55 protein-coding genes and 8 tRNA genes (2 of these 63 only partly in view) are annotated in these 57,671 nt (G+C 40.1%); 6 read left to right on the top strand and 57 right to left on the bottom strand.

Annotation, left to right across the window (positions count from 1 at the left end):
- The 7 genes from BO15_RS0106985 to BO15_RS0106955 all read right to left on the bottom strand — a co-directional run.
- Positions 1–765: the 5' portion of a LysR family transcriptional regulator gene (locus BO15_RS0106985; RefSeq protein ID WP_033153584.1), read on the bottom strand. 177 nt of this gene lie to the left of the window's left edge; the window shows 765 of its 942 coding nt (coding positions 1–765); its start codon is at positions 763–765; its stop codon lies beyond the left edge, outside the window.
- Positions 766–769: 4 nt separating this feature from the next.
- Positions 770–1,513 carry a tRNA threonylcarbamoyladenosine dehydratase gene (locus BO15_RS0106980; RefSeq protein ID WP_033153581.1) on the bottom strand — a complete coding sequence of 248 codons (744 nt, stop codon included), beginning with the start codon at positions 1,511–1,513 and terminating at the stop codon, positions 770–772.
- 81 nt (positions 1,514–1,594) lie between these two features.
- Positions 1,595–2,413: an ATP-dependent sacrificial sulfur transferase LarE gene (gene larE, locus BO15_RS0106975; RefSeq protein ID WP_033153579.1), complete on the bottom strand. Its 819-nt coding sequence runs from the start codon at positions 2,411–2,413 to the stop codon at positions 1,595–1,597.
- A 10-nt stretch (positions 2,414–2,423) separates the two neighbouring features.
- Positions 2,424–3,683, bottom strand: coding sequence for a histidine--tRNA ligase (hisS, locus tag BO15_RS0106970; protein WP_033153576.1), 1,260 nt, complete (start codon positions 3,681–3,683; stop codon positions 2,424–2,426).
- A complete protein-coding gene (hemZ, locus tag BO15_RS0106965; RefSeq protein ID WP_033153574.1) occupies positions 3,674–5,113 on the bottom strand; it encodes a coproporphyrinogen dehydrogenase HemZ in 1,440 nt (479 codons plus the stop codon). The genes hisS and hemZ overlap by 10 nt, the downstream gene beginning before the upstream one ends.
- The gene (locus BO15_RS0106960) at positions 5,110–5,733 is read right to left on the bottom strand and encodes an MBL fold metallo-hydrolase (RefSeq protein ID WP_033153571.1); all 624 of its coding nucleotides are present in this window, start codon (positions 5,731–5,733) and stop codon (positions 5,110–5,112) included. The genes hemZ and BO15_RS0106960 overlap by 4 nt, the downstream gene beginning before the upstream one ends.
- Before the next feature lies 1 nt (position 5,734).
- The gene (locus tag BO15_RS0106955; RefSeq protein ID WP_033153569.1) at positions 5,735–8,038 is read right to left on the bottom strand and encodes a RelA/SpoT family protein; all 2,304 of its coding nucleotides are present in this window, start codon (positions 8,036–8,038) and stop codon (positions 5,735–5,737) included.
- A gap of 165 nt (positions 8,039–8,203) precedes the next feature.
- On the opposite strand from BO15_RS0106955, the gene BO15_RS0106950 reads away from it, so the two are divergent.
- The gene (locus BO15_RS0106950) at positions 8,204–9,841 is read left to right on the top strand and encodes an ABC-F family ATP-binding cassette domain-containing protein (protein WP_033153566.1); all 1,638 of its coding nucleotides are present in this window, start codon (positions 8,204–8,206) and stop codon (positions 9,839–9,841) included.
- Positions 9,842–9,996: 155 nt separating this feature from the next.
- Here BO15_RS0106950 and BO15_RS0106945 read toward each other — a convergent pair whose 3' ends face one another.
- The 6 genes from BO15_RS0106945 to BO15_RS0106920 all read right to left on the bottom strand — a co-directional run bounded on the left by BO15_RS0106945 (position 9,997) and on the right by BO15_RS0106920 (position 15,397).
- Complete coding sequence (locus BO15_RS0106945) at positions 9,997–11,283, bottom strand: ABC transporter permease (protein ID WP_033153564.1); 1,287 nt, start codon at positions 11,281–11,283, stop codon at positions 9,997–9,999.
- Positions 11,283–12,035, bottom strand: a complete 753-nt coding sequence (locus BO15_RS0106940; protein ID WP_033153562.1) for an ABC transporter ATP-binding protein — start codon at positions 12,033–12,035, stop codon at positions 11,283–11,285. Before BO15_RS0106940 ends, BO15_RS0106945 begins: the two co-directional genes overlap by 1 nt.
- A 9-nt stretch (positions 12,036–12,044) precedes the next feature.
- On the bottom strand, positions 12,045–13,460 hold the full coding sequence (locus BO15_RS0106935) for an efflux RND transporter periplasmic adaptor subunit (protein WP_033153560.1): 1,416 nt from the start codon (positions 13,458–13,460) through the stop codon (positions 12,045–12,047).
- A gap of 127 nt (positions 13,461–13,587) precedes the next feature.
- Positions 13,588–14,328, bottom strand: coding sequence for an ABC transporter permease (locus BO15_RS0106930; RefSeq protein ID WP_033153557.1), 741 nt, complete (start codon positions 14,326–14,328; stop codon positions 13,588–13,590).
- Positions 14,328–15,038 carry an ABC transporter ATP-binding protein gene (locus BO15_RS0106925; RefSeq protein WP_033153555.1) on the bottom strand — a complete coding sequence of 237 codons (711 nt, stop codon included), beginning with the start codon at positions 15,036–15,038 and terminating at the stop codon, positions 14,328–14,330. Before BO15_RS0106925 ends, BO15_RS0106930 begins: the two co-directional genes overlap by 1 nt.
- Entirely contained in the window at positions 15,038–15,397 is a 360-nt protein-coding gene (locus BO15_RS0106920; protein ID WP_081828579.1) for a GntR family transcriptional regulator, read from the bottom strand. The genes BO15_RS0106925 and BO15_RS0106920 overlap by 1 nt, the downstream gene beginning before the upstream one ends.
- A gap of 162 nt (positions 15,398–15,559) precedes the next feature.
- Between BO15_RS0106920 and BO15_RS0106915 the strand changes: the two genes are divergently transcribed.
- Positions 15,560–16,519 carry a P1 family peptidase gene (locus BO15_RS0106915; protein ID WP_033153552.1) on the top strand — a complete coding sequence of 320 codons (960 nt, stop codon included), beginning with the start codon at positions 15,560–15,562 and terminating at the stop codon, positions 16,517–16,519.
- Positions 16,520–16,561: 42 nt separating this feature from the next.
- Here the strand turns inward: BO15_RS0106915 and BO15_RS0106910 are convergent, their stop codons facing one another.
- On the bottom strand, positions 16,562–17,137 hold the full coding sequence (locus BO15_RS0106910; protein ID WP_033153551.1) for an OB-fold protein: 576 nt from the start codon (positions 17,135–17,137) through the stop codon (positions 16,562–16,564).
- A gap of 114 nt (positions 17,138–17,251) precedes the next feature.
- On the opposite strand from BO15_RS0106910, the gene BO15_RS0106905 reads away from it, so the two are divergent.
- Entirely contained in the window at positions 17,252–17,455 is a 204-nt protein-coding gene (locus tag BO15_RS0106905) for a helix-turn-helix domain-containing protein (RefSeq protein WP_033153545.1), read from the top strand.
- A 36-nt stretch (positions 17,456–17,491) separates the two neighbouring features.
- Here the strand turns inward: BO15_RS0106905 and BO15_RS0106900 are convergent, their stop codons facing one another.
- The 14 genes from BO15_RS0106900 to BO15_RS0106835 all read right to left on the bottom strand — a co-directional run bounded on the left by BO15_RS0106900 (position 17,492) and on the right by BO15_RS0106835 (position 31,266).
- Positions 17,492–18,310: a hypothetical protein gene (locus BO15_RS0106900; protein WP_033153543.1), complete on the bottom strand. Its 819-nt coding sequence runs from the start codon at positions 18,308–18,310 to the stop codon at positions 17,492–17,494.
- A 565-nt stretch (positions 18,311–18,875) separates the two neighbouring features.
- A tRNA-Leu gene (locus tag BO15_RS0106895) sits at positions 18,876–18,955 on the bottom strand.
- Positions 18,956–19,177: 222 nt separating this feature from the next.
- Positions 19,178–20,323 (bottom strand): MFS transporter, encoded by a 1,146-nt coding sequence (locus tag BO15_RS0106890; protein ID WP_052169815.1) that lies wholly within the window; start codon positions 20,321–20,323, stop codon positions 19,178–19,180.
- A gap of 302 nt (positions 20,324–20,625) precedes the next feature.
- Positions 20,626–21,039, bottom strand: coding sequence for an ATP synthase F1 subunit epsilon (gene atpC / locus BO15_RS0106885; protein WP_033153541.1), 414 nt, complete (start codon positions 21,037–21,039; stop codon positions 20,626–20,628).
- Positions 21,040–21,042: 3 nt separating this feature from the next.
- Complete coding sequence (gene atpD / locus BO15_RS0106880) at positions 21,043–22,443, bottom strand: F0F1 ATP synthase subunit beta (RefSeq protein ID WP_033153539.1); 1,401 nt, start codon at positions 22,441–22,443, stop codon at positions 21,043–21,045.
- 12 nt (positions 22,444–22,455) lie between these two features.
- Positions 22,456–23,466 carry an ATP synthase F1 subunit gamma gene (atpG, locus tag BO15_RS0106875; protein ID WP_033153537.1) on the bottom strand — a complete coding sequence of 337 codons (1,011 nt, stop codon included), beginning with the start codon at positions 23,464–23,466 and terminating at the stop codon, positions 22,456–22,458.
- A 3-nt stretch (positions 23,467–23,469) separates the two neighbouring features.
- On the bottom strand, positions 23,470–25,485 hold the full coding sequence (gene atpA, locus BO15_RS0106870; RefSeq protein WP_033153535.1) for a F0F1 ATP synthase subunit alpha: 2,016 nt from the start codon (positions 25,483–25,485) through the stop codon (positions 23,470–23,472).
- Between the two features lie 2 nt (positions 25,486–25,487).
- Positions 25,488–25,970 carry a F0F1 ATP synthase subunit B gene (atpF, locus tag BO15_RS0106865; protein WP_033153532.1) on the bottom strand — a complete coding sequence of 161 codons (483 nt, stop codon included), beginning with the start codon at positions 25,968–25,970 and terminating at the stop codon, positions 25,488–25,490.
- A gap of 38 nt (positions 25,971–26,008) precedes the next feature.
- The gene (gene atpE, locus BO15_RS0106860) at positions 26,009–26,230 is read right to left on the bottom strand and encodes an ATP synthase F0 subunit C (RefSeq protein ID WP_015548814.1); all 222 of its coding nucleotides are present in this window, start codon (positions 26,228–26,230) and stop codon (positions 26,009–26,011) included.
- A gap of 196 nt (positions 26,231–26,426) precedes the next feature.
- Complete coding sequence (locus tag BO15_RS0106855; RefSeq protein ID WP_033153531.1) at positions 26,427–27,113, bottom strand: F0F1 ATP synthase subunit A; 687 nt, start codon at positions 27,111–27,113, stop codon at positions 26,427–26,429.
- A 213-nt stretch (positions 27,114–27,326) separates the two neighbouring features.
- Positions 27,327–28,607, bottom strand: coding sequence for an amidohydrolase family protein (locus BO15_RS0106850; protein WP_033153529.1), 1,281 nt, complete (start codon positions 28,605–28,607; stop codon positions 27,327–27,329).
- A 26-nt stretch (positions 28,608–28,633) separates the two neighbouring features.
- Positions 28,634–28,900 carry a dihydroxyacetone kinase gene (locus BO15_RS0106845; RefSeq protein ID WP_033153527.1) on the bottom strand — a complete coding sequence of 89 codons (267 nt, stop codon included), beginning with the start codon at positions 28,898–28,900 and terminating at the stop codon, positions 28,634–28,636.
- Between the two features lie 106 nt (positions 28,901–29,006).
- Positions 29,007–30,125: a glucose-1-phosphate adenylyltransferase subunit GlgD gene (gene glgD, locus BO15_RS0106840; RefSeq protein WP_033153525.1), complete on the bottom strand. Its 1,119-nt coding sequence runs from the start codon at positions 30,123–30,125 to the stop codon at positions 29,007–29,009.
- 1 nt (position 30,126) lies between these two features.
- Positions 30,127–31,266 carry a glucose-1-phosphate adenylyltransferase gene (locus tag BO15_RS0106835; protein ID WP_033153523.1) on the bottom strand — a complete coding sequence of 380 codons (1,140 nt, stop codon included), beginning with the start codon at positions 31,264–31,266 and terminating at the stop codon, positions 30,127–30,129.
- 270 nt (positions 31,267–31,536) lie between these two features.
- Between BO15_RS0106835 and BO15_RS0106830 the strand changes: the two genes are divergently transcribed.
- Positions 31,537–31,608: transfer RNA gene (locus tag BO15_RS0106830), tRNA-Glu, on the top strand.
- A gap of 85 nt (positions 31,609–31,693) precedes the next feature.
- Here BO15_RS0106830 and xylB read toward each other — a convergent pair.
- The 7 genes from xylB to BO15_RS0106795 form a co-directional block, all read right to left on the bottom strand.
- Positions 31,694–33,151 (bottom strand): xylulokinase, encoded by a 1,458-nt coding sequence (gene xylB, locus BO15_RS0106825; RefSeq protein WP_033153521.1) that lies wholly within the window; start codon positions 33,149–33,151, stop codon positions 31,694–31,696.
- A gap of 56 nt (positions 33,152–33,207) precedes the next feature.
- Positions 33,208–34,692: an L-fucose/L-arabinose isomerase family protein gene (locus tag BO15_RS0106820; RefSeq protein WP_033153519.1), complete on the bottom strand. Its 1,485-nt coding sequence runs from the start codon at positions 34,690–34,692 to the stop codon at positions 33,208–33,210.
- 143 nt (positions 34,693–34,835) lie between these two features.
- Positions 34,836–35,519 carry a zinc ribbon domain-containing protein gene (locus BO15_RS0106815; protein ID WP_033153517.1) on the bottom strand — a complete coding sequence of 228 codons (684 nt, stop codon included), beginning with the start codon at positions 35,517–35,519 and terminating at the stop codon, positions 34,836–34,838.
- 125 nt (positions 35,520–35,644) lie between these two features.
- Positions 35,645–36,619 (bottom strand): ribonuclease H family protein, encoded by a 975-nt coding sequence (locus BO15_RS0106810; RefSeq protein ID WP_033153515.1) that lies wholly within the window; start codon positions 36,617–36,619, stop codon positions 35,645–35,647.
- 2 nt (positions 36,620–36,621) lie between these two features.
- Entirely contained in the window at positions 36,622–37,452 is an 831-nt protein-coding gene (locus BO15_RS0106805) for an AraC family transcriptional regulator (RefSeq protein ID WP_033153513.1), read from the bottom strand.
- Positions 37,452–38,210 carry a GNAT family N-acetyltransferase gene (locus BO15_RS0106800; protein ID WP_052169814.1) on the bottom strand — a complete coding sequence of 253 codons (759 nt, stop codon included), beginning with the start codon at positions 38,208–38,210 and terminating at the stop codon, positions 37,452–37,454. Before BO15_RS0106800 ends, BO15_RS0106805 begins: the two co-directional genes overlap by 1 nt.
- Positions 38,211–38,220: 10 nt before the next feature.
- Positions 38,221–39,495 (bottom strand): DUF6273 domain-containing protein, encoded by a 1,275-nt coding sequence (locus BO15_RS0106795; RefSeq protein WP_033153511.1) that lies wholly within the window; start codon positions 39,493–39,495, stop codon positions 38,221–38,223.
- A 189-nt stretch (positions 39,496–39,684) separates the two neighbouring features.
- Here BO15_RS0106795 and BO15_RS0106790 point away from each other — a divergent pair, with 189 nt between their 5' ends.
- A complete protein-coding gene (locus BO15_RS0106790) occupies positions 39,685–40,389 on the top strand; it encodes a hypothetical protein (RefSeq protein WP_033153508.1) in 705 nt (234 codons plus the stop codon).
- Between the two features lie 115 nt (positions 40,390–40,504).
- Here BO15_RS0106790 and BO15_RS0106785 read toward each other — a convergent pair whose 3' ends face one another.
- Genes BO15_RS0106785 through BO15_RS0106770 form a run of 4 tightly spaced genes read right to left on the bottom strand, consistent with a single transcriptional unit; the run spans position 40,505 to position 43,982 of the window.
- Positions 40,505–41,005 (bottom strand): shikimate kinase, encoded by a 501-nt coding sequence (locus BO15_RS0106785; RefSeq protein ID WP_033153506.1) that lies wholly within the window; start codon positions 41,003–41,005, stop codon positions 40,505–40,507.
- 34 nt (positions 41,006–41,039) lie between these two features.
- Positions 41,040–42,599: a carbohydrate-binding domain-containing protein gene (locus BO15_RS0106780; protein WP_052169813.1), complete on the bottom strand. Its 1,560-nt coding sequence runs from the start codon at positions 42,597–42,599 to the stop codon at positions 41,040–41,042.
- Between the two features lie 12 nt (positions 42,600–42,611).
- Positions 42,612–43,283, bottom strand: coding sequence for a DUF4956 domain-containing protein (locus tag BO15_RS0106775; protein ID WP_033153504.1), 672 nt, complete (start codon positions 43,281–43,283; stop codon positions 42,612–42,614).
- 21 nt (positions 43,284–43,304) lie between these two features.
- Positions 43,305–43,982 carry a polyphosphate polymerase domain-containing protein gene (locus BO15_RS0106770; RefSeq protein WP_033153502.1) on the bottom strand — a complete coding sequence of 226 codons (678 nt, stop codon included), beginning with the start codon at positions 43,980–43,982 and terminating at the stop codon, positions 43,305–43,307.
- Between the two features lie 180 nt (positions 43,983–44,162).
- On the opposite strand from BO15_RS0106770, the gene BO15_RS0106765 reads away from it, so the two are divergent.
- Positions 44,163–44,720, top strand: coding sequence for an alpha/beta hydrolase (locus BO15_RS0106765; protein ID WP_033153500.1), 558 nt, complete (start codon positions 44,163–44,165; stop codon positions 44,718–44,720).
- A gap of 48 nt (positions 44,721–44,768) precedes the next feature.
- Here BO15_RS0106765 and BO15_RS0106760 read toward each other — a convergent pair whose 3' ends face one another.
- From BO15_RS0106760 to chvE, 18 genes are all read right to left on the bottom strand, one after another.
- Complete coding sequence (locus tag BO15_RS0106760; protein WP_033153498.1) at positions 44,769–45,137, bottom strand: desulfoferrodoxin family protein; 369 nt, start codon at positions 45,135–45,137, stop codon at positions 44,769–44,771.
- A gap of 854 nt (positions 45,138–45,991) precedes the next feature.
- Positions 45,992–46,852, bottom strand: a complete 861-nt coding sequence (locus tag BO15_RS0106755; protein ID WP_033153496.1) for a BRO family protein — start codon at positions 46,850–46,852, stop codon at positions 45,992–45,994.
- 189 nt (positions 46,853–47,041) lie between these two features.
- Positions 47,042–47,114, bottom strand: a tRNA-Lys gene (locus BO15_RS0106750).
- Positions 47,115–47,166: 52 nt separating this feature from the next.
- Positions 47,167–47,238 (bottom strand) — tRNA-Gln (locus BO15_RS0106745).
- 46 nt (positions 47,239–47,284) lie between these two features.
- Positions 47,285–47,358: transfer RNA gene (locus BO15_RS0106740), tRNA-His, on the bottom strand.
- 28 nt (positions 47,359–47,386) lie between these two features.
- Positions 47,387–47,460: transfer RNA gene (locus tag BO15_RS0106735), tRNA-Arg, on the bottom strand.
- A 25-nt stretch (positions 47,461–47,485) separates the two neighbouring features.
- Positions 47,486–47,556: transfer RNA gene (locus tag BO15_RS0106730), tRNA-Gly, on the bottom strand.
- 21 nt (positions 47,557–47,577) lie between these two features.
- Positions 47,578–47,652 (bottom strand) — tRNA-Pro (locus tag BO15_RS0106725).
- Between the two features lie 303 nt (positions 47,653–47,955).
- Complete coding sequence (locus BO15_RS0106720) at positions 47,956–48,387, bottom strand: flavodoxin (RefSeq protein WP_033153494.1); 432 nt, start codon at positions 48,385–48,387, stop codon at positions 47,956–47,958.
- 34 nt (positions 48,388–48,421) lie between these two features.
- Positions 48,422–49,036 carry a DUF3793 family protein gene (locus tag BO15_RS0106715; protein ID WP_033153492.1) on the bottom strand — a complete coding sequence of 205 codons (615 nt, stop codon included), beginning with the start codon at positions 49,034–49,036 and terminating at the stop codon, positions 48,422–48,424.
- A 192-nt stretch (positions 49,037–49,228) separates the two neighbouring features.
- The gene (locus BO15_RS0106710) at positions 49,229–49,585 is read right to left on the bottom strand and encodes an ArsR/SmtB family transcription factor (protein WP_033153490.1); all 357 of its coding nucleotides are present in this window, start codon (positions 49,583–49,585) and stop codon (positions 49,229–49,231) included.
- Between the two features lie 11 nt (positions 49,586–49,596).
- Entirely contained in the window at positions 49,597–51,468 is a 1,872-nt protein-coding gene (locus BO15_RS0106705) for a heavy metal translocating P-type ATPase (RefSeq protein WP_033153489.1), read from the bottom strand.
- 9 nt (positions 51,469–51,477) lie between these two features.
- Positions 51,478–51,696 carry a cation transporter gene (locus tag BO15_RS0106700; protein WP_033153487.1) on the bottom strand — a complete coding sequence of 73 codons (219 nt, stop codon included), beginning with the start codon at positions 51,694–51,696 and terminating at the stop codon, positions 51,478–51,480.
- Between the two features lie 118 nt (positions 51,697–51,814).
- Positions 51,815–52,516, bottom strand: a complete 702-nt coding sequence (locus BO15_RS0106695; RefSeq protein ID WP_207641077.1) for a GDSL-type esterase/lipase family protein — start codon at positions 52,514–52,516, stop codon at positions 51,815–51,817.
- Positions 52,517–53,318: 802 nt separating this feature from the next.
- Positions 53,319–54,500, bottom strand: a complete 1,182-nt coding sequence (locus tag BO15_RS0106690; RefSeq protein WP_033153483.1) for an ABC transporter permease subunit — start codon at positions 54,498–54,500, stop codon at positions 53,319–53,321.
- An 18-nt stretch (positions 54,501–54,518) separates the two neighbouring features.
- The gene (mmsB, locus tag BO15_RS0106685) at positions 54,519–55,688 is read right to left on the bottom strand and encodes a multiple monosaccharide ABC transporter permease (RefSeq protein WP_033153481.1); all 1,170 of its coding nucleotides are present in this window, start codon (positions 55,686–55,688) and stop codon (positions 54,519–54,521) included.
- Between the two features lie 14 nt (positions 55,689–55,702).
- The gene (mmsA, locus tag BO15_RS0106680; protein WP_420329329.1) at positions 55,703–57,208 is read right to left on the bottom strand and encodes a multiple monosaccharide ABC transporter ATP-binding protein; all 1,506 of its coding nucleotides are present in this window, start codon (positions 57,206–57,208) and stop codon (positions 55,703–55,705) included.
- Between the two features lie 119 nt (positions 57,209–57,327).
- Positions 57,328–57,671, bottom strand: partial view of a multiple monosaccharide ABC transporter substrate-binding protein gene (chvE, locus tag BO15_RS0106675; RefSeq protein ID WP_033153469.1) — the 3' portion only. Its footprint extends 790 nt past the window's final position; the window shows 344 of its 1,134 coding nt (coding positions 791–1,134); the start codon falls outside the window, past its right edge; the stop codon is at positions 57,328–57,330.

Genomic DNA, 57,671 nt, shown 5'->3' with positions numbered 1-57,671 from the left:
ATTCAAGTCGCCCCATACAATTCCAGAGCACAGTGTATAACCGTTCATTGCTCGAACCAAATTAAGCATAGTTGATCTGTCAGTAACTCTTACAGTCTGAGGATATATATTCTCGCTAAGAATCTCTTCTGCCAAAAACTCACTATTTTCTCCTTGTTCAAAGGAAAGACAAGGATAATCCTTCAAGTCATCAAACGTAATATATTCTTTTTGAGCAAGTGGATGCTCTCCCCACAAATAAACAAAAGCACGGCACTTGATTAGTGGATGGAACTCCACTGAATGTTCATTGAAAAGCTTATTTAAAGCCTTTCTATTATGCTCACTGATGTACAAAATACCGATTTCGCTTTTAAGAGTGCTGACGTCCTTTATAATATTGTGAGTTGTGGTCTCTCTAAGGGCAAAATCAAACTGATTCATATCGTATTCTTTTGCCATATCAATGAAGGCTCTTACAGCAAATGTGTAGTGCTGAGTTGATACACCAAACTTTCTTTTGTATGTGCCTTCATCCTTATACTTTTGCATTACAATATCGTATTGACGATAGAAGCCTCTGATGTCATCCAAGAATTCCTGCCCCTCAGGTGTTACAATAACACCCTTATTGGTTCTCATGAAAATGGTCAACCCCACCTCATTTTCAAGTTCTTGAATAGCACTGGTAAGTGTAGGCTGAACAATATAAAGCTTCTCCGCGGCTTTGTTCATAGACCCCATTTCTTCAATAGTTAACGCGTACAATACTTGTTGTAATGTCATAGTTTTATTCCCCTATTTTGTCTCTGCTAAATCCGTTAGTTAAATCCTTAATAACCTCACTGGCTAATACTAGACCTGCGGCCGATGGTGCAAATGCTATAGAACCTGGAGTCGCCCTTTTTCCAGGATTTAATGGCTCCACATCCTCCGTCTCTATTGGGCTAACTGGCATTTCATCAGAAAATACCACTTTCAAATCCTTAACCCCACGCTTTTTCATCTCTTTACGCATTACCTTTGCCAATGGGCACATTGTTGTTTTATAGATATCAGCAACTCTAAATCTACTTGGATCAAGCTTATTGCCAGCACCCATTGCGCTTATAACAGGAACTCCAAGCTCCTTGCATTTCATAATTATCTCTATCTTTGCAGTAACTGTGTCTACTGCATCTACCACATAATCGTAGCTGTTAAAATCAAATTCATCAGCATTCTCTGGAAGGAAAAAGCACTGATGAATGGTAATGTCTGCATCAGGATTAATGTCTAGCATTCTTTCCTTCATTACCTCCACCTTTTGCCTTCCCACAGTAGAATGAGTAGCTATAATTTGGCGATTGATGTTTGTAAGGGAAACAGTATCATTATCAATCAAATCAAAATGGCCAACGCCACTTCTTACAAGGGCTTCACAAACATAACCGCCGACACCGCCAATTCCAAAAATGGCAACTCTTTTATTCTCCAACCCCTCCATGGCTTCCTTGCCAAGAAGAAGTTCTGTTCTTGAAAACTGATTTAACATAATTACCTCTATAACAAAAATGAATACCTACTAAATCAGTAGGTATTCATATAATATTTTTTATAATGCTATTTGTCAATATTACAAGCTCAATGTTTCATTCATACTTCCGGTACGATACCCCTTTAAATCAAGGGCCACGTATGCAAAACCATATTCCTTAAGCTTGTCATATACCTTTAATCTGAATGCTTCGTCGTACATTCTAGGGAAATCAGAAGGACTAAGTTCAATTCTCGCAACATTGTCTCCATGAATACGTACTCTAAATTGTTTGAAGCCCTCGTCCAATAAAAACTGCTCTGCTTTATCAACCATGGAAAGCTTCTTTTCAGAGATTGTCTCACCATATGGGAAACGGCTTGCAAGACAAGCAAATGACTGTTTTTCTGCTGTTGGAAGCCCCAGCTCCTTTGAAAGCTGGCGAATTTCTGACTTCGTAAATCCGATATCTCTCAGTGGGCTTTTTGCTCCAAGCTCTGCAACAGCCTGTAAACCTGGGCGATAGTCTCCATTATCATCAAGGTTGGAACCTTCAGCAACGTAGTCTATCCCCTGCTCCTTGGCAAGTGCAAACATCTTTTCAAAAAGCTCCTTCTTGCAAAGATAACATCTATTTGGTGGGTTCTGTGCAAACCCGTCTATTTCTAATTCTTCTGATTCAACGATGAAATGTCTTACTCCAAGAGATTTAGCATAGTCGATTGCTTCATTTAGCTCTCTCTTTGGGAAAGAGCAAGACGATGCAGTCACCGCAATAGCATTGTCCCCTAGGGCATCATGTGCTGCATAAAGAAGAAATGTGGAATCAACTCCACTGGAAAATGCCACTGCCACCTTACCTAAATCTTTAAAGTATGCTTTTAAGCTTTCATACTTGCTCATCAATTCCTGATTCATAATCTACCTTTTATCGATTAAAGAACTCTACAAATTCCTCGTAGCCTTCACCTGAAAGCTGTTCCTTCTGGAACTTTTTATTTTTGTTCATACGAACAACGAGAACTGTATTGCCCTCTGCACGTGCAGCCTTTGCCTGAGCCATAACCTCAGCAAGCTTCTCTGCTGGATAACCCTTTTCAACAAGGTATGCAATCTTCTTGCTAGCGCCAGGAACCTTGAAGCCCTGCTCCATAAGAAGAAGGATGATACGCTCAAATCCGATTGAGAAACCACAAGCTGGTGTGTTCTGGCCTGTGAAGTTACCAATCATCTTGTCGTAACGTCCGCCACCACCGCAGCTTCCACCGAACTCAGGGATAGCGATTTCAAAAATAGTACCTGTGTAGTAGCTCATACCACGTACAAGTGTTGGATCAAATACAAGCTCAAAATCAGCTTCCTTTGTTGCATTAACTGCAGAAGCGATTTCTCTCATCCAATCTGCAACTTCAACATCGAGGAAATCTCCAAGCTTATCAAGAAGAATGTTCATTCCTTCTGCAACATCCTTAACATTTTCAAGTGCTGCAAAAAGACCAACATACTTGTCGATTGACTCCTGTGAATATCCTGACTCAAGAAGCTCCTTAGAAACTCCATCAAGACCAATCTTGTCCATCTTATCAAGTGTAATAAAAATTGAATCGTAATCTTCCTCTGCAAAACCTGCATAAGCTGCCATTGCCTTAAGAATACGACGCTCGTTGATGCGGATTTCGAAGTTCTTGAAGCCGATACGTCCAAGTGTTGTAGTTGTAGCAAGGATAAGCTCTATCTCCGCAAGGTTGCTAGGCTCTCCAAGAATATCGATATCACACTGTGTAAACTGGCGATAGCGACCACGCTGAGGTCTGTCCGCTCTCCAAACAGAACCAATCTGAAGTGACTTGAATGGTGATGTAAGCTCATTTGCGTGATTTGAATAGAAACGGCAAAGAGGTACTGTAAGGTCGTATCTCATACCAAAATCTACTACATCATCCTCAGTCTGCGCCTCAGGGATGTTAAGCTTTTCTCCACGCTTCATTACCTTGAAGATAAGCTTTTCGTTTTCGCCACCCTGCTTATTAGAAAGGTTGCCGATTGACTCCATTGCAGGTGTTTCGATTGGAGTGAATCCGAAAGAACGATATGTGTCCTTGATTATAGAAGTAACGTAGTCTCTAACTTCCATTTCATATGGAAGGATGTCTTTCATTCCATTAACTGGTTTCTTGTTTAAAGCCATTTTAAATCCTCTCTAAGTCTTTCTCTTTTTCTATCTATCATTTCATCAATTCTGTCAATGTATAATTGAACGTCCTTGACATTTTCACATCTAGTAACTGTCTTGCCATGGTCAGCAACAAACTTGCATGAACAGCCAGCACCAAGTGCCATTATAGTTTGTTTCTCTTCCATTATCAAGATATTGTAAAGCCCCTCTTTACCTGGTGTTGCATAACCAATATTCTCAAGATTTGCAGCCATATTTTTCTGGCGGTAAAGATAATATGCATTCATACCCATATGATGTGCACAGTCCAGACAAATATCCATATGAGTCTGTGAGTTTTCGATTAAATAATCATCATAAGACTCTCTGTCAATATTGAGACGTGCGGAATGCTTAAGCGCCAAAGAATGGACAGTTAAGTTGTCCGGTGCCATCTTTTCAACTTCATCAAGAGTGTACTTCACATCCTCAATGGTCTCCCCAGGAAGGCCAAGAATCAAATCCATGTTGATGTTATCGAAGCCGAGTTCTCGAGCCCAGCCATAAACACGATGAATATCCTCCACCTTATGGAATCGGCCAATCAAATCCAAAGTCTTTTGATTCATTGTCTGTGGATTGATTGAAATACGGCTAACTGGATGATTCTTCATAATCTGAAGCTTTTCGTATGTGATGGAATCTGGTCTGCCAGCTTCGATTGTGTATTCCAAAAGTGATTTTGTATCAAAATACTTGTCTACCAATGTAAGCAGCTTTTCCAAATGCTCCTCATCCAAGGATGTTGGTGTACCACCACCAATGTAGATTGTGGTCAGGCTCTTTTCTTTGCATGCTTCAGCTGTAAAAGCCATTTCCTTTTCAAGAGCATCCAGATAATCATCTAGCTTCTTCTTCCATAGTCCTATTGGGTATGAAGTGAATGAACAGTACAAACAAGTACTTGGACAGAATGGAATTCCAATATAGACCGAATAACCATTGTCGTAATCTATCTTTGATAAAAGCTCATGCTCCTTGTGAGAAACCTGAAGACTCAAATTGATTTTAGCGTCCGAGGTGCGGTAGGTATCCTTCATGTATGAAGCAATAGCCTCATCATCTGCGCCATCTTCTATCATACCAAGGCTGATTTTGGTTGGGCGAATACCTGTAAGTGTGCCCCATGGCAATTCTTTACCAGTGCGTTTGCTAAGACTTTCGTATATTGCAAGCTTCAAACGATTTTTTGTGTCTGGTCTGTCAGAATAGTCGATTTCGATTTCCTTGCCATCTAACGTAAGAACATTGTCTGAGTAATTAACCTGCATCGAAAAAAGAAGCCCTGCATCCTCAGGTGTGGGCTCTGTAGAGATTTTGACCTCTTCCTTTGGATAAAAGGCTTTAACTAGTGAATAAATATCATATTCAAAATTATCTTCGTTTAATTGTATGTAAATCATAAAAATGGATTGTATATCCTTTCTGTACCGATAGTGGTTGGCTCGTTATGACCAGGGTAACAGATAGTATCATCTGAAAGAGTCATAAGCTTTGATTTGATTGACCCAACCAACTGGCTCATGGAACCACCTGGGAAATCTGTGCGTCCCACAGAACCACTAAACAATGTATCTCCGGTAAAAACTATATCTTCATTAGGAAAATAGAAACAGCATCCACCTGGTGTATGTCCTGGTGTGAAAAGGCACTTGATATGAAGTCCTGCTAAATCTATTTCCTCGTCGTCCTTTAAGAAAACATCTGCGCTGTAGCTTTTGGAATCTCCAAACATATCTCCTGATAAGTTGATGCTTGGATTCTTTAATTCCTCTGCTGTAGCTTCATGTGTGTAAACCTTTATGCCATATTCCTTTGCCGTGGAAGCAGCCTCTCCAGCATGATCAAAATGACCGTGTGTCAGAAGGATTGCAACAGGCTTTGTGCCAGTGCTTTCCACTGCAGACTTGATACGCTCAAAAGCTGAGCCTGGATCAATTATGATTGATTCATTTGTGTCTTCGTTTATGGCTATATAGCAGTTTTCTGCCGCTGCCGGCAAAAGTACTTTTACTACTTTCATCTTATCCTCTAGGTCTTTCTACATCGATGATAGACTCAACCTGTTTAATCTTTTCAACAAGTGAACGAAGCTGCTCACGGCTTTGTGTACCAAACTTGATAGTAATAGTTGCAACGCCCTGCTTGCTTGTCTTTGAATGGATTGAATCGATATCTATCTCTCTTTCGGTGAATATGCGAGTAATATCAACCAAAAGTCCTGTACGGTTATTTCCGTAAATGTTGATTTCTGTAAGGTATACTCCACCCTTCTTGCCATCTTCCTCTGCGTCGCGGGCCCACTCAGCCTCGATAAGACGCTCTTTTTCGAATTCTGGAAGATTAATCATATTGATGCAATCGGTACGGTGAATTGATACACCTCTTCCTCTGGTAACAAAACCTACGATTTCATCACCTGGAACTGGATTACAACACTTTGAAAAACGAACTGAAACATCGTAAAGTCCGCTAACTGTAATACCATTTTTAGACTTTGGTTTAGCTTCCTTGCCTGAGCCAGAATGCTCTGCCAATATTTCTTCGTCAGTAACCTTAACTGGGTGGTCTTTCTGCCATGCCGAGAACATTCTGTTGATGACAGCACCTTCTTTTATGGCACCCTGACCTACAGCTGCAAGGCAATCCTCCCAGCTGTGGAATCCGTATTTATTTATGATGATTTCCTGATATTTAGGCTTGTTGATATCACCTAAATCAACACCCTTTTGCTTTGCCGAACCAATAAGAAGTTCCTTACCTTTGGCGATATTTTCGTCCTTGGACTGACTGCGGAACCACTGATTGATTTTATTTTTGGCCTGAGAGCTTTTGACAATGCTCAGCCAGTCACGACTTGGGCCGTTTGTATTCTGAGATGTGACAATCTCGATACGGTCTCCGTTTTGGATGACGTAATCGATAGGCACTAGCTTGCCATTAACCTTTGCGCCAATCATTCTGTTACCTACTGCAGAATGAATCGCATAAGCAAAATCGATAGGTGTAGAACCATTTGGCAAGTTCTTAACATCACCTGATGGGGTGAAACAAAATACTGTATCAGAAAACAAATTAAGGTCTGATTTTAATAAGGAAGAAAACTCTTTGTTATCAGAGATTTCCTGCTGCCACTCAAGGATTTCTCGCAGCCAAGAAAGCTTTTCTTCCTCGCCCATAACAGTGGAGCCTTCACCGCTCTCCTTGTATTTCCAGTGGGCAGCGATACCGTATTCGCTGGTACGATGCATTTCGTATGTACGAATCTGGATTTCAAAAGGCGCACCATTAGGTCCGATAACTGTAGTATGCAAAGACTGATACATGTTTGGCTTTGGCATAGCAATATAGTCCTTGAAACGACCTGGAATAGGAGTGTACATTTCGTGGATAACGCCAAGTGCCGCATAACAGTCCTTGATAGAATCTACAATGATTCGAACTGCAAATAAATCGTATATTTGATCGATGGTCTTGTGCTGATTAACCATCTTTTTGTAGATGCTGAAGAAATGCTTTGCACGGCCATAAACCTCGGCCTCGATTTCCGCAGCCTTTATGTGCTTAGAAACATCCTCTACAAGAGAATTGATATATTCTGTACGCTGACTCTTTCTGAGTGCGATTTTTTCAACTAAGTCATAGTAAGCATCTGGCTCTAGATACTTAAGCGAAAGGTCATCAAGCTCGATTTTAACCTTGCTAATACCAAGACGCTGAGCAAGTGGAGCGTAGATTTCCATGGTCTCACGTGCTTTTTCCTTTTGCTTTTCAGGACGCATGTACTTCAAGGTACGCATGTTGTGAAGTCTATCTGCAAGCTTGATAAGGATAACACGGATATCCTTTGCCATAGCAAGAAACATCTTACGAAGGTTTTCTGCCTGGATTTCTACCTTATCCGCATCATAATTTAACTGACCTAACTTTGTGACACCATCCACAAGCTCTGCAACTTCGTCAGAGAACTCTGCTGCTATCTCTTCCTTCGTATAGATGGTATCCTCAACGACGTCGTGAAGAAGACCAGCCACGATTGTTTCTTTATCAAGTTCCAAATCAGCAAGGATAATTGCAACGCAAAGTGGATGAATGATATATGGCTCACCAGATTTACGCACCTGTCCCTCATGGGCCTTATGCGCAAGGTTGTAGCCCTTTTCAATCATAGAAATGTCTGTATTAGGATGATATTTGCGCACTCTATCAATGAGCTCCTTGTAGAGCTCGTCCGGATCAACAAAGTCCGCAGTAGCGATGACACCCTGGCTTTCAAAGGCAATATTGTTTTCTAGCTTTTCTAATTCGTCCTTGTTTTGAACTGCCATGATATCACCACCTTCCATGAAAAAATTATTAAATATTATATAATTTAACAGGCTAAAAAGCAATAATAAGGGGGCTAAAAATAGGCAATTTTCTAGACAATATTAAAAATTTTTGTTATCATATGTCAGGTTTTACATAGTTTGATTTATGAAAGGATTATTTATATGATACAAGCTAATAACGTTACTCTTCGTTTCGGCAAGAAAGCCCTTTTCGAAGAGGTTAATATCAAATTTACAGAGGGTAACTGCTACGGTATCATCGGTGCTAACGGTGCTGGTAAGTCTACTTTCCTTAGAATTTTATCTGGTCAGTTAGAGCCTACTAGCGGCGAAATCACAATGAGCCCTGGTAACAGACTTTCATTCTTAGAGCAGGATCACTTCAAGTATGATGAGTTCACAGCTCTTGATACAGTAATTATGGGTAATCAGCGTCTTTATGACATTATGAAAGAAAAGGACGCTATCTATATGAAGGAAGACTTTTCTGATGAGGACGGTATCCGCGCAGCTGAGCTTGAGTCTGAGTTTGCTGAGATGGATGGTTGGAATGCAGAAGCAGATGCTGCTACTCTTCTTAACGGCCTTGGTGTTGATACAGAGTTCCACTACACACAGATGTCAGAGCTTCCTGGTGCATTAAAGGTCAAGATTCTTCTTGCAAGAGCACTTTTCGGTTCACCTGATGTACTTCTTCTCGATGAGCCTACTAACCACCTTGATTTGGATGCTATCGCATGGCTTGAGGAGTTCCTTATCAACTTCGAAAACACAGTCATCGTTGTATCCCATGACCGTTACTTCTTAAATAAGGTATGTACACATACTGCAGATATCGACTACGGCAAGATTCAGCTTTACGCTGGTAACTATGATTTCTGGTATCAGTCTTCACAGCTTATTATTCAGCAGCGTAAGGAAGCTAATAAGAAAAAGGAAGAGCAGATTAAAGAATTACAGGAATTCATCCAAAGATTCTCTGCTAACGCTTCTAAATCTAAGCAGGCTACATCACGTAAGCGTGCATTAGAGAAGATTCAGCTTGATGACATCCGTCCATCTAGCCGTAAGTATCCTTACATCGATTTCAGACCAGCTCGTGAAATCGGAAACGAGGTTCTTTCAGTAGAAAACCTTACAAAGACAATCGATGGCGAGCTTATCCTTGACCACCTTACATTCAACGTTGGTCGTGAGGACAAAATTGCTCTTGTTGGTTCAAATGAAAAGGCTAAGACAGTTCTCTTCCAGATTCTTGCTGGTGAGATGGAGCCAGACGAAGGAAGCTACAAGTGGGGTGTTACAACATCTCAGTCATACTTCCCTAAGGACAACACAGAGATTTTCAACACAGACCTTCTCATTGTAGATTGGCTTACACAGTTCTCTGAAATCAAGGATGCTACTTATGTTCGTGGATTCCTTGGTCGTATGCTTTTCGCAGGCGATGACGGAGCTAAGAAAATGAAGGTATTATCCGGTGGTGAAAAGGTACGTGTACTTCTTTCACGTATGATGATTGAAAACTCAAACGTACTCATGCTCGATGAGCCTACTGACCACCTTGATATGGAATCAATCACAGCACTTAACACTGGTCTCCAGAAGTTCTCAGGAGTTATCATCTTCTCTTCTCGTGACCACGAAATCGTACAGACAACAGCAAACCGTATCATCGAAATTCTTCCTAATGGAAGCATGATTGACAAGATGACTACATACGACGAATACCTTGAGTCAGACGAAATGGCTCGTAAGCGTACAGTACTTGAGTTATCTTCTGATGAACTTGATGATTAATTAATATTACAAAAGCCACTATGTTACGCTACATAGTGGCTTTTATTTTACTTAATTGACAAGGATAGACGCACACATTTTAATTGCCTGCGGCAAAGGGGTGTGCGTCGTGGCATACTTGTTTCTACACTTCGTTAGAAACAAGCATGCTATTGCTACTCGTATCTGAGCGCATCGATTGGATTTAACTTCGCCGCCTTGTTGGCTGGATAGTATCCGAAGAAGATACCGATAGCCATTGAGAAGGCCACGGCTACTATGATACTCTGTGCAGATACTGCTGCCTCATATCCCATCAGCTTAACAGCAACTGTACCAAGAACTACACCAAGTATAATTCCGATGATTCCACCGATTACGCAGATAACAACTGACTCAGTTATAAACTGCATTCGGATAGAACTGTTTGTAGCACCAAGGGCTTTTCGTGTACCGATTTCCTTGGTTCGCTCTGTGATTGATACCAGCATGATATTCATAACACCGATACCACCAACTACAAGTGATATGCCGGCGATTACCGAAAGTGCCAGCTGAATCATACCTATCATGGAATTCATTGAATCCATCATAGATGTCATACTTACAACCATTACTTCATAAGTGTCATTTCTAGAATAGTAATTTACATTAAAGAAATCACGTGTTTTTATAGCAAAATCATCGTTGTTTGTATTTACTGAAGTAACGATTGTGAAGTAGTAATCGCCCTTATTTTGATTATGATTAGCTGTTCTAGCTGTCTCGTAAGGAATTACAAGCTCTGTTGTTGGATTGTCCGATACGCCAAAAGAAAACTTATCCTCTACATATTCGTATACACCAACAATGTAATAGTTATAATATGTTCCCGAAACATTGACTTCTACTTCTTGACCAAGAGCTGCTTTGCTATCGCCATCATACATTCGCTCAACAAATTTGTCTGTTACAAGACAAACCTTCTTTGCATTTTCAAAGTCCTGGTTGAGGAACTGACGTCCTGCAACCATTTTGTAATCCTTAAATTCAAAGGTATCTTTGTTATATCCAACAATTTGGACATTGGCATTTTTATTGCCATCAACAACCTTACCCTTGTCACCAACATTTTCCATTTTCAGGATATACTGAACGTCATCAGGGAATTCGTCCTTATACGCCTGAATCATCTCATCAGTAATCAAATCGCTGTCAGTCATTTCTCTGACATATCCATCACCGTAACTTGTTCCATCTTCATTAGTTTGGTCTGTGGATTTTTGCATAACACCCATTTCAAGGTTGTTTGCGCCAAGATCCTGCATAGTGCTGTTTACAATCAATGTGATAGAATTACCAACTGTCATAATTGCAATAACGGATGCAATACCAATGATGATACCAAGCATAGTCAGAAGGGAGCGCATTATGTTAGCCTTAAGTCCTGCTAAGGCAACCAGTATGTTTTCTGTAAATAACATTACTCCACCTCCTTCTTTACGCCAGCGCGTTCATCAGAAGAAAGCCCCTTCCAATTGCCCTTTGACTCACCAAGGATTGTGCCATCCTTTATAGTGATAATTCTGTCTGTCTCCTGAGAAAGCTCAGGCGAGTGGGTAATAAGAAGAATTGTCTTTCCCTGCTCCTCATGGAGCTTGTGGAATATATCCATTATCATTCGTCCAGTAGCTGAATCCAGCGCACCAGTAGGCTCATCTGCTAGGATGATTGCTGGGTCGTTGGCCATAGCTCGTGCAATGGCTACACGCTGTTTCTGTCCACCAGAAAGCTCGTCTGGGTTGTGATGCATTCTGTCTGTCATGCCAACTTCTTCAAGTAGCATCTTTGCTCTGTCTGTACGCTCACCACGTCCCATTCCTGCGTACATCATTGGAAGTTCAACGTTTTTAAGTGCGTTGGTTCTCGCAATAAGATTGTAGGTCTGAAATACGAAACCTATCTTTTTGTTTCTAAGTGCAGACAATTCATGATCTTTTGCTTTTTCAATATCAACCCCATCAAGGGTGTACTCACCAAGAGTTGGTCTATCTAAGGCACCGATGATGTTCATCAGCGTGGATTTACCAGAACCTGACTGTCCTACAATGGAAACAAACTCTCCCTGATTAACAGTAAGATTGATTCCATGAAGGACCTCAAATTCATTTGGTGTGCCGATGAAAAAGCTCTTATGAATATCACGAAGGTCTAGCATTAAATCTCCTGCTGCCATAACGACCTCCTATTCAATAGTCATATAGTCCATAATATCTGTACTAGGTGCATCGCTAACGATTGCCTCTACAGTCATGCCTTCTTTGATTCCGTCACCAGAAATCTCTACATAATAATCGCTTTCAAGTCCCTTGTTAACTGGGATATCCTTCTTTGTTCCATCATCGGCGATAGATGTTACAAAGAAGCTTCCGTCATCCTTCTGCTGAACGCAGTCATAAGGTACTGCAAGTACATCTGAAACAGAATCAAGAACGATGCTTGCTTTTGCTGTCATACCAACACGGAATCTATCGTCTGTTCCATCCATCTTAATCTTTAATTTGTATGATGCAGCGCTTCCTGCAGTTGACGATGCTGTAGCTGCGCCATATGCTGATGAAGCAGCTGATGCACTTGTTGTTGCCTCAGATGCAATCGATACAAATGAAACTGTACCAGTGAATTCCTCATCTCCTGTGGCTTCAAACTTAACTGTAGCTGGTAAATCCTTCTGGATATTTGCTACATCATATTCATTAACTGTTGCCTCTACAATGAATCCGCTTGTATCAGCTATCGTAAATACGGTATTACCCTGTGTATAGTTATTCCCCTCTTCAACGTTCATTGTAAGGATATAGCCTGAAATAGGTGCCGCAACTTTTGTCTTGTCCATGCTCTCGTAAAGATCATTTTTAGCATCTACCTGTGTGTAATTCTGAGCATAGTTCTGCTGCATCTGAGCAAGTTCAATCTTGTTCTGAGTTGTGCGGATTTGCTCCTTAAGAGCATCAACTTCATCCTCAACTGCCTCATATCCCTGAACTGAAACTGGCTCGCTTCTGCCGGCTGCCGCTGCTGATTCTCTGTTCCAACGCTCTACTACAGATGGGTCAGAATCCTTATATTTCTCGTACTGATCAAAGGCATCCTTAAGGTTTTCATAGATTGCCTTGTTATCATCAAGCCACTTCTGCTTTTCGTCAATCTTCTTCTGAGTGTCTTCGATGGATTTTTGCATATCCTCGATGCTCATGCTAGCTTCAGTGTTTGTAATATCGTTCTGAAGATTGAGCTCTGTAAGCTTACGCTCATAATCATCACCGTCAAACTCAACTACTGTCTGGCCCTTTTCAACGTAATCACCTACTTCATAATTTACAGTAGAAACCTTTACGCCTGTAACCCCTGTGCCACCAAGTGTTGATGTAACAGTAAGTGTCTCATTTGCTGTAAGTGTTCCAGTAACACCAACAGACTTTTTCAAATCCATCTTTTCCACAGTAGATGTGACTGGCTCGTTTTGAGCATCAATCATAGCCTGGGCCGCAACTTGTGCTTTGTGTCTTATAAACAATATAACGCCAACAATGATAACCAGAACAATGATTAGCTTCAAATGCTTTTTACAGAAGCCACCTATTTTCTTTATAACGCCCAATTTCATCCTCCTTTTGAACATATCCTGGGTAAGGTATGTTCGTATAACTTTTTCATATCTTGTTTAGTGTAATATAATCCACTGTAATGTAAATACTTTTAACTTTTATTTAAGAATCTTTTTAGATTTACACTGAAAGCTTATTATCCATTAACCATGCTGATGCAACATAAAGAATTACTGAAACAACTGCATAATAAACAATCTGGATGATTACACGTGTTGTATTAAAATCCAATCCCTCATCAATAAATACTCCAAGTAATTTGCTGAGGCCGATTGATATTGCAATAAAGATGCAGAAGCTAAGAAATCCATTGTATTTCTTGCCGTTTAATAGTGTCGCGCAGATGATTACAGCGAAGAAACCTAAGCATACTGTGGAAATCCAATTTACAACTGATGCAGCACTAATCATTGCAAATCTGTATGAATCAACGTAATAGCTTTCGCCTAAAAAGGCATTTATAAACTCAAATAACTCTTTAAACTCTCCATAAGTAGCAGCCAAAATAGAAACATCAGCAATTGCAAGCGCTACAAAACATACGCTTACTACTATGATTGAGCTTGCATTTTCAATAAGCTTTGCGCCTAAAATCTTGAAGCTATTGTTTGGAGTCATAAAAAGCATGTAGCTTCGCTTTGTATTCAAATCACGACTAAGTGTGTAAATACCAAATATACCAATAATAAACACAGAACACACAGCTATCATAGAAAGAAGTGTTACACCTATTGCTAAAAAGCCTTCCTTCTGCATGAAAACACCAATTAAAAACATCACCTCAAATATAGCTGTTATAACAAGGATTATTCCCTTCATTGACCATGATTTTCTGAATTCGTATTTAATTAAGTTTCCCATTATGCTATTCCCTCCAAAACTAAATTAGAAAATACCTGGCGGTATTTATCAGCCAACGATACACCTTCTGTCATACGTAAACCTTCTACATCAAATACACCTACAAGCTGTGCTTGCTTAATGAAAATAGCTTTATCAACAACAGACTCAAGCTCTTCTACCAGGTGACTTGAAATAAGAAGAATCTTATCCTCTGATGCTGCATCAAGAATCATGTTCATAACCTCATCTCTTGCAAGCAAATCAATTCCGTTTAATGGCTCATCTAGCATGTAGATTTTTGCATCTCTAGCCATAGTAACTGCAACCTTTAGCTTAGCCATCATACCTGATGAAAGTGATTTCACCTTTTGCTTCATATCCAAATCCATGCTAATAACCATATCTGTGTAGTTATCCATAGAGAAATCTGCAAAGAAATCCTTATAATATTTTCCAACATCCCCAACTGTCATCCAATCATAGAAATATGGCTCAGTAGACATATAGGCGATTTCCTTACGACTTTCAATACCGATTGGAGAGTCTTTGTAAAGTACCTCGCCAGATGTAGGTTTTATAAGGCCTGCTGCCATCTTCATCCAAGTAGTCTTACCGCTTCCATTAGGACCTAGCATTGCATAAATGTGTCCTGGTTCGAGGCTCATTGTTATGCCATCTACCGCGGTTTTGCCAACAAATTTTTTAGTAACATCAACACTTTTTAACATCACATTTCGTCCTTTCTACTTCTAATCATTTCTATTGCTTCTTCATTAGTAATTCCAAGCTCCATGATGCTTTTCAAAAATAGATTTAAAGCATCCTTCGCCATTTCCTGTCGACATGCTTTGATGATATTCACATCATCTGTCACAAACGTGCCCATGCCTCTTTTGGTGTAACATACACCCTCCCTTTCCAGCTCCTGATAAACCCTAGCGGCCGTGTTTGGATTGATTGTATATTTAACAGCTAGCTCTCGGCTTGATGGAAGCTTTTCTCCGCATTTAATACGTTCGTTAACAATATCCATTTTGATAGAGTTAATTACTTGTAAGTAAATGGGCATCTTTGAATCAAACTGCATATTCACACTCCTCCTGTGTCATGTACTACTGTACTATCTGAATAGTACACTAGGTTAATAGTGCTGTCAACAGTTTTTTTTACACATTTATATTTTTTGTTGTAAAATGTTTTCTAGGGCTTTGTTTACTGCCCATACTTAATTATTTTTTAGGAGGTTTTTATGAAAGAAATTGATATTTTCCAGATTGGGAATTTTAAGATAGGACAGGCTGAAAACCAGGATGCCGGTACAGGAGTTACTGTTGTCGTTGCACCAGAGGGAGCACCATGCGGACTTGATATTCGCGGCGGTGGCCCAGCCAGCCGTGAGTCTGGATTGATGGACCCGCTTGCCGCTGCAGAGGTTATTCACTCTGTTGTTTTAGGCGGGGGCTCCGCATTTGGCTTGGATGCAGCCGGTGGCGTTATGAAATGTTTAGCTGAAAAAGGAATTGGCTTCCCTGTGGGGGATGTTGTTGTACCACTTGTTTGCCAGTCAGATATCTTTGATTTAGGCTACAAAGCTTCTAACGTATATCCGGATAAAGAAATGGGATATGCAGCTTGTACTAAAGCTTTTGAAGGAGAACATGGCAACTTTAAAGATGGTTGCTTTGGCGCAGGCTGTGGTGCAACAGTTGGAAAAATGCTTGGCCCAGACCGATGCACCAAATCAGGTATTGGCAGCTACGCTGTAGAACTTGGTGAGCTAAAAGTAGGAGCAATTGTTTGCACTAATGCTGTTGGAGATGTTTACGATTACGTTGACGGTAAAAGAATCGCTGGAGTTTTAGCTGAAGACGGTAAATCACTTAATGATGTTTCCTGCGAAGAATTAATGTACGCCATGGCTATGGCCGGAAAGCCTTCTGATTCTGCCGATAAGGCCCCTGCCGGCGCGCCAACTAATACTACTATCGGTATCGTATTTACGAATGCAAAGCTCAACAAAACACAGCTCTGCAAAGTAGCCGGCATGACCCACGATGGCTATGCTCGTTGCATCCGCCCTATCCACACATCAATGGACGGCGACAGCATCTACGCCATGTCTTTAGGAAATGTAGAAGCTTCGCTTGATGTTGTAGGAACCCTTGCAAACCATGTAATGTGTGAAGCTATAAAAAGAAGTGTAAAATAATAAAAAGGCTATTGCAGGTCATGCAATAGCCCTTTTTTATATTTATTCTACAACTACTTCATCAATATCTATTGAGTATCCTATGACCTCTCCGACATCAGTACATTTTCCTTTAATTACAATTGAATCTCCTTTGTTCAAATCCATAATAATTGCTTTTTGATCATCATTCTTGATATAACATTGAACATTAACAAAAGACCAATCATCTTCTCCTGCATTAATAGAAATATATTTTCCATTACTATCAATCACATCAAGATAACCAGATATTTCCAAATATTGTCCCTTATATGTATCTGCAGCTTTCATAGCATTAGCCTGTAGCGCATCAGACAATTCCTGTTTGGTGCAGGCAGTATACTCAATTGTTTCCTCAACAGCTGTTTCTTTGCTTTCTGTTTTCTCTGTTTCAACCGATGCTGTATTTGTAGATGTATCTGTATCAGTTTTCGAATCGCTTCCGCCGCCTGCTACTCCACCTATAATAATCAATACAATAACTACAGCAATAATAATTCCTAATGGTCCTTTTTGTTTCTTTCTGCAATTAGGACATATCTTTGCACCCTTAGGTATCTCCGTTTTACAATACTTGCAAATCTTTTTCTCTTCCATATTTACCTCTCCTTTTCTTTCCATTTCTAATGGATTGTGTACATAAAATTATAGTCAATATATTGAGTATAGTCAATGAATTGATAATGTTATCTTATGTATGAGGTAACATATATGATTTCATACGCTCCCTTTTATGAGACATTAATTCGCACAGGAAAAACTGAATATGAACTTATTTACAAATATGGTTTATCTGCAAATACGATTCATCGCATGAAGCACGCTAAGCCTATCACTACCACAACTCTAGATACACTTTGTTTTATTCTAGACTGTGAAATAAGTGATATCATAGAATATATAAAAGAAGAGTAGGTATCTAATCACATAGAACAAATACCTACTCTTTTTTTATTTACAATGCTCTAAAATTATTCTATTCAAATCATTTATGTTTAATCCATCAACGCCTGTTTCAAAAGAGTACAGTAAGTTCTTGCCATACTCATACCCTAGCTCTCTGTATTTTGCAATCTTCTTAACCGCCGCTATAGCATATTCTGGCTTGTCCATCATGCCAAAGTGCTCATAGAAATATGTCTGTCTGGTCTCTTGATTTAATAACACAAAGTCGGGATGCAGCCCCTTTCTGTTCAACTCGCAAACAGGTTCATATACATATGGGATTCCTTCTTTAGCAAATTTATCTGCTATTATTTTCTCTGATTTGGATCTAACATGCTCCCCGTTATCCGTGTAATAGCCTGTATCAATTGGATATTTGTTACGGAAAGAATTACCAGTATCTTGTTCGTTGTATTGGGCTAGCCACTGCATTAAATAATGTTCATCTTCAATATAATCATATTGAATCAACGCTTTCCTTTCTGCCGATAGTTCTGTATATAGCGAATGTCTTTCATAATCCTTATAATACCTCAATACAGATTGAATTTTTACTAGTCGCATGGAGACATCGGCATATAATCGCTTATCAAATTCTTTCTGTGCTAGCATTCTTGCAGTATTGATATCATTTTTTCTTATAAAACTCTTATTAACTACATCATTTTCACGCTTGCACTTGTAGTATTGCACATATTTCCCCTTATTTTTCTTTATTTCCAAATAGCATCCATCATCCGGAACATCCCTATTTTCAATTTTCTTCTTTTCAGCTTCTAATCTCGCCTTCTCTTCCTCTAATACCTCAATAATGTAATCTTTCAAATTCTCATTTCCTTTCTATCCCTCCCCGTTTACCACTGTGATTCCTATCTCCTACTATCCCAGTGGTATATAGTCTTCCGATTTACCACTGCAATAGCTCGAATACTCCTTGCAGTGGTAGCCTTATCATCTTTTTACCACTGCGTAATAGTGCCACTGTCCTGCAGTGGTAATCACAATCTATTTTTACCACTTCACAAAGGCCTTCATTACCTACAGTGGTAACCGCAACAATTCCTTACCCCGGCTAGCCCTCATCTTACTCACTCAGTGGTAATAGAGCCTAAACAGTACCCTACTAGATTCAAAAATCTTATTGCACAGTGGTAAAACCGGGCCCATCAGCCCCAATTAATGCTTTCCTAATCCGTACTACTTCAAAATCACTTAGCTCACCACTCTTCCTAATACCAAATCACAATAACAATCATTGTTTCCCCGCAATTGCCAATCTATTACATACACCAAAAACTAGCAATTGTATGACCTGTTTCGTGAAAATCGCTATCGACTTGATAGCAAATGAAAAAAAGAAAATCTCACATACAGAAGTATGTGAGATTGCTGCGGGTGACAGGACTTGAACCTGCACGGTCTCCCACTAGAACCTAAATCTAGCGCGTCTGCCAATTCCGCCACACCCGCGTGAATCAAGGTAGTGACTAAGTCTACGACCTCGATATCGGCTCATCGACTCCAATAATATATCACACTGCCCCATCCATTGCAACAAAAAATAGGCCTTTCAGAATACAGCTGAAAGACCTACCAATTATCTAAATATTCAACCAGATTTTATCATTCCAAATGACTAAAGCACTAACTAAAGTTCTACCTGAAACAAACTCCGAGACTCCACCTAAAGCTCTATCCGAATATCCATCCAAACAACGGTGACAGCAAAATCATTATAACCGAATATGTAAATGAATTTACAGACATCAATGTAGCTCTCTGGCCGGATGGAATCATTTCATTCAACACTACATCTGATCTGATTTCTATGAAGCTGTCCGCAAAAGAACCAATGCATGCTCCTATTATCATTATGTATGGATTGCCAACTAATACCGAAGCAAAAGCTACTATAACTCCAACAAGAGAAATGGCACCAATAACCCTATAAACCACCGTGTTGAAAAATGTGACTACCTTTGAGCCAAGGGCACCTGACAATCCTATAATAAATAGTGCCGGTCCAAGCAAGACTGGATTTAAGCCAACTTCTGGCAGCTTCGCCTGCATGAAAAATCCAATCAATACCGCAACAGCTCCGATTGCAGCATTAAAAAGAATTATCAGCCTAGCTTTGCGATTCTCCTTTAAGAATGTGATTGAACCTATAGCAACTTCTTTGAATCTGCCAGCCACATCCATTGATTCATGGCCTTCAGCATGAACCTCCGTCAGTGATAAAGCAAACGCCAATGCCACGCCTCCAATGATGATGTCAACCAGATACGCTTTACGATATCCTAACATCAACGCAACACCAGCTAACAGCGTAGCTAGCGAACTAACTATCTCATAGATAATCATGTCTTTTGAAAAGAATCCTTCATAGTTCTTTTCAACACCAGCTATCTTCATACTGTCATAAGCCAATGCTTCACGAGTTCCAGAAGCCAAATTATAGCTTAAAGCACTGACTCCCATTGCAAATGCAATTGATACAAATGAATCTGCAAATATCATTATCATTGCTGATAACATGGACATTATCTGGGCAAGCACCATGGATTTCTTGCGGCCGAACACATCTGACACAGCTCCTGATGGAACTTCACATATCATGCTTACCACATGAAAAATACTTTCAAACCAACCGATCTCCAATGTAGAAAAGCCGCGGGCAGCAAGTAGTGCCACCCAAGAAGCTCCTGCCAGCATAAATGCCCCAAAAGTATCTATAGCATAAATCTTTCCAAGTTGTGCCTTTATATTAATCTTTTTAACGCTTTGACAAAGCTCATTATTTCCTTGAATTTCAAATTCTGTATTATTTATTTCCATAAAAAAATCTCCTTATCTATTTTTTAGAATAAGGAGATAGTGCGGCACAATGTTAAAAACGATTAGTTTCTATCGCTTAAAAAAGGGCGCACTATCCCCGTAAACTGCAAAAATAGAACCTTTTGTAAGATGCATATTAATTGTTTTCCAAGTCATACTACGCCCTCCTTTCTTTATAACTTTGATGTTAACAATGTGGATTTTACCATATCGTATTTTCGAAGTAAAGCAAAAAACACCTCTTTACCAAATGTGTCCAAAACAATGAACACATTAGTAAAGAGGTGTGTAAATTATAAATATTATGAATGTCTTCTAGCGCCCTTTAATCGAGCCATAGCACGAGCCATGTTTGCAGTAGAAATCTGGTATTCAACCATGCTTTGCTTCTGCTGAAGCTGCTCCTGAGCACGCTCCAAAGCTTCCTGGGCTCTATATGTATCAATATCTTCTGGACGTTCACAAGAATATGCAATCATCTTTACTGAACCATCCTTATAGACAGATATTAATCCATCAGATACAATAGCGCTTCGCCATGTTCCATCACCTGTTTTAAAGCGTATTTCACCGACAGAAACTACACCAGTCATCATCTCATGATGATTCATGATTGCAGCCTCTCCATCAGGACTGGGAACAATAATTATTTCGCAGTCACCATCATAAAACACGCCATCACAAGCGATTATTTTAAGATTAAATAATGATGCCATACGCTACTCCTTTACAAGATCTGCAGCCTTTTTCTTGACATCCTCAATTGTACCAACGTTAAAGAATGCTGCCTCTGGATATTCATCCATCTCACCATTAAGGATAGCTTTAAATCCACGGATAGTATCCTTTACAGTTACGAACTGTCCCTTAACACCTGTAAAGTTCTCAGCAACTGAGAATGGCTGTGAAAGGAAACGCTGTACCTTTCTTGCACGATATACAGTAATCTTATCCTCGTCTGAAAGCTCTTCCATACCAAGGATAGCGATGATATCCTGTAACTCCTTGTACTTCTGGAGAATCTCCTGTACGCCACGGGCAACCTGATAATGCTCCTCACCAACTACGTCTGGCTCAAGGATACGTGATGTAGACTCAAGTGGATCTACAGCTGGGTAAATACCCATTTCTACGATCTTACGTGAAAGAACTGTCGTAGCATCCAAATGTGAGAATGTTGTTGCTGGAGCTGGGTCAGTTAAGTCATCAGCAGGAACGTATACAGCCTGAACTGATGTGATAGAACCGTTCTTTGTAGAAGCGATTCTCTCCTGAAGCTCACCTAAATCGTTTGCAAGTGTTGGCTGGTAACCAACGGCTGATGGCATACGACCAAGAAGAGCTGAAACCTCTGAACCTGCCTGTACGAAACGGAAAATGTTATCAATGAATAAAAGCACATCCTGATTCTTAACGTCACGGAAATACTCAGCCATTGTAAGTCCTGTTTCAGCAACACGCATACGTGCTCCAGGTGGCTCATTCATCTGACCGAACACTAAGGCTGTCTTATCAAGAACTCCTGACTCAGCCATTTCTGTCCAAAGGTCATTACCTTCACGAGAACGCTCTCCTACACCAGTAAAGATTGAGTAACCACCGCTCTCTGTAGCGATATTATGGATAAGCTCCTGGATAAGTACTGTCTTACCTACACCGGCACCACCGAAAAGTCCGACCTTACCACCCTTAGCATAAGGAGCAAGTAAGTCGATAACCTTGATACCTGTCTCAAGCATTTCAACAACTGGGCTCTGATCCTCGAATGTAGGTGGCTCTCTATGGATGCACCAATGCTCTCCATTATCGAGCTTTTCACCATTATCAAGTGTGTCACCTAATACGTTGAAAAGTCTACCAAGTGTCTGCTCACCAACTGGCACAGAAATACCTGCACCTGTAGCAGTAACTTCCATATCTCTACATAGTCCCTCAGAAGGAGCAAGCATGATACATCTAACCACGCCTAAACCGATGTGCTGAGAGACCTCCATTACTCTTTTCTCATCCCCTACCATAACGTATAGGGCATCTCTAATGGCAGGTAGGTCATTATCTTTAAATTCTACATCGACAACAGGTCCTGAAACCTGGACGATTTTTCCTTTTAACTCTGACATGTTTAACCTCTCTTACCTTTTAGCTTTTTTCTTTTTTAGCGCCTTGGCACCACCGATTACCTCAGTGATTTCCTGTGTAATTTGTGCCTGGCGAACTCTATTGTATTCAATAGATAAATCATGAAGAATAGCTTCCGCATTGTCAGTAGCTGACTGCATCGCCATCATTCTTGCATTCTCTTCACTGGCTGAGCACTCAACCAAAGCTCCATAGATGAAAGCTGTGAAATGGTTGTGTACCAAATGCTCCAAAACCGATGAAAGAGATGGATAGAATGGATACCATGAATCTCCGCCTTCTTTGAAAGCTTCAAGCTCGTAGTTATTGATTGAATGAACGTGCTTTGTACCTTCCTTCATCTCAGTAGCTACTTTACTTGTTCCTTCTGTATCAGATTCAACCTCCTGAACCTGCTCCTTAATAAACTTGTGAGTTTTTAAAGGAAGCAAACGTTCTACGCAAGTCTCTTCTGTAACAGAATTGAGCATCTTTGTGTAGATAATATCGATTCTATCAAGCTCTTCTCTGTTGTATAGATCGATAAGATACTCAGAAATGACACGTGCTCTATGCATTGAAGGATTGTTTGCAGAATATCTGAAATTTTCATCTACGTTATATCCATTGTTTATGAAAAACGCTCTACCAGTCTCACCTACAACGAATAACTTATACTCGTCTTTTGATAAGCCGCCGATTCGCTGAAGTGCATATTTGATGGCATTGTGGTTGTAAGCACCAGCCATACCCTTGTCACCTGTGAATACTACGAATCCGCGCTTTTTGATAGTTTCCTGATCATCCTCAACACGATTATCAAAATAGATGTGTCGGATGTTAGGCATTCTAACAAGATTTTCTGCAATACCTCTTTGGGTTCCTTCAAAGAATGGCAATGTCTCTTCAAGCTTTGATTTTGCCTTGCGCAATTTCATTGAAGACATCATGTACATGGCTCTTGTAATCTTCATTGTATCCTGAATACTGTTTATTCTATTTAGGATTTCCTTTGTACTTGCCATGGTTTACTCCTGATTCTTTTTGAACTCCTCTGCTGCGTCAACAATCGAAGCCTTAATATCCTCTGACAAATCCTTTGATGACTCGAGCTGACTAATGATTGCGCTATGCTCTGTTGCAAAGAACTCAAGCATATCTGCTCTAAACTTCTTAAGCTTTGAAAGCTCAACATCACTAAAGATATGAGCGTTTGCAGCTACAAGAATGATAACCTGCTCTGCCATTGAAAATGGTCTGTTAAGAGGCTGCTTTAATAATTCCATAAGGGCACGACCATGAGCCAACTGCTTCTTTGTTGCATCATCAAGATCTGATGAGAACTGTGTGAAGACTTCCATCTCACGGTACTGAGCCAAATCGATACGAATTGAACCAGCGGCTTTCTTCATAGCCTTTGTCTGGGCAGCACCACCAACACGGGATACAGAAAGACCTACGTTTACGGCTGGTCTCTGACCTGCGTTGAAAAGCTCTGACTCAAGGAATATCTGACCATCAGTAATAGAAATTACGTTTGTAGGAATGTAAGCTGAAAGGTCACCAGCCTGAGTCTCAATAATTGGAAGAGCTGTAATTGAACCACCACCTGCTTCTGGTGTGATTCTTGCAGAACGCTCCAATAATCTTGAATGTAAGTAGAAAACATCACCAGGATATGCTTCACGTCCAGGTGAACGCTCTAACAACAATGAGATTGCACGGTATGCAACCGCATGCTTTGATAAATCATCATAAACGATAAGTACGTCCTTGCCTGAATACATAAAGTACTCTGCAAGTGCTGTACCAGAATATGGTGCAATATACTGAAGTGGTGCTGGATCAGATGCTGTAGCACTGACAATAATTGTATAATCCATTGCACCGTTTTCTTTTAATGTGTTAACAAGCTTTGCAATTGTAGATGCCTTCTGACCAATAGCTACGTATACGCAGATAACATCCTTGCCCTTCTGGTTGATGATTGTATCAGTAGCGATAGATGTCTTACCTGTCTGTCTATCACCGATGATAAGCTCACGCTGTCCTCTACCAATTGGGAACATTGAATCGATTGAAAGAAGACCTGTCTCCATTGGCTGACTAACAGACTGTCTGTCAACGATACTTGGAGCTGGACACTCAACTGGTCTAAATCCATCTGCCTGGATTTCTCCATTTCCATCAAGTGGAGTACCAAGGGCATCAACAATACGTCCAAGGAAGCCGTTACCTACTGGAAGACCTGCCATCTTGCCTGTACGAACAACCTTTGAACCTTCTTTGATTTCTGTATCACGACCGAAAAGGATAACACCTACTTCATCGCGACGAACATCCTGAACCATACCTCTTACGCCGCAATCGAAAATAACAATTTCGCCGTAGAATGCATGATCAATACCGTCTACGTTGGCAATTCCATCACCAACCCAGTTAACGATTCCGACTTCTTTTTCCTGAGCTTCAAGAGCGAAGTCTTCAACGTTTGTTCTGAGGATTGAAAGGATGCTTTCATCAACAGCTGAAACACCAACTGCCTTATTAATCTTTGTAGCGAACTGCTCAATACGGCCCTGCTCGCTCCAGTCATATTCTTTTGTACCCACTGAAAGAATGAAACCACTCTTCAGGGAATCGTCCTGTACTAATTCAAGCTCAATGTCTCCATTGCCTGTTTCCTTAGCAAGGAACTTCTTGATACCTGCAAGCTGCTCATCTGAAGGTGCAGTAACATAGCGAAGTTTCGCTCTATCAACCTTTTCAGTCTTTGGCTGAAGAGATTCCTTGTATGCAGCTCTAATATCATTAAATAAATCAAAATCTCCGTTATCACATAGCAATTTGAAGAAATTGCGAATTTCATGAGGAAAGATGCTATCAATAACAACATGCTTCTTAGCGATTGCTACTGTAGGATCCGATAATTCCTCTCCAATTGCAGGTACAGCCTCTAGTATAGAAGCGGCAGACTGCAAATGTGCTTCTGCATTATCTATGCTATGTAGGTCACGGGCATAGTTTAAAGATTTCTCTGTCACTTTTATTCACCTGCTTTACCTAAAAATTCATCAAACAGTTTGCTATCGATATCAGCTCCTGTTTTGCTACCAACAACTTTTGTAGTTGCATCAACTACTATATCTGCAATTTCTTTCTTTGCACTTGCGATGATCTGGCTCTTCTCATGATTAGCCTCTGCAACTGCTGCATCATGAATGCTCTTTGCATCAGTCTTAGCATCTTCTAATATCTTCTGATACTGGCCATCAGCGCTCTTTCTTGCTTCAGCAATAATCTGTTTCTTCTCTGTCTCAGCCTCTGCAACCTTCTGCTCATACTGTGCAGCAAGTTCATTAGCCTCATTTTCCTTTGCTGTAGCCTTTGCATAAACCTCGTCTGCCTCTTCCTGACGCTTAGCAATAATTTTGCCAATAGGCTTAAAGAAGAAGATTTTGAAAGCTACAACCAGGATAAGAAGATTGACTACTGTCCAAAGAATACTCCAAAATTGAATGTTAATCATATCTAATACCTATCCTTTATTATTAATAGAACTTGTTATTATAATACGAACATTATCATAAGAGCGATAACGAAACCGTAAATAGCTGTTGCCTCTGCAAGGGCACAACCTAAGATAAGGTTCTTCTGAATCTTGCTCTCTGCTTCTGGCTGACGTGCAATACCTTCGCAAGCCTTACCTGTTGCGATACCGATACCAATACCAGCACCAAGACCTGTTACTACTGCAATACCTGCTCCAACTGCGATTAAAGTGTTCATAAAATTTTTCCTCCTAAAGCTCGCCGACATTCACTCTGTGTAAGCTTGTTACGATTACAAGCCTTATAGATTCTCCGCTCGACTACATGTCTCGCTTGAGAATCATAAGAGCTTGATATCTACAAGCTCATTATCATTTTTTGAGTCGGCTCTTCTACTTGATTAAAAATACCATAAAAATTTTCTTTTCGATTCTTTATTCAATAGCTTCCTTTAAATATAAAGAAGTTAGGAATACGAATACGTATGCCTGAAGTAATCCATCAAACAAATCAAAGTATAATGAGAATACAGCAGGGATAACTGGTGGAACGACGATCTTAAGAAGTTCCATGATTACAAAAGCACCAAGTACATTACCAAAAAGTCGCATACATAACGACAATGGTCTTGTGAATACATCAAGAATGTTAAATGGTGTTACTATAGCAACGGGCTCAACAAATGAATGTAACCATTTCTTTACGCCCTTGTGATAAATACCCGCAGCTTCTACCAAAACTATACTCATAAGAGCAAGTGCTGCTGTAACATTTACATCCTTAGTAGGTGACTTGAAACCAAACAAACCAATGATGTTAGATAAACCAATGTACAGAAGTACTGTGACAAGGTAACAGGTATATGCCTTTCCCTCTTCACCTAAGGTTGCACCAACAATGGCATTTAGTTTCTCGTAAATAAGCTCGGCAAATGCCTGCTTTTTACTGATGTTTTGTGTCTTTAGTCCCGTAGTCAAGAATATGGCTATGAGAATAAGCACGGCCATTACGATCCAGGTAACAACGACTGATTCATAAATCGGAATATCAAATCCTCCGATATGGAGTCTGAATACCTCTTCGCAATTTAGCTCTTCTACAAGCTTTTCTGCTAAAGTCAAGAAAACACCTCCTATTCATTTTTTCTCATGCCACTCATTTTATACCATTCGCACAAAAATATAAGATACAAATTGAGCAATGTGTATAAAGAAAATGTTTGACATGCAATTTACCGGACTTTTACTCCGTATGTTCTCACCATACACCTAAAAAAAGTGTCCAGTCAATGCTGGACACTTTTATTTAACACTTTTTTCAAGACTTTTTAGCAATTAGCAATATACCTTTTTGCCTTTGACAAATTTATCCTTAATAATGGCATCGGCATCGTTGTAACACATTCTCTCAATTCGCTCTCTGATGGACATATCTCTCATTGAATACATCTTGCTATCGTCGATAACAACTGCATCGAATTCGTATCCCTCTTTGAACGTACCAACCTTGCCAAAGTACTCTCCGCCACCTGCTGTAGCAAGATAGAAAACCTCTTCAAAAGAAAGTGGCTTAACATCTGTATCAACCAGGCGATAGTACATTTTAGATGCCTGCAATGTAATAAGCATTGTCTTAAGCATATTCATAGATGAACCGGCTGCAACGTCTGTACCAAGACCGATCTTGATGCCTGCATCCATAAACTTTCTGATTGGAGCAATGCCACTTGTAAGGTTCATATTGGAATCAGCACAATGAGCAATGTAAGCGCCATGCTTTTTAAGGATGCTCATTTCCTCTTCTCCTGAGTATACACAGTGAGCCATGATAGTAGGAAGTTCTTCTGAGCCCATGGTATCAAATAGCTCGTATGCATTTGCGTAGGAAGTTGATTCAGGAACCAATTCCTTTACCCAAGCCACCTCTGACTGATTTTCAGAAAGATGAGACTGAATTCTCAAATTTCTTTCAGCTGAAAGCTTTCCCAAGCCTCTCATTAAATCATCTGAGCATGATGGGATGAATCGAGGTGTAAGGATAGGCTTTGTGTTTTTGTAGCGACCCTCGATGGCCTGAAGCCAATCTAATGTAGCTTGAAGTGATGCCTCGGCACTTTCTTCCTGAAGGCCCTCACCACCGTTTCTATCCATATTTACCTTACCAACGTATGTGATTACGCCAGTATCCTCTAGCTGATCCATAAGGTTGATGGTTGCTTCATTATGCATTGTTCCAAAAACAACAGCACGAGTTGTAAAGCAACGTCTCAAATCCTCTGCAAAATACCCATATGCCTTTTTAGCATATTCCATATCTGAGTACTTTGCTTCCTCTGGGAATGTGTAGGTGGTAAGCCACTCAAGAAGCTCCTCATCCATACCAATCCCACGGAATGTGTACTGAGGTGCATGAACATGCAAATCAGTCATGCCAGGAATAATCAAACGCTCGCCGTAATCATATAGCTGCAATCCCTTGTACTGCTCAGGGAGCTCTGTAAAGGCACCTTTGCAAATGCCATCCACACAAACAAGATAACCTCTATAATATGTAGTTATTCTCTTTTCTGATTCCGAGAAGGCAATGCCTCCGCGAAGTATAAAGCTGTTATTCATGTAAAATCCTTTCGGGAAGACGCAGCCTAGCCTTGTAAACCTCTAGCCTGTCTATCCATATCTTCAACTACGATATCATAAATCTCGCCAAGTGTTCTGCAGTACTCAAGAACCTTCCATGGCTCGTTTGTATGATAGTGAATCTTGATAAGCTCCTCATCACCTACTGCAAGTAAGCTGTCGCCAACAAAATTCTCTGTGATGTAATCATTGATTGCATCCTCATCAAGATTCTCGCCCTCAATAAGAAGCTGTGTGTCATATCTAAATTCAATTGTCTGTTCTGGTAACATATTTATTTCCTCCAAAATTTTCTTTTCGAAAAACTACAGAATTACTTTACCACATATATAAAAAAAAGGCGAGTCAGTCTGTTAGTTTAGACTGACTCGTTTTTAATTAAAGTTTATCATTACGTTTTACGTATGTTGGTGTAACAGATTCTGAAACAATCTTCTTGATTTTCTTTGCCTCAACCCATTTATCTACTACCGCATTTTCGATATAAACTCCATCTCCAATATCAGCGTAGGAAAGAATAATTGAGTTTCTAACTACTGCCCCTTTTCCAATATGAACATTACGTCCAATGATAGAATTTTCAACAGTGCCTTCAATCAAGCCGGCATTACATACCATTGAGTTGGTAACACTTGCTCCGTGGAAATATTGTGTTGGGCAGGCGTCTGTTGTCTTGGTGTAGAATGGCCAATCGTTTGTGAAAAAGTCCATTGCCGTTGCGTAATCAAGCATCTCCATGTTTGCCCTGTAGTAATCATCCAAGCTTGTTATCGCTGCAAAGAATCCTTTGTGCTGATAGCCTCTCACATCAAGAGTCTCGCAAGCTAATGCAATCATATCTGCAAGAGAATAAGCAGAAGACTCTCTCTTAGCCTTTTTAATCAAATCAATAAATATCTCTTTAGACATTACATAGGTATCCATGCTGATAAGCTTTTCCTTGGCTGTGCCCATGTTGCGCTCTAAAGATTGTACACCCTTTTGCTTGTTCAAGGTAACCACATTGCATGCTCTGTAGTATTCCTTAGCCTGATCTACCTTGTGATATAGCAAAGTAATATCTGTTCCAGCTGCCACATGCTCATCCAAAAGCTTTTGATAATCCTGCTTGTAAATCATGTAGCTAGGTGCCACGATTACATAATCCTGAGGCATGCGCTCTATCTGCTCCAGATTTTCCAAATATGCGTTGATATCCGTATTATAGATGGAACTATGACCATTATTCTGTGTAAATAACAGCTGAATATTTCCTCGTTTTGAATTGATATTGTAATGGCGACCATCACCAATGTGCTCAACAATAGAACGAGGTCTACTATTCAAATATACGTGTATACGATTTATGCCGCTATTGCTCATATTCGAAATAGGGAAATCGATAACTCGAAATCTACCCAGGAATGAGAAAGCGCCAATTGGTCTGTAGTCATGAAGTCCTTCGACTCTGATATAGTTTGCGGCGGAATTAATCACGCCAAATGCTTTGTTTGCCATATTAATCCTCCCCCTTTACATTTTTTGCAACAAGAAGGATTTCCTCGCTCTTCTTATTTCCTACCTTGGCGTTCTTTCCTATTCTAATGTTTTCAGCCACAAGAGCTCTTGTGACAGTGGCTCCTTCTTCAACAATCGCCCCCGGCATAAGCACGGAATCTATTACCTTTGCACCAGGTGCGATCTTCACATTTGAAAAGATAACTGACCTGGATACCTCTCCACCTACGTGAGCGCCCTGGTTGATATATGCCCCATCGATTTTTGCCGAAGAAGCAATGTACTGTGGAATGACACCTGTGTCTTCTGTGTAAATCTTCCATGATGTATCATCCAGATTAAGCTCATTGTCGCTATCCAGAAGATCCATATTGGCTTCCCAAAGAGAATCGATTGTTCCAACATCCTTCCAATAACCTGAGAACTCATAGGCATAAAGCTTTTTGTCCCCATTCAGCATCACTGGAATGATATCTTTACCAAAATCATGACTTGAGTCAGGATTCTTCATATCCTCTATCAGAAGCTTTCTCATAGTCTTCCAGGTGAAGATATAAATACCCATAGATGCCAGGTTGCTCTTTGGTTTCTCTGGCTTTTCCTCAAACTCGATGATTCTTCGGTTGTCATCTGTGTTCATTATGCCAAATCGACTTGCCTCTTTCATTGGCACACCACGAACAGCTATTGTAGCATCTGCCCCCATTTCCTTATGGAAAGAAAGCATCTTATCATAATTCATTTTATAAATATGATCCCCGGATAGTACCAAAATGTACTCTGGATCATATGCATCAATAAAATCAATGTTCTGTGAAATAGCATCTGCAGTACCTCGATAAACATCAAGACCACTGTCTGCCTTCTCTCTAGGTGTAAGGACAAAAACACCACTATCTTTTGTGTCCAATCCCCATCTTCCACCTGCCGCAACATAACTATTTAGCAAAACCGATTCGTACTGTGTCAAAACACCTACGATATCTATTCCACTATTAGCACAGTTACTAAGTGGGAAATCGATAATACGATATTTTCCACCATAAGCAACTGCCGGTTTGGCAACTTTGTTGGTTAACTCATGCAGACGGCTACCGCGACCACCTGCTAGAATCATAGCTAGCATACTTGTCTGAGCCATATAATCCCCCCTAACTTTCTTCTTTTATCTCCTTCTGTAAATAAACAACACACTTTATCTATAGATAATATTTTAATAGTTTTGCACAAACAAGGCAACGTTTCGAGCATTTTTTTATGCATTTTTCTGACATTGTTGGGTACAACACAATCAAAATATTGTTCTGTATTGTCTTAATTTTCTAATAATTCTGAATTTAATAAAATTGTGGGTTTTCTCTTGACTTAGGGGCTGGGCCATAGTATTATATGTCTTGTCGTTAGGACATATGGTTCCTTGGTCAAGCGGTTAAGACGTCGCCCTCTCACGGCGAAAACAGCGGTTCGATTCCGCTAGGAACTGCTAAGAGCATCGCAAAAGCGATGCTCTTTTTTTATTTGTCAATATAAATAAAATGGCGCTAGCATAGGAGCTAGCGCCTTATTTATTAGAATAAACTCTTTACTGTAGGATAAAGCTTCTTGAATTCCTGATAGCGTTCTTCGTATTTACGAATTAACTCTGGATCAGGCTCTACTGTTGTCTTTACCTTTACAAGCTTGTCGCAAGCCTCTTCTACAGTAGCATACTCTCCACAGCCAACAGCTGCAAGAATTGCGCCACCAAGTCCTGGGCCTTCCTCATTCTCCAAGATATCAAGCTTCAGATTCATAACTGATGCAATAATCTGCTGCCATAATGGAGACTTAGCACCGCCACCACAAATCTTGCTTCGCTCAATAACAATACCCTGGCTGCGTGCAACCTCAAGTGAATCACGAAGTCCAAAAGCTACGCCTTCAAGGACAGCCTGTGTCATATCCTCGCGAGTTGTGTCCATAGACATGCCGATGAACATAGCACGTGCATCTGGATTGTTGTGAGGGCTACGCTCTCCCATAAGGTATGGAAGATAGAATACTCGGTTCTCCCCAAGGTTCTTGATACCTGCCTGCTCTGCTGGGTAATCCTTTGTCTTAAGGATTTCATCCATCCACCACTTGTTGCAAGAAGCTGCAGAAAGCATGCATCCCATAAGGTGATATCCACCATCAGCATGGTCAAATGAATGAAGTGCATTTGCAGGGTCAACTGTAAAGTTCTTGCTTGAGATAAAGATTGTTCCAGAAGTACCAATTGAAAGATTGCACTTGCCCTCTCCGACTGTACCTGTACCAACTGCAGCTGCAGCGTTGTCACCAGCACCTGCAATAATCTTTACATCATTTGTAAATCCAAGCTCTGCTGCAACCGCTGGCTTAATTGTGCCAACTACTTCATAGCTCTCGTAAAGCTTAGGAAGCTGAGACTCAGAAACATGGCAGATATCCATCATTTCCTTGCTCCAGCATCTGTTCTTAACATCAAGAAGAAGCATACCGCTGGCATCAGAATAATCTGTGCAGAAGCTTCCGGATAGCTTGTAAGCCAAGTAGTCCTTTGGAAGCATAATCTTTGCTACCTTAGCCCAAAGCTCTGGCTCATTTTCCTGCATCCAAAGAATCTTTGGAGCGGTGAAGCCTGCGAATGCAATATTTGCAGTGTAAGCAGAAAGCTTGTCCTTTCCAATTACGTTGTTGAGATACTCTGTCTCTTTTCCTGTACGTCCGTCATTCCAAAGAATTGCAGGACGAATGACATTGTCATCTGCATCAAGTGTTACAAGGCCATGCATCTGACCACCAAAGGAAATACCTGCCACCTGGCTCTTATCAACCTCTGCTGTAAGTTCCTTCAAGCCAGCCATAGACTGAGCCCACCAATCCTCAGGCTTCTGCTCAGACCAGCCTGGATGCGGGAAGCTAAGGTCATATTCCTTTGAAACTATTTTCTTGATATCACCGTTGCCTTCCATGAGAAGAAGCTTTACAGCCGATGTACCAAGATCAACTCCGATATAATACATAACTATAATCTCCTATTCCAAAAATGGCTGGCCGAAGCCAGCCATTTTTTAACTAATTATGCGAATGGATTCTCTGTAGGATAACGTACGCCTGCAGGCTGGTTGTATCCGATTTCATCTACCTCTACTCCGATGTACTTGAATACTTCGTATAGAGCCTTTCCATAGTGACCGAATGCAACTGCTCCGTGATGTGGGAATCCCTTTTCGATTAACCAGTGACGATAGAAGCGTCCCATTTCTGGAATAGCAAATACACCGATTGAACCGAATGACTTAGTACGTACATCAAGAACCTCGCCCTGTGCGATGTAAGCACGAAGGATGTTGTCTGCTGTAGACTGAAGTCTGTAGAATGTGATTTCACCTGGAGCGATATCGCCTTCAAGTGTTCCGTTTGTAACCTCTACAGGAAGTGTACGAGCCATAATCTTCTGGTTCTTCATCTCGCAGAATGCAAGCTTCTTAGAGCATGTATTTCCGCAGTGGAATCCCATGAATGTATCCTGAAGTGTGTAGTTTGTCTTACCCTTGATTTCCTCGTTGTACATATCCTTTGGTACTGAGTTGTTGATATCAAGAAGTGTAACGATATCTTCTGAAACAACTGTACCGATGAACTCTGAAAGACATCCGTAGATATCAACCTCGCAAGATACAGGAATGCCTTCACCTGTTAATCTTGAGTTTACATAGCAAGGAACGAAACCAAACTGTGTCTGGAATGCAGGCCAGCACTTGCCAGCGATTGCTACGTATTTACGATATCCCTTGTGATCTCTTACCCAATCCTTAAGTGTAAGCTCGTACTGAGCAAGCTTTGCAAGAACCTCTGGCTTCTTGTTTCCAGCGCCAAGTTCTTTTTCCATATCTGCAACAACCTCTGGAATACGGCTGTCACCTTCATGCTTATTAAATGCTTCGAAAAGATCAAGCTCTGAGTTCTCCTCAATTTCAACACCAAGGTTGTAAAGCTGCTTGATTGGTGCATTACAAGCAAGGAAGTTAAGTGGACGTGGTCCAAAGCTGATAATCTTAAGATCTGAAAGTGCGATTACTGCACGAGCGATTGGCTCGAACTCATGAATCATATCAGCGCAATCCTCAGCATCACCTACTGGATACTCTGGGATATAAGCCTTGATGTTACGAAGCTGTAAATTGTAGCTAGCGTTGAGCATACCACAGTAAGCATCTCCTCTACCATCAAGAAGGCTGTTGCCTGACTCTTCTGCTGCTGCAATAAACATCTTTGGTCCTTCAAAGTGCTTTGCAAGAAGTGTCTCTGAAATTTCTGGACCGAAGTTTCCAAGATATACGCAAAGTGCGTTACATCCTGCTTTCTTAATATCCTCGAGAGCCTGTACCATGTGGATTTCGCTCTCTACTATACAAACTGGGCACTCATAGATGTGCTCTGCACCGTACTTCTTTGTATAAGCCTCAATAAGTGCCTTTCTTCTGTTTACTGATAAGCTTTCTGGGAAGCAGTCACGAGAAACTGCTACTACACCAATTTTTACATTTGGCATGTTGTTCATTGTAATTACCCTCCTTTAAATAACGCGGCTCCTTTTACAAAAATAAAGCCCCCAAAACGTTTTCGATAATCAAATGATATCAAACAAAACACTTTGGAGACTTTTAAATCTTTACTATGTGATGTCAATTTTTTGACATATATTTAGTTAACATATACATCGCGTCTGTTGTTGAAGTATGTACGGTTTACAAAAATCATAACGATTGAAACAACAATTTGAGTAATTGTAGTAGCATCACCCGCAAATGTGCCAAGAATAATTGTAGCACCAATTATATAAATAATTGATAATACAGACTGAACACCATACATTAAGCAAACTAAAGTGCCTGCCTGCTTCTTGCGCTTGATGATAGATAGTGCTGTCACAACGCCCAATGCAACAGTAGCAAGTAAACAAATTCCGTAAAGAACATCTAACACTTTAAGACCTGTGAAGAAGCTATAAACAAGATCTGCATCCTCACCATAAATTAATCCAGTAATAAGTGCAATACCAGAACCAAGATTTACAAGTGCGCCTGCCCACAAAGCAAAATATCCAAGGAAGTTTGCCCATTTCAAACCAAGGACTGGCTGTGGTGTGTAATACTGTGTTGAACCATCAAACTGTGGTGCTGGATTAATAGGAGCACTAGCCTGTGCTGCGCTGTTAGCCTGTGCTGCGCTGTTAGCCTGTGCTGCGCTGTTAGCCTGTGCTGCGCTGTTAGCCTGTGCTGTCTCGTTTACCTGAGCTGTATCATTTGCCTGTGCTACAGGATTACCGCAATTTGGGCAAAATAGTGTGCCCTCTTCTAACTGTGTACCGCATGAACTACAAAACATATTATTTCCCTCTTTTCTTTTATTTTAGATTTGAATTCGTCCTTCAAATCTGTTTGATGAAATTATAATATACTATATCACGATGAATATCAATACCCAACTTTAAAAGTATTGTATAAATACCATTAATTCTTATAATCCGCTAATCTATCGGAAACTCCATTCAAAAATTCTGCCATTTCAAAGGAGATTTTTGGAATATCCTGGGATTCATATACAGCCTTTCCCTTAGTAGCTTTTGCTTTGTCCTTGTAAGCTGCATGCTCTGATGGCACATAAAGAAAGTTAATTTCCAGGCCTTGCTTCAAGTATTGTAAGCTGGCGTTTATAAATATCTGAAGCATATAATCATCCATCTTATGGATTTTCTTGAAGGCTCCAGAGAAATATTTTGCTGGAAGATTGTTATCCTGATAAATGTGGATTTGTTTCAATCCCAGACGAGCTGCTATATACATAGCAAACAATGCCGCGAGCTCCTCTCCTGCCACATTTGATGCTCTAAAGAGCCAATCAAAATCTGTGCCCCTTTCAAGGGCATATCTGTATAAGCTGAATTTAGATTCCTCAGCATTATAGAAAACTACACCAAAGAGAATTCTAGTGCTTTCGAAATTGGCACCCACTTTGTCGCCACCACCATCTACAAAGGCAATATTGTACTCAGATGTAAGACTATCAAAATCACATCCATAGCGAGCCATCAAAGTCTTTACATCCTCATTTGCGCTAATGTCATCAATAGAAACTAGCGATGCAAATGCAGTCTTGAAGGCTTTTGTAATAAGCGCCACCTTGTCAATGCACTGCTCCTTAATCTGGGCATCAAGAATGTTGTATTTGCCTCCATCCTCTACAGTTACCTTTTGAAGATTCTGGAAAGCATCAGCTGCAGTCACAATATCATTTTTAACAGTTGCAGATTTAGCAGCTCCGCTACTTACAGAGCCTCCTTTCATAAAAGCCTCTGCCTCTGCCATAGATGTAAAGCCCTTAAACACAGGCCCCTTGAAGCCATCAACCTGAGCCTTAGCCTCATCCCATGTGTTATAAATTCCAGGTTTTCTACCTACTCTGACTGCATATACTTTCTTCGCCATTATTATTCATTACTCCTTCTGTACTCGCTGGGGAGCACTCCGTATTTATCTCTAAATGCATTTGAAAATGCCTTTGAATTTGGGAATCCATTTCCCAATGCAATATCTACAATCTGGCCATTTGTTTCTTCTAATTCCCGGACTGCATGCTCTAATCTAATTCCAAGCAAATAGTCTTTAAAATTGATTCCAGCATGCTTTTGAAACATTCTAGAAAGATATGATGGAGAATAGTTAAACTGCTCTGCCATTGATTCCAAAGATATACTCTCAGCATAATGGTCCTTCATATATCTTGTGATATTTGAAAGCTTCTTCAACTGCTTACTGTTCTTAAGTATTTCTTCATTAACATTGAACTTACGATATTTTGTAACCAAAATATAAAGAAGCTCATAATACAAGCTAAGAACCTGAAGCTTATTGGCTTCTTCTCCATTTGTATAAATAAGATACATTTCCTGCAAAAGTGTAAACACACGATGATCTGTTTCTCTGTCTCCATGAGAAAACCAAATAAACTGCTCATCTGTAAAATACTCCGCAAATGTATCCTGTGGAATCTGCAATACCACCGTTTTATTAACATCTGGAGCTGCTATACTATGAACCTCATTGCTATTAACTATGACAAACTCGCCACCGTTAAGAGGAAAACGCTTTTCTTGGAGAGTAAATTCCAATCTGCCCTCCCATACAGCGAAAATCTCGATTGAACGGTGCCAGTGTTTTTCCCTTACATAATTTCCATTCTGACCTTCAAAAGCAAAAAGCTTAAATGGAAGCCCCTCATCAGTCACCACTACTTCATGCTGATAATTTTTTAAATCCATTACAAAATCTCCCTAAAATACCTACAATCTCCATCCGTTTCGTATCCCGCAATAACGAAACCGAGTTTTTCTAATAAATGTCTGCTGGCCACATTTTCAGGATCACATCTTGCAATTAAGCTTGTGAGCCCATATTCATCCCTAGCCAGTTCCATTATCTTTGAGCAAACCTCATAGGCCAGTCCCTGCTTCCATCTGCTGGATGCAATAGCGAAGCCCATTTCTGCCTGGTTTTCTCTGTCGCAGGATTCCCGCACTTCTATACCTGCTCTACCTATTAATTTACCTGTGAATCTGTCGAAAATCAACCACATTCCAAAGCCATATAGCTTGTAAATGTATTCTATATAATTTTCCTCGTACTGCTTTTCTTCATCGTATTCAAAAAGCGGTTCCATATAGTCAGTCATATGTGGTTCAGAATACAATTCAAAGAGTGCATCCAAATCAGCCATCCCAAATTCACTTATAAAGCACCGCTCCGTATATGCGATATCCCATGGTATGCCGGCACATCGTCTGTAGATGTTCTCAAAATCGTCATCTTCTATTTCATCCACATCAATCAGTACCTGCGAACAGTGGATAGGCTGTGCCCCCTCATCTTCGTATGCCGCCACCGGTATGTGCCTGACTGTGCACTCATCAACAACAGCCTGGCTATTAGTCAGCACCAAAGTGCCAGGCTCATAGTCAGGCTGTAAATCTGTCAAATTATTTATAATTACTTTTCTTTTAAGGAATCTTTCCTGTGTCACGCCTCTACTCCTAGGTCACATCAACACGGCATGTCATGGTATAAGTCTTGCCATTTGATTTCTTCATTCTTACAGTCAATGTTCCAGTTCCTTTGCCAACGGATGTAATCAGTCCATTTGAATCAACAGTGAACACGCTGGCATCTGAAGATTTATAAGTAATATTATACTTCTTATCTGTACTGTTTAAGTAATCAAGGTCAATTGCAACCTGAGCAGTGCTGCCATTACTCATAGAGTATGACGCATCATCCGGCAAAGTAATATTACCTATATTGGTACCATTATTGGCATATTTCTTTGACGAAGTAGCCTTTGCTGTAGATGTGGATGTCGATGCGCTACTAGAGCTATTTGCTGCACTTGTCTGGTTCGATGATGTATTATTGCTTGTAGTATTATTTGATGTTTCTTTTTTAGCCGAGTCTGTTGTAGATTTATCTGTCGACTGGTTATCAGAAGTAACAATAGTATCGCTAGAAGATGTATCTGTATTTTCTTCTGCTTCCGCAGCCTTTTCCTCGTCAGTCTTACCAAGCTTTACATACATAGCTGGTCTGATTCCATCACCAAGATAATAGTACTTTCTTTCGATGAGCTTCTTTGCATCATTTACAAACAGTCCCTGAGCCGGATCATCATAAGCGTTTGTTCTAAGAGGCCATGTGTTGCTGGTCTCGTATTTCATAGTATCCTTGTACTCTGTGTACTCATCTGAAGAAAGGAAGAAAATATAATCAGAAGTTGTACTCTGATTGTTGTAAATATTCATATTAAGAGAGTTCTTAACATTTCCAGCAAGATAATAAGCATCCAAAGTAGTGTCATGATAGAAATTCATAAGACTTGTCTGGGCTGCTTCCTCAGTAAGAGAAGTCTTCTGAATAGTTGCCTTTTCAGCATCTGTAAAACACTGATCATAGAAAATCTGATTAAGCCAGCCTCTCCAGTAGTTGTCTTCCCATCTAACATATCCAGCACTTGTCTTAGAATCGTTATACATCTTGTTAATTGAATCTCTATAGGCAATAACTGAGTTTGAATGAAGTGTCTTTCTTGAAACAATAAGGGCAACCTTTGTAGTATCGTCATATGTAAGAATTGTCCAGTTGATAATGTTTCCATCCAAGGTTCCAAAGGCAATATCATCACCTTCTGCATATGTTCCTGAGGATTTCTTTTTGGCAGCATCTGCCTGTAGTGACAAACCAAGGACTGCTACTCCCATAAATACGGCCAGCGAAAAGGCCAATATCTTTTTTGAAACTCTGATTGCTCTTCTCATATATTTAATCTCCTAACGCAGAATTTTGTGCATAATTTCCTTTATAGTTTTATAGTAATATCGGCCTTTTTCAAAGTCAAATAAATATTGTAAAATTAACAAATTTATCATCTTTGATAATTGTAAATTTCAAATTCAGTTGATATACTATCCTTCTGTAAATGTTATATCGAGTTTTAAGGAGACATAATGACAAAGAAAGAAATGTTTAAAATGTTGCACGATGAAGAACCTGTTCTTCGTGCAGAAATTACTGCATTGTACTCAGTTCTAGATCATAAGCTGGGGCTCCACGGTGCAGAAGTTCCAATCACCTTTGGAATGGATGAAAAAGCTCTTGGTTCTTATCTTCCACCTTCATATGATGATGAAGAACAATTCCAGTTTTCACTATTTTTCATTGGCTTTTGCTTAAATGAGCAGCTTTCAAAGGCCGATCGAATCAATTTATATAAGCATGAATATGCACACTACATGACACGTCACATCAGCATCCCAAGCGAATACACATGGCAGCCAGGAGTTCACGGCAGTGCATGGAAATACTGCTGCAGCCTTATCGGCGCCATCCCTGCAGACTACTACGTAGAAGGTCAGAGCCTCAAAAAGGTGGACTATGATTCAGTTTTAAAGCGTCCTACAGTAGACCACAAGCAGGTTCAGATGCTTGATACTTATCGCACACAGCGCGCTTACAAAAATATGGAAAATTCGAAAATACGATATGAAGTAGGCGATGTTGTTTCTCATCCAAAATTTGGAGAGGGAACAGTCAAAGAAATTGAAAAGCAGCCATCATCTGTACGTCTCCACATCTTATTCGGGGACGAAGTAAAGATTATCGATCAGAAGTGGCTTGTAAAAACTGGCTACAAAAAAGTTTCAGAAAGCTAATATCATATTAAACAAAAAGTCCTGTTACACTAACAATCCTATGATACTGTCTTGTCGGCTAACACGCCTCCTTGACAGTACATAGAGATTGATAGTTACAGGACTTTTAAACTATCTATTCAGATATTTTTTCTAGCACCGCATCAAGTGTTTCCTCGAGGCCGAGGCCACCCTCATCTACGGTAACATCTGCATATTTTTCATACAGCGGAATTCTTTCATCATAGAGAGACTTAAGATTCTGCCCGTCTTTTAGAACAACCCCGCGGCCCTTTAGGCTGCCGAGGCGACTATCAAGTGTTTCATAATCAAGCTTAAGATAAACAATAGTTCCAATTTCCTTTAGGTGCTCCATTGCCTCTGCACCATAGATAACACTACCACCAGTTGCAATAACTGTTTTGGTTGAAGAAATGCTAGCATTAACATCATTTTCTATTTTAAGAAAACCATCCACGCCTTCATCGGCTATGATTTCCTTAAGCAAACGTTTTTCCCTCTTTTGGATAAGCAAATCCGCATCTACGAATTCAAATCCAAGTTCCTTTGCCAATACAACACCCAAAGTACTTTTGCCAACACCTGGCATACCAATTAGAACTATGTTTTCTTTCATTTTAATTATGTCTCCTAATCATTCACTATAAATGTTAGGGGTATTGTACACGATTTCCTTTTCCAGCGCCACCCATAGGGCCCATTTGGTTCTCGCCATCCATCTGACCTAGTCCACCCATTTGGCTCATACCACCTGCAGTTGCTTCGCCAACAGTAGTTACCACATCTTCAAGTGTAACTGTCTCGGATTCATCACCTATGCAGATTGTATAGGTTTCACCTACAGTTAAATCCGGACTACTAATATTAATTGAAGAGAAGCTATATGGAACTTCCCATGAAATAATTTCATTTCCATCTGCATCTACAACCGAAACTGTAGTTCCAGCTTCCATGGAAGCGCTAGTTGTGTAAAGTATAGATGCCTGTGTGGATGTACTATCAAAGGATTCTGCCATACCGCTACTTCCAGCAGCAATAATTGTTCCTCCTGTGATTACTGCAACACCACCATTTTCACTTGCGTAGTCAATCGCGTTATTCATTCCGCCATCAGTTAGACTTACAAAGATCGTACCACCTGATATACTAATATCACCGTTAGAATCAATGCCATCTGCGTCACTACCACCTTCGTTAAAAATTCTTAGTGTTCCACCACTTATGCTAATGTATGTTTCTTCTTCCTCTGTATCAGACTCTTCTGACTCTACAGTATCTTCTGGGACTTCACCCATGTTCATACGCTGGCCGCCTCCTTGGCCCATGTCGAACTCTTCAGAAGAACCTCCATTGGCATTCAAACCATCATCAGTTGAATAAATGGTGATATCACCATCTTCTATTTCAATGATTACAGCCTCTATTCCCTCATAAGAATTACTTATAAGAATTGTGCCTCCGCCAATGTATACACTGGTATCGCAATTAATGCCATCATCTTCAACATCAATAGTAATATCTGCATCTGTTATATTCAGAGCATCATTTGCTTTCAAGCCATCACCAGGAGCAGTTACCGTAATTGTTCCACCTGTGATAATCAAATCATCCTTTGAAACAATACCGTGTGAATAGCTTGTTGTAACAGTCAAGCTACCGCTTCCATTTATTGTCAAATCATCGTGAGAGAAAATAGCTCCATCTATATCATCTTCCACTGCTTCCTCTGAATACTCGCTGCCAGTTTCAATTGTGTTTTCAGAGCCTTCTGCCAAAGTTAAAAATACCTTGTCTGCCTGCTCCACAATTATTCCTGCATCGTCTTCGCAGTAAATATCTACCCCATCAAGCATAATCCATACCTTTGAATAATCCTCAGCAGCAACAACGATGCTTCCATCAGTAAGCTCTCCACTTACCACATAATATCCAGATTGTGCAATGTACACATTACCATCATTTACATAAGCTCCTGACCCCGAAACAGTTATGTCTTCTCCTTCTAAAGTAATTACTGTCGCCTCGGAAGTATCCCAGTCACCATCCATATCATTGGTTGTAAAATATGAAGATGTGGTGGTTTTTTCAGCATCCTCATCAACCACCACTGTAAGTCCAAGCTTCTCGCCGTTCATAAATAAAACCGTCAGGATGATGGCCAGTATCAAGACCACTACGCAGATGATGTCAATTCTTTTATTAGTTGACATAATCTGTCCTCCTTATCCCATGTAATCGCCGTTATAGCTTACAAGTACTGCACTTTCCACTCCTGTCATATCAGATAACTGGTTAATGAAATCTGTGTTGTCTTCCTTGAGTCTGATTTCAAGATTCAGTTCAATCTCACCCTTTCTAGCAGTCTTGCTCTTAACCACACACTTAGTTGTCTTCTCGTTTAAATACTGCATTGCTTCCTTCTCTGTAAGAGAATCCTCACAGCGAAGGACTACGATATATGGATTAACATTTGATTTACGATTCGCAAATACGGTAATCATTACACCGATAATCACACTACCAAATACTGCAAGTGGAATCATTCCTGCTGCAAGTACAATACCTGCTGCAATTGCCCAGAAAAGAAAAGCTATATCAAGAGGCTCCTTGATTGCTGTTCTAAAACGAACGATTGATAAGGCACCGACCATACCTAACGAAAGAACTACGTTACTGGTTACCGCCAAGATAACGAATGTCGCAATCATTGTAAGAGCTACTAAAGTCACTCCGAAATTTGATGAGTACATAACTCCTGCGTATGTCTTCTTATAAATAAAGAAAATAAATAAACCAATTGCAAATGATAATGCCATAGCAATTACCATATCTAAAACTGTTACGCTTGTTACATTGCTTAAAAAGCTTGATTTAAAAATATCGCTAAATGTCATAATCTTCACTCCTTCTATCTATTAACCGTATATCCTGCACTGTGCATATTTTGAAAATGCCTGCACTCTAGTCCCTGGGATTTGTACTGCATCTCTTATTATTTCTGGCAGATATGCATCCCATTTGACCTCCAATATAATTGGAGCGTCGCCCGCTGGAATTGTTACACATTCTGGATTTAAGAAATCCGTTCTATTCATCCCCGTTCTTATGTCATAATCTAATGTAACTCTTACATTTCCAGGTCCATATACAAATGGCTCTCTGGTGTAATCTACTATGGTCATAGGTCTCATTCCCTGATATCGCATCTTGCAATACAGCTCCTGAATCAGTGAATATGGGGAATCAATCATCCAATCAATATCTCCATCCACTATCTTCTGTGCCTCTTCCGCTGTCAATGGAGCATGGTATTTCGTACCAAGACCGTTGAGTTTACTTTTCTTTTCAAGGTGGATTATTCTAGTATCGAAGTTATAATATCTTATGCGAAATTTCTCTCGCATGTTCACCCCATCCACTTTTTCACGAAGTGCTTTGTCATTCAGATTATCGAAATAAAGACTTCTTATAAGATATTTTCCGTCGATTGTATGTGGATCAGGTATCGCTATAGCTGACATTCTTTGCCTTATTGTTAGCAAGTCTGCGTAGGTTATAGCGTGTTTCCATTCATGCCTATACCTCTTTTCCATAATTCACTCCTATCTGCTGCTATTTTTGTATCATTTAGCGGTATATTAATCCCGTCAAGTGTGCGCAACATGATTGCAATGTGAACAAATCGGTACAGGTTTTGTGTTTTTTTGTTTTTCTAAGTACTTTTATTGCTATAATAGATTCGTAGAATTTTTCTTATTAATGAAAGGAACACTATGGATAAGAATTTAGCTGTTATATTTCCAGGAGTTGGATATCACTCAGATAAACCACTTTTGTACTATTCAAAGAAGCTTGCCAAGAATCATGGCTATGAAATAAAAGAAGTAACTTATACATTTTCAAATGATTTAGATTCTATCAAGACAAATGCCGCTCAGGCTGAGGCTGCAATCAATGAGGCTCTCACACAGGTAGTTGAGCAGTTAAAAGATATAGACTTTTCTTCCTATGATAATGTTGTCTTTATTGGAAAAAGCATTGGTACAGCTATCGCTGCCAAATACGCCTTTGACTATGGCATCGAAGCTGAAAGCATTATCTTCACACCTATCGAAATGACATTTGCATACATCAATGCCTGCGAAGGTTTTGTTTTCCACGGAAGCAAGGATCCTCTTTGTGATACTGATATGTGCGTCCAGCTTTGTGATGAACTTTCAATCACATATGCCGTCATCCCAGATGCAAACCACTCTTTAGAGACCGGTGATGTTGATACAGATATTCAAAACCTTCATAGAATAATGAAAATAGTAGATGGATTATTTTAACAAAAAAAGAGCTTTGGGCACCCCCAAAGCTCTTTACTATTATTAACATTATGATTTCCATAATCCGTGTAAGTTGCAATATGCATAAGCTGCAACTAACGAATCGCCATCTGTAAGAGCGAACTGAGCGCATGGCTTCTGACCTGGCTCGAGAACCTTTCTCTGAGCTCCCTGCTTTGTTTCGATAGCAATCCACTCAATGTAGTGCTCTGGAGCCATTGGATGCTCTACAGAACCAACCTCTACAGTCACCACATTTCCCTCTACCTTGCATACAGGAACATGCTTTTCAACTGCACCATCAGAAGTACCAGGAACAAGCTCCTTCATCTTCTGACCACAGCAAGACATTGGAGCACCGGACTCCTTAACCATGCCTACAAAATTACCGCAAACCTCGCATACATAAAATTTCATACCTAGCCTCCTTTTACAAGCTACTCCCCAAACTTAGCTTCATTGTATCATATAGCAATCTAATAGTCTCTATCTACACAAAAACCTCACATATTATTGTGCGAAATATAGTTGTGTTAGTGGATTGGCTAGTAGTAAGCTGTGATAATTGAATTCTGATACCCAATCTTTTTGAATTAAGTTTTTAATTGCAGAATTCTCTACTCAACTAATTCAGATTGCACTAGTCAACTAAAAGTAGACACTTTGTCTTACTTTTAGTTGACTAGTGCACAAGTATATCTACAAGAAAAAAAAACCTTCAGACGAATCTGAAGGCTTTTTGTGCTTAGGCTGAGGAGGCTTGAACGCATCTAGGTCTCAAAAAATATTGAAAGAAAGGCATTTGTTGCCTCTGCATTTATAAGTTAAACCTGACAATTTATTACAATCTCTTTTTTTCTATACTCTTAAAAAATGTTTTTTCAATTCATTAGGCTTATAGAAGAACTGCTTTTCTCCTTTACTGAGTCTCCCTTCCTCACTCTTAATTTTTAACAAATCAAAAGAACATATATTATGAAAGACAAACGTAACTAGATAATAAGCATTAAAGTCCTGTGTCTTGCCAAAATCTCCAGATTCATCAATAAATATACTTAATTCTTACATTTAAAAACTCCTAAAAAAATGACGGGAAATTCTTCCCGTCTACGGTGAACCAAAGAGCTTTCGCCCAGTTCACTATTATATTAACAAGTCATTTCTTCTATTGCAAGAAAAGCTTTCAAGAAGATTCGAACATACCATATTTTTGAGTGATTCTATTCTTTTCTAAGGCAAAAATTTCCACACAATATTTCCCTTATTAATAATCAATCCTCATCTATTTCAGAAACAGCCTCTATCAACTGTGTTACAGCCTCATTCAATTGAATTGCATTCTGACTTGTTATGATTGATTTACCTGTTTCTTGTTCTATCTCACGTCTCGCGTTTCCTGCAACACTGCCACCCTTTTGAGCAATCTTTTGATTTTCTTCTAACCCACTAGGATTATGTACCTTTGTAAGCTCAGTTGTAGTAGCCTCAGCCAGCATATTAAGAGCTAATTCAAGGGTGGACATATTATCTCTTAGATTTTCTTTCTTTTGGCCTTTAAGATTCTTATACTGTCTAGTACTCATTCCAGACCAAGCTCTGGTAACTTCATCTGTCAAAATAGCAAATTCTCTGCCCTGTTCCACACCATGGGCTTTCCACTGATCTGTTAGTTCTTTTCGTGCTCTAATTGTCTGTAACCTTTGATTAATCCAATCAGCATCATATCCCAGTTTAGAATATGTTTCTAAAGCTCTATCAATCGTAAGCTCTGGGTCAATGGTCTCCTCTATTCTCTCTCTACCAACTTGAGCTAACCACATTTTAAAAGGTTCCGCTTTTTTTGATGGGATAGATTGAATAATACGGAGTAACTGTTCAGTATTTGCCACGTCAGTATTATATCTTTTCCCATCTTTGGGAGACTTTAATTTCAGTTGGTGACATTTTGTCACCAACTCACTTCCCTCATCTTTAAGTCTTTGTTTTAACTTATTCCAATATTTCCTACCATCAGCACTTTCCGTTAAAACTTGACACACATCTACAATCGAAAAATACCATTCTTCCTCTTCTTCAACCCATGCAGTTCGAATTGGTTGATTTTCAAATAATTCTAGCTTATCATCTGCCATATTAAATACTCTCTTTCCCTTTTTCTATTTTTCTCAATTGTAACTCAGATATATGTCCATATATAATCCCACATATGCGTCACACATGCTTTTTTCTCAACGCTTTTTTCTCAACTTTTATATAATAATCTTACTATAGATACATACAAGAAAAAAGCCTTCAGACTAATCTGAAGGCTTTTCATTTGCTGAGGCTGAGGAGGCTCGAACTCCCGACAACCTGATTAAAAGTCAGGTGCTCTACCAACTGAGCTACAACCCCATATTAAATTGGTATGCGACTATTTCCAAAAGAAAAAGGCATAGACTAGAAACTGGGCTAGCTGGATTCGAACCAGCGAATGCCAGAATCAAAATCTGGTGCCTTACCGCTTGGCGATAGCCCAACAAAGGACTTAATTGCCCTTATTCAATTTGTTGCTATCGCAACAGGGTGGGTAGAGGGGTTCGAACCCTCGACCTTCGGAACCACAATCCGACGCGCTAACCAGCTGTGCCACACCCACCATACTGATAAAATATAAACCGTATAAGTGTGCCAGAAGGGATTCGAACCCCCGACCCACGGCTTAGAAGGCCGTTGCTCTATCCAGCTGAGCTACTGACACATATGCAACATATTAGAAATTAAAAAGCGGGTGATGGGAATCGAACCCACGTATTCAGCTTGGAAGGCTGATGTTCTACCATTGAACCACACCCGCATAAAATAATTAATTTCCAAATCGGGGTGACAGGATTCGAACCTGCGACCCCCTGGTCCCAAACCAGGTGCTCTAGCCAAACTGAGCCACACCCCGAAATAATTCGTTCTGCGTTTGTTGCGTTTCTCTCTCGCGAACAATAGAGAGTATATATGAGAATCAAGGCTTTGTCAACATCTTTTTCAAAATTAAATTGTTAGATTTTATCACGAAATATCAGATATTCCGACATCTTTTATCTGTGGCATAAACCATCTAAAATTTGCCTTCGGTAAAGGCTGCTCCAGAATAATTTACCTCCAGGCACTGGCATACCTGGAGGCTGTAAAAGGAGTCTAATAACTTCCCCAAGAAACCCGGTTAGAAACTCAGGGAAAGGAAATAAGCTAAAATATGAAATTAAACTGCTGCTAAAGCTTTACCAAGCTCCTGGCATGCAGCTTCTGCTGCTCCGTCTGGAGCGTCCTGGCAAATAACGCCTTCGCCGTTTACTACTGTTGCGCCTGCTGCTGTCATGCGATCAACCCAGTCGCGCATCCACTGACCATCTCCCCAGCCGTATGAGCCGAAAAGACCGATTGTCTTACCGGAAACGAAGCCCTCTAAATCTGTAACAAATGGCTCCATCTCACTTTCCTCAAGAACCTCAGCGCCCATAGCTGGACATCCAAGTGCAAATGCCTTTGCGTTCTTAAGCTCATCTATAGAAGCATCACCAACATATACTACGTTAGCTTCACCGCCTGCTGCTGTAACACCAGCACCTACAGCGTTTGCCATACTCTCTGTATTACCAGACTGTGACCAAAATACAACATTAACCTTACTCATGACTTTAATCTCCTTTAAAATAAGATATTTTGACTTAAACTGCCAAGGATATGACAGGCTTTGCATACGTATTTACGATATCTTTCAATGAATATCCTTTAAATACCATGCGAACCATATCATCTTTTACAATGTCAAATTTTTCAAATAACTTCTGTGCCTCAGTCGCATTTTTGTAAACCTTCCAATACCCCGACAGCACAAATCCGTCTCCTCCGTTTTGAATGAAGCCTACTACATCACAAAGCGGATATCCGAGGAACACTCCCATCTCATGAGGGAAATCATCCCTTTTATGAACATAAGAATCGTATCGATTCTGGAAATTTCGAAGTAAATACCCAAAGGCATCTGTACGATATCCATAAGAGGAAAGAAATTCCTTTACCTCTGGCTTTGCAAGGTAGCTTATGAGCTTATCCCTATTAAAAACCAAAAAGATAACTCGATGTCTATCGTACACGAGGCGATACCCCAACAAGCCTGAATGCCTAAGAACAAATCTAACCTTATCTTCCTGATCTTTCGGAACTATAAGAAGATTTGAAGTTTTAAGGCCAGCTAATGTGGGAGCACACTGCAATACAACTTGCAACTCTACACATCGCCTGTCCATGGCACATATCATTTCAAATACTTCTTCGCACATAATGTTAGCTTCCTGTTCATATTTTAGTTAGCTTTCGCTAACTGTGGTTATCTTATACTAATAGAAGTTTGAAGTCAATACTTTTTTCACATTTTTTTCTTATTGATAAATTGTTTCGTTACAGCCTAAAAATTCAATAAAAAAGCCCCCTGTTCTTCTAAGAAAGAACAAGGGGAAATATCCTTTAATGTATTATTCTAAGATGTGATTCAGGCCTTGTGCCATAATGGTAACCACATGCTCATCTGCCAAACTATAATAAATCTGCTTGCCCTCGCGACGGCTCTTTACAAGCTTATTGGTACGAAGAATCTGCAGCTGATGTGATACAGCTGATTGTGTCATGCCAAGAGCTTCTGATATATCACATACGCAAAGCTCTGCCTCGAATAAAGCAATCAGGATTCGTACCCTGGTACTATCACCAAAAACCTTGAAAAGCTCTGCCAAATCGTATAAGACATCCTCATCAGGCAAATCGTCAAGTACATTTGCTACCAATTCTTTATGTACACACTGCTCTTCACAGCATTCTGCATGTTTAACCATTGTCAAACCTCCTAAATGTTCTTCACACGTAATGCGCGGATTGCGTTGAGAACTGCAATAACCATAACACCAACGTCTGCAAAAATAGCATACCACATATTTGCAATACCAAGCGCACCAAGTATCAAGCATAATACCTTAATTCCGATGGCAAAGTAAATATTTTCATATACTATACGCATACATTTTTTAGCAATTCCAATTGCCTTTGAAATCTTCATTGGATCGTCGTCCATAAGAACAACATCTGCGGCTTCAATAGCTGCATCACTACCAAGAGCACCCATGGCAATACCGATATCTGCTCTTGAAAGGACAGGTGCATCATTGATTCCATCACCAACAAAAATCAACTGCTCCTTCTCAGATTTGGAAGCCAAAAGCTCCTCCACCTTCTGAACCTTATCCCCAGGTAATAATTCAGAGCAAACACTATCAAGACCTAAATCCTTTGCAACAATATCTGCTACACTCTTGCTATCTCCAGTAAGCATGACTGTCTGTCTAATGCCAACTCGCTTCATGTTTTCGATAGCCGCCTTTGATGTAGCTTTTATCTCATCAGATATAAGGATGTAGCCTTTATACTGGCCATCAATGGCTATGTAAATAACTGTACCTGGCTCGCTAGCCTGGTTGAAAGCTGTGTCAACAGAAGCCATAAGCTTCTCATTTCCTGCATTTACAGTCTTTCCAAGAACTGTAGCTCTGATTCCATGTCCAGAGATTTCCTCCACATCAGTAACGTCGTTTGTATCGATAGGCTTGCTGTAAGCCTCTTTTAAGCTGCGTGAAATTGGATGATTTGAGTATACCTCAGCCATAGCAGCATACATCAAAAGCTCATCCTCTGATATATCATTTGGAACAATCTTTGTAACCTTGAATACGCCCTCAGTAAGTGTACCTGTTTTGTCCATAACAGCGATTTTTGCCTTTGAAAGCATATCAAGATAGTTTGACCCTTTTACTAGAACACCTTCCTTGCTGGCACCACCGATTCCTGCAAAGAATGTAAGTGGAATACTGATAACAAGTGCACATGGGCAACTGATAACAAGGAATGTAAGGGCTCTATAAATCCACTGTCCCCAGTTAGGCTCCGCACCAATGATAAGAGAAATAACTGGTGGAAGTACTGCAAGTGCTACCGCTGAATAACAAACAGCTGGTGTGTACACTCTGGCAAATCTGGAAATAAAGTTCTCTGGCTTTGATTTCTTGGAAGATGCATTCTCCACCAAATCGAGAATCTTTGAAGCTGTAGATTCGCCGAACTCCTTTGTAGTGCGGATAGTGAGAACACCTGACATATTGATACAACCGGAAATAACTTCATCCCCAGGCTTTGCGCTTCTAGGCACGCTTTCACCGGTGAGTGCCGCAGTATCAAGAGTAGCTGTACCGTCAATAACCACGCCATCGATAGGTATCTTTTCACCAGGCTGAACGATGATTTCACTTCCGATTTCTACTTCGTCTGGATCAACCTGTGTAAGCTGACCATCCACCATTATATTTGCAAAATCAGGCCTAATATCCATCAGCTGTGAAATGTTTCTTCTGCTCTTTCCAACAGCATATGACTGGAATAATTCACCAACCTGATAGAATAGCATAACCGCTACGCCTTCGGTGTATTCCCCAAGTGCCATGGCGCCAATAGTGGCAACAGCCATAAGGAAATTCTCATCAAAGACCTGCTTATTTTTAATTCCCTTAAATGCCTTCTTTAAAATATCGTAACCAATAGTAAAATATGGAATCAAAAACAGCACAAAGCGGATCCAGCTGCCCTCTTCCAAAGGAAGCAACAACAGGATAGCCATCATCAAAGCCGCTGCAATTATTCTGATTAGTACCTTCTTCTGCTTTTTGTTCATATCAAACTCCTATAAAAATATCTCGCAATCGTCCTCTACCTTCTTGCAGTTCTTAAGAACTTCTGCCATAACAGCCTTAACATCTGCGCCTTCTTCGAACTCAACGTTCATCTTAAGTGCCATAAAATTAACTGTAGCATCAGCAACGCCTGCTGTCTCCTTAGCAGCCTGCTCCATCTTGTTTGCACAGTTTGCACAATCTACGTCGATTTTGTAAGTTTTCTTCATGATATTTTCCTCCGTCCCCCATTGGGTTTTCTCTAAAATGAATATATGAATGATTGTTCATATGTTTGATTAAAATATAAACCTGTAGGCATATAATGTCAACAGGTTTTATTGAAAATTATTTTAAATTAGAATACACCTCATCAGCTATAAGCTCATATCCATTTGCATTAAAGTGAATTCCATCAGTATAAAGCTCATCCTGGCCCTCAGTAAGCTGATACAAATCAATCACTTCTACCCCAGTCTCCGATGCAACCTTTTCAACGATTCCTCCCAGCTCGTCAGCTACAACTGCAGGCTGAATATCATACTCAGCCACATCACTTCCATCCAATGAATAGCAATAAGGGCTACGCATCAAGTACACTGTAGGCTTAGTATCAAGCTGCTGATATGACTCCACAAGCTCCTTCAAGCCAGCCTCATAGTCTGATGCATTCCAGTTATAAGTCTTTGTATCATTTGTTCCAAGCATAAGCACAACGATATCAGGCTTAGACTTCAGAGACTGCTGATACTCCTCCGACTCCACATATGGCAAATCCCCAGATGCAGATGCCGTAGCATTGCGCAATCCAAAATTTGAAACAAGATGATCTGTCCCCATCTTTATCTGCAGCTGTGCTGGATACGCATCCGTCTCCCTGGTCTTTAGCACTCCACTTCCATAGGTAAGACTATCGCCCACGCAGGAAACCCTAATCCTCTCATCCTTGCCCCCAAAGAAGCCCGAATTAAAAAGCACAAAAAACACCAGTACAACCGCCGCCAGTAATATAACCATTTTCCTCTGTAAGAATCCTTTTATTATTTCCATACCTAAAATATTAGCACTCTTGGCCGCGATATTCAAAACAAACTAGCCCCGCAGCCTTGCTCTCCGCCTATTTATATTTGCCCACAGGCCCCGCCGGCCCCAGCCACCCCATCACCATGCCCTACCGGAGGTATCATTGGAGCTGATTTTTGGATTACCTTAATGTGTAAAGTCGCCCATATGTAGGTGTACTTACGAAGCTTTTACTATTCGAAGGTAATGTATGGGTGGGACGGACAATGTAGTTTATATAATCATCTAGTCTTAACTAGTCTTTGTATTATTACTTTTGCTACTCCGCTCACCAAGAATAATTAAAAAACAGGTTTTGTATACATAAGCACCGCCCTTAAACTCAGTCCATTTCGTTGTCGGGCTTTCGGCGCCGTCCATGGCGCCTCATGCTTATCTATTACAAAACCTGTTTTTATTATTCTACGTTCACTCCAAAGCAAATAGTAATTAATACAAAGCTAGCTTAAGACTGATGATTACTAAGTGTAGTGTTTGTCCGTCTCCACCCATACATTAGCGATAGAATTGTAAAACTTTGTAAGAACACCTACTAATAAATATGGGCGACTACACATTTAGATAATCCAAAATCTGCGACGTACCTCCGGTAGGGCATGGCGATGGGGTGGCCGGGGCCGACGTGGCTAGGGGTCTGTGGGCAGGTGTTACTTGGGAGGGCAAGGCTGTGGGGCCAGACAACGCAAAAGCTCGCGGCCAATGGGAGGTCGCGAGCTTTTAGTTATAATAACATTAAGAGAATATAATGAAGAAAATAAAATCTTATGTATTACTTTGTTGCGCTTTTCTTGTTGTTGAGGATTTCGAAGACTACGGCTCCGAGAAGTACTACGCCCTTAACAACCTTCTGCCAGTTGGCATCGATGCCCATGAGGGACATACCAAGGTTGATTACACCGATGAGAGTAGCACCAACAATCATTCCGAATACTGTACCTGATCCACCGTATGCAGATACACCACCAACTACGCAGGCTGAGATGGCATCCATCTCGTAGTTTGTACCAGCTGTAGAGTTTGCAGCCTGGAAACGAGCCATTGTAAGGAATGCAGAGATAACTGTAAGTACAGCCATGTTTAAGTATGCGATAAACATGATTCTCTTTGTATCGATACCTGAAAGTCTTGTTGCCTCTGAGTTACCACCGATTGTGTAGAAGTAACGTCCGATATCTGTCTTTGATGTAATAAAGCTGTAGATAAGCACGATTACTGCTACCCAGATGAGTGAGTATGGTACACCACCTGCAAGTGAGAACTTGTATGCAAAGAGCATGATGACGAAGTCGATAAGTACGCACTTAACAATAACTGCTGTAAGGCTGTCTGCAACGTAACCCTTCTTAAGCTTGTTTGCACGAGATCTGAAAAGAAGAACTACTACGATGATTGAAGCGATAAGTCCGATTACAATACTTGTCATGTTGTACTGAACGCCACCGATTCTTGGACCACCGAAGAGGTCATTCATCTTGCCAGAGAATAATGCACAAAATTCTGGTGGAAGTGGGCTGATGTTTGATGAACCGTTAAGTAATGCAACGCCCCATCCACGAAGTGCAAGGAAACCTGCAAGTGTAGCAATCCATGGTGGAATATTGATGTAAGCAATTACATAGCCAAGTAAGCATCCATAGATGATTCCGATGAGGAGCATTACAAGGATTCCAACTGGAGTTGAAGCACCCATGTTAACCATTACTTTTGCTCCGATGATACCTACTAAACAAACAAATGAACCGCAGGAAAGGTCGATATTACCACCTGTTAACATACACATCAACATACCTGTTGCAAGAACATATACGTATGCGTTTTGTGTAATCAATGCGTTGAACTGGCTAGGCATAAGCATTGTGCCATTAGTTGTAAAGTTAAAGAAGAGAACAACCAGGACCAGAACAATGAGCATTGTGTTTTCTTTCAATATTTTAAAAATCTTGTCTTTCACTTTTTCGCTCCTCCCTTCCTACTTTTTCTCTCTCTTAGACATAACATCAAAGATAACCGCTGCAAGAAGTACTAAACCTTTAACAACCTTCTGATAGTTTGCATCAACACCCATGATTAACATACCCTGGTTGATAACACCCATCAAAAGAGCACCAATGATTGCGCCGAATACTGAACCTGTTCCGCCGTATGCAGATGCACCACCGATGAAGCAAGCACCGATTGCATCCATTTCGTAGAACTGACCGTATGTTGGCTGTGCAGAAGCTGCACGTGCAACTGTAAGGATACCAGCGAAAGCTGCTAAGAATCCCATGTTTGTGTAAGCGAAGAAGTAAACCTTCTTTGTGTTGATACCTGAAAGCTGTGTAGCTTTTTCGTTACCACCTACTGCATATAAGTAACGTCCGATTGTTGTCTTTGTTGTGATGTAGTTGTAAACAAGGACAATAAGGATAATCCATAACAATGATGTAGGAATTCCTTTGTAACCAGCAAGCTTATATGCTAAGAATAAAATTACAAGTGAAAGAATAACAAGCTTTGCATAGAAGCTGGCTGCACTTGTTGTAACGTAGCCTTTTCTAGTAGCTGATATTCTGTTTTTAATTGAGATTAATACATAAACTGTAACTGCAATAACGCCTGCAAGTAAACATGTAATGTTTAATGTTTCTCCATGGAAGAAATCTGGAATGTAGCAATCAGCACCACCACCAAATACATTAAGGAATGTTGTATTTGAAATAGAAACTGCATAACCATTTAATACTACATTTGATAAACCTCTGAAGGCATACATACCAGCAAGTGTTGCGATGAATGGTGGTACGTTTATATATGCTACCCAGAATGCCTGCCATGCACCAACTAAAACACCAACAAGGAGCATTACAAGAACTGCGAACCATACATTCATTCCCTTGCTCATCATTACTGCTCCAATACCACCTACGAAGCAGACAACTGAACCAACAGAAAGATCGATGTTACCACCAGTTAAGATACAAAGTAACATACCAGTTGCTAACACAAATACGTATGCGTTCTGTGAAAGCAAGTTGTTTACGTTCTGAGACAGAAGAATTGTTCCGCCTGTTCCAACGTAGAAGATTCCTATAATAATCACCAGGGCGATAACCATGGTGTATTTTTTTAATGCGTCTTTAATATTAACTGAGACCATGTTTTCTCTCCCTTCTATGACTTCAAGATGCAAGACATAATGCTTTCCTGTGAAGCTTCTGATCCTGCCATTTCGCCAACTATTTTACCTTCGTTCATAACGTATATACGGTCTGACATACCAAGTACTTCTGGAAGCTCTGATGAAATCATTATTACTGATTTTCCTGCTGCAACCAAATCATTGATGATGCAGTAGATTTCGTACTTAGCACCAACGTCAATACCACGTGTAGGCTCATCAAGAATAAGTACATCTGGATCTGCAAACATCCATTTAGCAAGAAGAACCTTCTGCTGGTTACCACCTGAAAGGTTTCCAACGTTCTGCTCAACTGTAGGACATTTTGTCTTCAGCTTATCTCTGTACTCCTCTGCTACCTGATACTCTTTATCCTGATCGATAACACGTTTTGAGCAAAGTGATGAAAGGTTTGAAAGAGTTGTGTTAATCTTGATTGGATTTGTAAGAACAAGTCCATTTCCCTTTCTATCTTCTGTTACATATGCAATCTTATGCTTGATTGCATCTTTGATATTCTTTAAATGAACTTCTTCACCGTTTAAGAAAAGCTGACCTGAAATGTTAGTTCCATAAGCCTTTCCGAAGATACTCATTGCAAGTTCTGTACGTCCTGCACCCATAAGACCTGCGATACCAACTACTTCGCCTTTACGGATATACATTGATACCCCATCAACAACCTTACGCTCTGAAAACTGTGGATGGTATACTGTCCAATCCTTTACTTCCATAGCGATATCGCCGATTTCTACACCATGGCGTTTAGGGAAACGGTCTGTCATTTCACGACCAACCATGCCTTTAATGATTCTATCTTCTGAAATATCATCTACACTCTTATCAAGAGTTTCGATTGTGGAACCATCACGGATAACAGTAATCTTATCTGCTACATAAGAAACTTCATTAAGCTTGTGAGAAATGATAATAGATGTCATTCCTTCCTGCTTGAATTTAAGAAGTAAATCAAGAAGTGCTCTTGAATCTGTTTCGTTAAGTGATGATGTTGGCTCATCAAGAATGAGGAGCTTAGCATTCTTTGCTAATGCCTTTGCAATTTCAACAAGCTGCTGTTTACCAACACCTATATCTTTGATTAAAGTACGGCTGCTTTCTGATAAACCAACCATCTTTAAATATTTGTCTGCTTCTGCGTATGTTTTGTCCCAATCAATAGCTGCCTTGCTTCCCTGTTCATTTCCAAGGAACATATTCTCACCTATAGACATATAAGGGATTAATGCCAATTCCTGGTGAATGATAACGATTCCTTTTTCCTCAGAATCCTTGATTTTCTGGAACTGACAAACTTCACCATTGTATACGATGTCTCCAGTGTAAGATCCATATGGATAAATACCACTTAAAACGTTCATAAGAGTAGATTTTCCAGCACCATTCTCTCCTACAAGAGCATGAATTTCGCCTTCCTCTACCTTTAAGTTTACGTTATCAAGGGCTTTTACTCCTGGGAACTCTTTGGTGATTGATTTCATCTCAAGTATTGTTTTTCCCACTTAAGTCTCCCTCCTTAAAATAACTTTTATTTTCTTAAAAACATTCTCTTCTCTAAAATAGGGCAGGTTTCCCTGCCCTAAAAGCATTACTTTTTTAATTACTGTAACTGATCCTCAGTATAATATCCTGAGTCGATAAGTAACTCTTTGTAGTTGTCCTTATCAGCGAATACTGGCTCGCAAAGGTATGAAGGAATAACACCTGTACCATTGTCATATGTCTCAGTATCGTTAACATCAACTGTCTCACCGCTGAGAATCTGACCTACCATCTTAACAACCTGTGAAGCAAGTGTACGTGTATCCTTGAATACTGACATAGACTGCTTTCCAGCGATCATGTTCTTTGTGTTCTCAATATCGCAATCCTGACCTGTGATGATTGGATATTCACCCTTGTAGTTTGCTGCAAGTGCGTTCTCAACACCAAGTGCTGTAGAAT

The sequence above is a fragment of the Pseudobutyrivibrio ruminis HUN009 genome, from assembly GCF_000703005.1.
Taxonomy (GTDB): Bacteria; Bacillota; Clostridia; order Lachnospirales; family Lachnospiraceae; genus Pseudobutyrivibrio; species Pseudobutyrivibrio ruminis_A.
The sequence above is the reverse complement of the archived record's forward strand: the minus strand, read 5'-3'. Positions and strand labels throughout refer to the sequence as shown.

What these genes read in the sequence shown, in the direction of transcription:
- BO15_RS0106980 (WP_033153581.1), bottom strand. Translation starts at nt 1,513, where the DNA reads ATGTTAAATCAGTTTTCAAGAACAGAACTTCTTCTTGGCAAGGAAGCC.
- larE (WP_033153579.1), bottom strand. Translation starts at nt 2,413, where the DNA reads ATGAATCAGGAATTGATGAGCAAGTATGAAAGCTTAAAAGCATACTTT.
- hisS (WP_033153576.1), bottom strand. Translation starts at nt 3,683, where the DNA reads ATGGCTTTAAACAAGAAACCAGTTAATGGAATGAAAGACATCCTTCCA.
- hemZ (WP_033153574.1), bottom strand. Translation starts at nt 5,113, where the DNA reads ATGATTTACATACAATTAAACGAAGATAATTTTGAATATGATATTTAT.
- BO15_RS0106960 (WP_033153571.1), bottom strand. Translation starts at nt 5,733, where the DNA reads ATGAAAGTAGTAAAAGTACTTTTGCCGGCAGCGGCAGAAAACTGCTAT.
- BO15_RS0106955 (WP_033153569.1), bottom strand. Translation starts at nt 8,038, where the DNA reads ATGGCAGTTCAAAACAAGGACGAATTAGAAAAGCTAGAAAACAATATT.
- BO15_RS0106950 (WP_033153566.1), top strand. Translation starts at nt 8,204, where the DNA reads ATGATACAAGCTAATAACGTTACTCTTCGTTTCGGCAAGAAAGCCCTT.
- BO15_RS0106945 (WP_033153564.1), bottom strand. Translation starts at nt 11,283, where the DNA reads ATGTTATTTACAGAAAACATACTGGTTGCCTTAGCAGGACTTAAGGCT.
- BO15_RS0106940 (WP_033153562.1), bottom strand. Translation starts at nt 12,035, where the DNA reads ATGGCAGCAGGAGATTTAATGCTAGACCTTCGTGATATTCATAAGAGC.
- BO15_RS0106930 (WP_033153557.1), bottom strand. Translation starts at nt 14,328, where the DNA reads ATGGGAAACTTAATTAAATACGAATTCAGAAAATCATGGTCAATGAAG.
- BO15_RS0106925 (WP_033153555.1), bottom strand. Translation starts at nt 15,038, where the DNA reads ATGTTAAAAAGTGTTGATGTTACTAAAAAATTTGTTGGCAAAACCGCG.
- BO15_RS0106920 (WP_081828579.1), bottom strand. Translation starts at nt 15,397, where the DNA reads ATGCAGTTTGATTCAAAGATGCCCATTTACTTACAAGTAATTAACTCT.
- BO15_RS0106915 (WP_033153552.1), top strand. Translation starts at nt 15,560, where the DNA reads ATGAAAGAAATTGATATTTTCCAGATTGGGAATTTTAAGATAGGACAG.
- BO15_RS0106910 (WP_033153551.1), bottom strand. Translation starts at nt 17,137, where the DNA reads ATGGAAGAGAAAAAGATTTGCAAGTATTGTAAAACGGAGATACCTAAG.
- BO15_RS0106905 (WP_033153545.1), top strand. Translation starts at nt 17,252, where the DNA reads ATGATTTCATACGCTCCCTTTTATGAGACATTAATTCGCACAGGAAAA.
- BO15_RS0106890 (WP_052169815.1), bottom strand. Translation starts at nt 20,323, where the DNA reads ATGGAAATAAATAATACAGAATTTGAAATTCAAGGAAATAATGAGCTT.
- atpC (WP_033153541.1), bottom strand. Translation starts at nt 21,039, where the DNA reads ATGGCATCATTATTTAATCTTAAAATAATCGCTTGTGATGGCGTGTTT.
- atpD (WP_033153539.1), bottom strand. Translation starts at nt 22,443, where the DNA reads ATGTCAGAGTTAAAAGGAAAAATCGTCCAGGTTTCAGGACCTGTTGTC.
- atpG (WP_033153537.1), bottom strand. Translation starts at nt 23,466, where the DNA reads ATGGCAAGTACAAAGGAAATCCTAAATAGAATAAACAGTATTCAGGAT.
- atpF (WP_033153532.1), bottom strand. Translation starts at nt 25,970, where the DNA reads ATGATTAACATTCAATTTTGGAGTATTCTTTGGACAGTAGTCAATCTT.
- atpE (WP_015548814.1), bottom strand. Translation starts at nt 26,230, where the DNA reads ATGAACACTTTAATCGCAGTTGGAGCAGGTATTGCAGTAGTAACAGGT.
- BO15_RS0106850 (WP_033153529.1), bottom strand. Translation starts at nt 28,607, where the DNA reads ATGAATAACAGCTTTATACTTCGCGGAGGCATTGCCTTCTCGGAATCA.
- BO15_RS0106845 (WP_033153527.1), bottom strand. Translation starts at nt 28,900, where the DNA reads ATGTTACCAGAACAGACAATTGAATTTAGATATGACACACAGCTTCTT.
- glgD (WP_033153525.1), bottom strand. Translation starts at nt 30,125, where the DNA reads ATGGCAAACAAAGCATTTGGCGTGATTAATTCCGCCGCAAACTATATC.
- BO15_RS0106835 (WP_033153523.1), bottom strand. Translation starts at nt 31,266, where the DNA reads ATGGCTCAGACAAGTATGCTAGCTATGATTCTAGCAGGTGGTCGCGGT.
- xylB (WP_033153521.1), bottom strand. Translation starts at nt 33,151, where the DNA reads ATGTATTATATCGGAGTTGATCTTGGTACATCGGCTGTAAAGCTTCTT.
- BO15_RS0106820 (WP_033153519.1), bottom strand. Translation starts at nt 34,692, where the DNA reads ATGAACAACATGCCAAATGTAAAAATTGGTGTAGTAGCAGTTTCTCGT.
- BO15_RS0106815 (WP_033153517.1), bottom strand. Translation starts at nt 35,519, where the DNA reads ATGTTTTGTAGTTCATGCGGTACACAGTTAGAAGAGGGCACACTATTT.
- BO15_RS0106810 (WP_033153515.1), bottom strand. Translation starts at nt 36,619, where the DNA reads ATGGCGAAGAAAGTATATGCAGTCAGAGTAGGTAGAAAACCTGGAATT.
- BO15_RS0106805 (WP_033153513.1), bottom strand. Translation starts at nt 37,452, where the DNA reads ATGGATTTAAAAAATTATCAGCATGAAGTAGTGGTGACTGATGAGGGG.
- BO15_RS0106795 (WP_033153511.1), bottom strand. Translation starts at nt 39,495, where the DNA reads ATGAGAAGAGCAATCAGAGTTTCAAAAAAGATATTGGCCTTTTCGCTG.
- BO15_RS0106790 (WP_033153508.1), top strand. Translation starts at nt 39,685, where the DNA reads ATGACAAAGAAAGAAATGTTTAAAATGTTGCACGATGAAGAACCTGTT.
- BO15_RS0106785 (WP_033153506.1), bottom strand. Translation starts at nt 41,005, where the DNA reads ATGAAAGAAAACATAGTTCTAATTGGTATGCCAGGTGTTGGCAAAAGT.
- BO15_RS0106780 (WP_052169813.1), bottom strand. Translation starts at nt 42,599, where the DNA reads ATGTCAACTAATAAAAGAATTGACATCATCTGCGTAGTGGTCTTGATA.
- BO15_RS0106775 (WP_033153504.1), bottom strand. Translation starts at nt 43,283, where the DNA reads ATGACATTTAGCGATATTTTTAAATCAAGCTTTTTAAGCAATGTAACA.
- BO15_RS0106770 (WP_033153502.1), bottom strand. Translation starts at nt 43,982, where the DNA reads ATGGAAAAGAGGTATAGGCATGAATGGAAACACGCTATAACCTACGCA.
- BO15_RS0106765 (WP_033153500.1), top strand. Translation starts at nt 44,163, where the DNA reads ATGGATAAGAATTTAGCTGTTATATTTCCAGGAGTTGGATATCACTCA.
- BO15_RS0106760 (WP_033153498.1), bottom strand. Translation starts at nt 45,137, where the DNA reads ATGAAATTTTATGTATGCGAGGTTTGCGGTAATTTTGTAGGCATGGTT.
- BO15_RS0106755 (WP_033153496.1), bottom strand. Translation starts at nt 46,852, where the DNA reads ATGGCAGATGATAAGCTAGAATTATTTGAAAATCAACCAATTCGAACT.
- BO15_RS0106720 (WP_033153494.1), bottom strand. Translation starts at nt 48,387, where the DNA reads ATGAGTAAGGTTAATGTTGTATTTTGGTCACAGTCTGGTAATACAGAG.
- BO15_RS0106715 (WP_033153492.1), bottom strand. Translation starts at nt 49,036, where the DNA reads ATGTGCGAAGAAGTATTTGAAATGATATGTGCCATGGACAGGCGATGT.
- BO15_RS0106710 (WP_033153490.1), bottom strand. Translation starts at nt 49,585, where the DNA reads ATGGTTAAACATGCAGAATGCTGTGAAGAGCAGTGTGTACATAAAGAA.
- BO15_RS0106705 (WP_033153489.1), bottom strand. Translation starts at nt 51,468, where the DNA reads ATGAACAAAAAGCAGAAGAAGGTACTAATCAGAATAATTGCAGCGGCT.
- BO15_RS0106700 (WP_033153487.1), bottom strand. Translation starts at nt 51,696, where the DNA reads ATGAAGAAAACTTACAAAATCGACGTAGATTGTGCAAACTGTGCAAAC.
- BO15_RS0106695 (WP_207641077.1), bottom strand. Translation starts at nt 52,516, where the DNA reads ATGGAAATAATAAAAGGATTCTTACAGAGGAAAATGGTTATATTACTG.
- mmsB (WP_033153481.1), bottom strand. Translation starts at nt 55,688, where the DNA reads ATGGTCTCAGTTAATATTAAAGACGCATTAAAAAAATACACCATGGTT.
- mmsA (WP_420329329.1), bottom strand. Translation starts at nt 57,208, where the DNA reads ATGAAATCAATCACCAAAGAGTTCCCAGGAGTAAAAGCCCTTGATAAC.